This window comes from Streptacidiphilus sp. BW17 (assembly GCF_041262485.1).
GTDB lineage: Bacteria > Actinomycetota > Actinomycetes > Streptomycetales > Streptomycetaceae > Streptacidiphilus.
The window spans coordinates 57,672-98,712 of record NZ_JBGCCR010000029.1 but is presented as its reverse complement, the minus strand read 5'-3'; the positions used below and the strand labels follow the sequence as shown (position 1 = coordinate 98,712).

Below are 41,041 nucleotides of genomic sequence, written 5' to 3'. Positions count from 1 at the left end.
GGGGGCGCCCCCCCCCCCCCCCGGCGGGTCTCCCCCGCTGCTGCCGCCCCCCCCCCCCGGGGGGGGGGCCCCCCCCCGGGGGGGGGGCCCCCCCCCCCCCCCCCCCCCGGGGGGGCCCCCCCCCGGGGGGGGGGGCCCCCCCCCCCCCCCGCCCACTGTCGCGTATATCACACACCGGCCGCACACCGCCTGTGCGATGTCCGGGCACTGCCCACCCACCGCACAGGCACTCCCGGTGTGACGGTTGTCACACGGACCGTCAGAACTGGCTCCGGACCTCGTCCGCAACCGCCGCGACGCGGGTGTAGACGCCCGGATGGCCCGGTTGGGCACAACCCGTGCCCCACGAGACGATGCCGACCAGCCGTCCGGCCACCACCAACGGCCCGCCGCTGTCGCCCTGGCAGGCATCCCGGCCACCCAGGGTCTGCCGCCCCGCACAGACCATGCTCTCGGCCCGGAAGGTGCCGTCCGATCCTGACGCGTAGTCGGACGCGCACGTGCTGTCAGCGAGGATCGGCACCTGCACCTGGTGGAGCGTGGTCGGGTAGTCGCCGTTGCCGCGCAGATCCCCCCAGCCGTAGACGGTGGCCGAGGTGCCGGGGGCATAGGGAGCCGTGGCTCCCTCGGGGACCATCGGCAGCACGTCGTGCGGGTTCTGCGGGGTGGCCAGCGTGAGCACCGCCACGTCCCACATGTTGGTGTTCATGTCGTAGTTCGGGTCGACCCAGGTGGAGACGACCGGAACCTCCCTGCCGGCAGAACCGCCCAGGTCGGTGCGCCCGACGATCACCTTGAGGTCGGGACGGTCCACCCGCTGCATGGTCTGCTCGTCGTAGAGGCAGTGCGCGGCTGTCACCACCTTGTTCGGCGCGACCAGCGTGCCGCCGCAGAACTGCCCGGAGCGGGTGCCGCCGTAGACCGAGCGGCTGGCCACGGCGACCATCCACGGGTCCTTGGCCGTGGTCGTCGGGCCACCGCCGACGATGGCCTGCGCCGGAACGGCGGGGGTGGCGAGCGCCGTCGGCACGGACGCGAGCAGGACCAGCAGCACGCGCCTGCGCCGCCAGAACCCCCGGCCGGCTCTGCCCTCGCCGCGGCCCGCTCCGCCTCCGACGCCGCGAAGCACGTCCCGATCCGCTCCCTGATCGGGTACCCGGTCGACTCCCACCCTTGATCCTTCCGCCGCACAGACTCCTGCCGCGCCACAGCGTAGGGATCCGGACACGCAACGTGCCCACCCGCCACGCCGGGTGACGGATGGGCACGTGTGCCCGAAGGGTGATGACCTTCGAGAAACGCCTGTTCAGACGGGTCGGCCCGGATCAGTGGATCCGGGCCGGTCGGTCCCGCTCAGTGGGCCGGATCAGTCCAGGTAGTCCCGGAGGACCTGCGAGCGCGACGGGTGGCGCAGCTTCGACATGGTCTTGGACTCGATCTGGCGGATGCGCTCACGGGTGACCCCGTAGACCTTGCCGATCTCGTCCAGCGTCTTCGGCTGACCGTCGGTCAGACCGAAGCGCATGGAGACCACGCCGGCCTCGCGCTCGCTCAGGGTGTCCAGCACCGAGTGCAGCTGCTCCTGGAGCAGGGTGAAGCTGACCGCGTCGGCCGGGACGACCGCCTCGGAGTCCTCGATGAGGTCACCGAACTCGCTGTCACCGTCCTCACCGAGCGGCGTGTGCAGCGAGATGGGCTCGCGACCGTACTTCTGGACCTCGACGACCTTCTCGGGCGTCATGTCCAGCTCCTTGGCCAGCTCCTCCGGAGTGGGCTCGCGGCCCAGGTCCTGGAGCATCTGGCGCTGGACGCGGGCCAGCTTGTTGATGACCTCGACCATGTGCACCGGGATACGGATGGTGCGGGCCTGGTCCGCCATGGCGCGGGTGATCGCCTGACGGATCCACCAGGTGGCGTAGGTCGAGAACTTGTAGCCCTTGGTGTAGTCGAACTTCTCGACCGCACGGATCAGACCGAGGTTGCCCTCCTGGATCAGGTCCAGGAAGAGCATGCCGCGACCGGTGTAGCGCTTGGCCAGCGAGACGACCAGACGGAGGTTGGCCTCCAGCAGGTGGTTCTTGGCGCGGCGGCCGTCCTCGGCGATGATCTCCAGCTCGCGCTGCAGACGCGGCGCCAGCTTGTCCTCGGTGGCCAGCTTGTCCTCGGCGAAGAGACCGGCCTCGATGCGCTTGGCCAGCTCCACCTCCTGCTCGGCGTTGAGCAGGGGGACCTTGCCGATCTGCTTGAGGTAGTCCTTGACCGGGTCGGCCGTGGCACCGGCGACGGCGACCTGCTGCGCCGGGGCGTCGTCCTCGTCCTCGTCGGAGAGCACGAAGCCCTCGGACTCGCCCTCCTCGCCACCTTCGGCGGGCCCACCCTCGGCCGGGGCGGCCGAGTCCTCGGTCAGCTCGTCCTCGCCGGCGGCCTGCTCGTCGCCGTCCGCGTCCTTGCCGGACCCGGCCTTGGCGGCGGTCTTCTTGGCGGCGGTCTTCTTGGCCGGGGCAGCCTTCTTGGCGGCGGCGGCCTTCTTGGCCGGGGCAGCCTTCTTGGCAGCCGCCTCGGCTGCTGCCACGAGCTCCTGGACCTGGTCGACCTCGGCCGGAGCAGCGGACTTGGTGACCGAGGTCACCGACGCCGCAGCGGCACGCGGGGCAGCGGTTCGGGTCGTGCTCGCGGCAGCCGCAGGGCGCGGAGCGACGGACTTGGTCGCCGTCGTCTTCGTGGCAGTGCTCTTCGCCGCGACGCTCTTCCGGGGGCGCTTGGGGGCGGACGACTCCGCCGCGCTCACCATCAGCGTCACACCTTCCTCATCGAGGACCTGGTTGAGGCTGCGCATGACGTTCTTCCACTTGGTGACCGGAATCTGGTCCACCTCGAAGGCATGGCGCACGTCATCGCCGGCGATCTGCCCCTGTGCCTTACCCCGCTCAATGAGCGCCATGAGAGCGGCAGACTCGGTGATCTCGGGTGGGAGCGAACGGGATGTGCTTGCCGACACGAACAACCTCTCGGACGTGAGTGGACAGAAGGCCGGCCGCAGGGACGGCCCTCTGAAAACTGCAAAGCTTTGGCTGGCGGTTCTGGCACCGCCTTCGTACACATCGCTCGGCACGGGAAAGCGTTACGCACCACTTACGTGGTGCAGGTCACAATGCCCCGGGGCGAGTCCTTGTATGGGGTCTACCCCGTTCAACCATGCCAGATGGGCGGTGATTCCGAGTGTCGCCTGAATCGGGTAGCGGACGGCCGAGGCCGCCACCCGGTGGTCGTCTCTCCGGGGGCGGCCTCGGCCGATCGGTGTGCTGCCTCGATGAACCGCGTCGGTGCAGTCGGTGCAGCCGTTGTGCGGGGCTTTCGGGTCCTGCGGCGGCGGGTCGTGCGGAGGTGGCGGGTCGTGCCGCTGTGCGCTCAGTGCTCGCGGGGGCCGGGGACGAGCGGGTCGACCTCCGGCTGAACGGTCAGCAGCGCACGCATCGCCTGCTCGGCCGCGGTCCCGTCACCGGTGCCGAGGGCGTCGACCAGGCGCACGTGCAGTCCGACCGAGGGCTCGGACGGGCGGTCGCACGCGGTGAACGGTCCGCCGGAGACCTGGAGGGCGGAGCCGACGATCCCGGCCAGGTGCTCCAGCATCCGGTTGCCGGCCAGCGCCAGCAGCACGGCGTGGAACTCGGCGTCGGCACGACCGTAGGTGAGCGCGTCGCCCTGGGCCGCGGCGTGGCTCATGATCTCGGTCATGTCGTGCATCCGCTGCTGGACCTCGTCCCGGCCGTGGCCGGCGGCGAGGCGGGCGGCGAGCGGCTCGATGGCCCAGCGCAGCTCGAACAGCTCACGACGCTGGTCGTCACGCTGCGGGCCGTAAGCGCGCCACTCGATGATGTCCGGGTCGAGCAGGTTCCAGTCAGCGACCGGCCGGACCCGGGTGCCGACGTTGGGGCGCGCCGAGACGAGGCCCTTGGCCTCCAGCACGCGCAGCGATTCACGGACGACGGTGCGGGACACCTCGAACCGCTGTCCGATCTCCTCGGGGACGAGGGGACGGTCGGCGCCGAGGTCACCGGAGACGATCATCTGCCCGAGCTGCTGGACCAGCTGACCGTGCAGCCCGCGGCCACGACTGCCGGCGGCGCGACGTCCGCTGCGGCCGAGATCGGGGTCGGAGCCGTCCCAGTGCAGTGCGGCGGCGCTGGTCGCAGCCGCGGCATGGGGCGAGGCGACGGGGTGGGATGCGGGGAAGCGGTCCAGCTGAGCGGACGTCATCTGGGCGGGGGTCATGGTGGGGTGCGCAACGGTACTCACGTCTCCTTTGTCGGCTATGCGGCGCACAGGCTTGAGGACTTTCGTGAAAAGCACACGAAAGGGTGATCGCCCATCACTACACAATTGACGCCATATCGGCAGTTATTGCCCAACTGAGAGGCGAGGGCCGCTGAGAGCCCACGGCCCCCGCGCGATCCCGTGCGGCCCCGCGTCAGTCGTGAGCAGCCAGCACCGGCTCGTTCCGGTCGTTCGTGGAGACGACCGTCGAACCCGAGCACGCCCAGGAAGGTTCGCCCTGGTCAGAGTGCGCTGCGGCGCGGGAGGAGGAGCAGGTAGGCACCGAGCAGCAGCAGGATCGGGGCGGCCACGGCGACGGCCAGATCGGCCGACGAGAGCGCGGTACCGCTGCGGAGCCCGGAAAACGTCCCGTAGAGCCAGTCGTGGCCGCGGTCGACCGGGAAGAGCGCACGCCAGTGGAGGGCACGCAGACCGCCGGAGGCCAGGGCTCCGCGCTCGACCAGCGCGCCGGCCACAGGCTCGGCCAGGATCGGCACGGTGATCAGCAGCAGCATGCCTGCCGCCGCACTGCGCAGCAGCACCCCGCCGAGCAGCCCGATCCAGCCGCCCGCGACGGTCAGCGCCAGATACCCGACGAGCGCGGCCGGAACGTGACCGTGCCGGGCGGCGGCCTCGAGCGGCGCTGCGGCGGCGTGGTCCCCGAGCCGGAGCAGCAGGCCGTCCACCGCGAGGGAGACCGCACCGAGGAGCCCCGCGAAGACCCCGACCACCAGCAACTTGGCCAGTAGCAGCCCGAACCGCCGACGCAGCGGACGCAGGATCCCGCCCGGAGCCGGGTAGCGGAACTCGTGCCCGGCCGACAACGCCCCCACCGCACCCGCTCCGAGCGCCGCCAACGGCAGCGGCAGCAGTGGCACCCCGGCAGTCAGCACCCGGATCGGGTCCGTCAGCCCCGGCTGGCGCAGCGTCAGCTCGGCCACGACGGCGTCGGCCGCCAGCACCGCGACGGGGATCAGCCAGCTGGAGCGCACCCCGATGAGACGGCGGCGCTCGTAGGTCAGTGCGTGCACGGCTGCTCGTCTCACTCTCGGTTCGGGCCCGCCCCCGGTCTAGGAGCGGGTCGCGTGGATGCGCTGGGTGGAGGGGTACGCGGGCGGCTGCGCGGCGGTTCGGGTACGCGGGCGGGTGCGCGGCGCGGCGGGGTACGCGAAGGGGCGGGGAAGGCGAGGTCGGGGCTGCCCCGGTCGCGAGCGGCCGGTCAGTCGTCCTCGTCGCGGAAGAGCGGCGCGGCAACCCTGGTGTCGCGGCGGGACAGGACTGCTGACGCTCCGGACATCCCGGTGAACGGGGGCACCACCATCGGCGCCAGCACCGTCTCGCCCTTGCCGACCGACACCGTGGTCCGGACGGAGGGCGACTCGGGATCCGGATCGGCGGTCCGCCCGCCGCCGGGGACGCCCGGCTCCAGGGCAGACGCTCGCCGTGGCGTCGTCGGGGCGTGGTCGACGGTCTGGTCAGCCAGCTCGTGCAGCAGGATCCCGTGACGGAACGCCAGTTCGCCGATCTCGGTCCGGGAGAGGCCCTCGACGGAGATGGCGTTCCCGCTCTCCCGCCGGACTGCGACGCCCGACTCGCTCAGCAGGTCCCCGAGGCGCGCGACCTGGGGGCCGCGCACCGAGACCTCGTCGCGCAGCCGGGTCCGCCGGAACTCGTCGATCGGCTGGTCCGCCCGCAGCCGTCCGTCGTCCAGGGTGACCACCCGGTCGGCCAGCACAGCCGCCTCCTGTGGGCTGCGCAGCGTCACGACAACCGCCCCACCTCCGGTGGCGAACGCCCGGAGGAAGGCGTGGAACCACTCGACGTTCTTGGGCGAGAGGCCCTCGGTGGGCTCGTCCAGGACCAGCGTGCACGGGTCGCCGAGGAGCGCCTGGGCGAGCTGCAACCGTCGTGTCATACCGGGCGAGTAGGTGCGCAGCCGGTGCTCGGCCGCCGGACCGAGGCGTGTCTGCTCCAGCAGCTGGTCGGCACGGCGCGCGGAGACGCCCGCCGCAGCCGCCATCATCCGCAGATGGGCGCGGGCCCGGCGCCCCGGGTGCCCGGCGGGACGGTCGGCGTCCCCCAGCACGACGCCCACCTCCCGCTCCGGGTGAGGCAGCCGCCGGTACGGACGCCCGTGAAAGAGGGCGGCTCCCTGCCCGTTCTCCAGACCGAGGGCGAGGCGCAGCGCCGTGGTGCGCCCGGATCCCTCCCGACCGAGCAGGGCGGTCACCTGGCCGGGACGCGCGTCGAAGGACAGGTCCAGCAGCGCCGGAGGACGGCCACGCCGGTAGCTCTTGGTCAGTCCGATCGCCTGAAAGGACTGGTACGTCGACTGGTGGGCCTGCGTCTGGGCTTTCTGGGCGTGGGCCTTCTGGGCGTGGGCCTTCTGGTTTTGGGCCGTCTGAGCCACGGTCGGACTCCTCCGTGCTGGTCTCCCCCGTCGCCAGCACGATAGACCGACATAGTTACTTTGCGTGGTATTGACCGATACGGCGCGTAGGAGTCGCCGGAGTCATCCACGGCCCCGTCTCCGAACGACGGCCCGTCAGCTGTCGGGCCGCAGCATGGGCGGGTTGAGCACGGTGGCCCCGCCGGCCCGGAACAGCTGGGCCGGGCGACCACCCTGACGCGTCGTGGTCCCGCCCGCGGGGAGCAGGAACCCGGGAGTACCGGTGACCTTGCGGTGGAAGTTGCGCGGGTCCAGCTGCACGCCCCACACCGACTCGTACACGCGCCGCAGCTCGCCGACGGTGAACTCCTCCGGACAGAAGGCCGTGGCCAGTGCCGAGTACTCGATCTTGGATCGGGCCCGCTCCACACCATCGGCCAGGATCTCGGTGTGGTCGAAGGCGAGCAGCATCCCGTCGTCCCCCTTGCCCCGGCCGAGGAGCTCCTCGACCGGCGCCCACCTCGCGCTGCGCACATCCCCACCGGGGCGCGGTGTGGGCAGGTCCGGGGCGAGCGCCAGGTACGCCACGCTGACCACGCGCAGGCGCGGGTCGCGCTGCGGGTCGCCGTAGGTGGCGAGCTGCTCCAGGTGGGCGCCGACCCCGGGACCGGTCCCGGGGGCGCCGTGGGTGCGCAGACCGGTCTCCTCGGCCAGCTCGCGGGCCGCCGCCTCGATCAGGCCCTCGTCCGGGCGGACGAAGCCACCGGGCAGCGCCCAGAACCCCTGGAACGGCGGCTCGCCCCGGCGGACCATCAGCGCGCACAGGGCATGGTCGCGCACGGTCAGGACAACCAGGTCGACAGTGACCGCGAAGGGAGGGAAGGCCGACGGATCGTAACGCGACATGCGCCGCATCTTAGTCGTCTCTGTGACGATAAACAGCGTCGCGTTCCGAAGGGACGGCCATCCGGCCCGAAGGATCCACACAGATGCCCATGAATCCCCGCAGATGGGCCCAGAGATGCATGCGGATGCACGGGGCTCCGCACGGCTACCCGTCGGAATCCGGATCCCGACGCTGGTGCGGCATCGAGCCGGACGCACTGCCCGGATTGCCCGAGGTTTCGGGATCGGCGCCCGCGCAGCTGCCACCGGCTCCCTCCGGGCCGCGGCCGAGGCGGCAGCGTCGACGGCGACGGGAGCCGCGCTGTCGGGCCGCCCGCTCGGCGCGCAGCGTGGCGCAGAGGGAGTCGGGAACGGCTCCGCAGTTGATCGCCTCGTAGAGCAGCGCGGCGAAGGTGTAGTCGGGATCGGCGGTCAGTGCCCGCCCCAGGGCCACCCGGGCCGTCACGGTGTCGCCGGTGACCCACGCCGTCCAGCCCAGCAGCGAGAGCGGGGCCGCCGCATGGTCCGCGAACGGGCCCACACAGCGGCGGGCGAGGTACCGCCAGACGTCGGCCGCGTGGTGGACGTCGGGCGGGTCGAGCCACTCGGCCGCCCGGTCGCGAGCAAGCCTGTCCTGCAGACCCAGCACGATCCGGGCCGCGTGCTCGTCGTCCAACGTCCGCTCGCCGGAACGGAACCGGGCGACCGCCGCCGCGACCAGGTCGGCGGTGGCCGAGCGCAGCCGTTCGCAACCTCGCTCCCGGCCGATCTCGGCGGCGACTGCGGGCATCACCCGCTCGAAGGCGCGCATGAGCGGTTCGACCGTGGCGACCGGCACCGGCGCCAACTCACGATGGAGATCCCGCAGGTTGCCGCGTACCTGGATGCCCGCGAACGCCGCCGCGGCGGCCACGGCCGACGTGCTGCCGGGAGGACGGATCGGCGCGCCCTCGGCCGGACAGCACTCGGGATCGTCGCAGGTGTACGAGAACCACCGGCCTTCGGAGAGGCAGAGCGACTCGTGCACGGGGATGCCCGCCGCCCCGAAGGCCTCGCCCAACAGCAGGGCCAGCGGACGCAGGGACTCGGCCACCGCACGCGGGCTGCCGCCGATGACCGGGTCCTGGCAGAGGTAGAGGATGACGGCGTCCGGCAGCGTGTCCCGCTGCTCGGAGAGGGCGAGCAGGTACCGCATGACCTCCTCGGCCGCCCCGGGCCAGGCCGCGCGGGCGGGAAGATCCACCCGGACGGAACCGCCCTGCCGTCGCCTCGGCCCCTGCAGGCCGAGCGCCACGATGCTGTCGTTCGGGAAGAAGCCCAGCAGGAAGGGCAACGCCTCGGCGATGTCGGCCGGCGTCTTCATACGGACGACGGGGCGCTCGAACGGGGAGAAGGACGGTTCCGGAACCGGCGGGGGAAGCGGGGCGGACGCGGAGGGCATGTCGTGCTCGTTCATGGCGCCGAGCCTGCCCCTGGCCGACGACGACGCCGAACGGCTTCTCACGCGCCTGTGGAGAACTGGCGGGTGTGGAAAACCTGCTCATCCGATCGGGCGAAGGGACAGGACGCTCCCACCCGAACCAACGTTTCTCCACAGGCTGGTGAGGCCCCGTTGGCTTTTGTCGGTGGTCCCGACTATCAAGGACATCACGAAGACACGAGAACACGAGAAGCGAAGCCACGAAGCCGCGCAGGTGTGCAGCCGCGCAGGCATGAAGCTGCGTCAGGGGCGGCCCTACCCCGCGACGGCGAGGACCATCGGGAGCACCTGACCGGCGCCGTTCTGGCGCAGCAGACGTGCGCCCACGGCCAGGGTCCAGCCGGACTCGGTGTAGTCGTCGACCAGCAGGACCGGCCCGGGTGTGGCGGCCAGTGCGGCGGCGAGGTCCTCGGGGACGGAGAAGGACGAGGCGAGGGCCCGCAGCCGCTGGGCGGAGTTGCTGCGGTGGGCGGCCAGTTCGTCCGCCTGCGGCGTGTAGGTGAGGCTGCCCAGCAGCGGGAGCCGACCGACCCGGGCCAGCCCCTGGGCCAGGGCGGTCACCAGTTGCGGACGGGTGCGCGAGGGCATCGCGACGACGCCCACCGGCCGGGCGGCCGCGTCGGCGCCGCCGGCGGCCCAACCACCGGGCGAGCGCGCCCAGTCGGCGACCACGGTGACCACCGCGGCCAGCACGTCGTCCGGCACCGGAGCGTCGGGAGCCTGGGCGGCCAGCAACGGACGGAGGCGGTTGCCCCAACCGATGTCCGAGAGGCGGCCCAGGGCGCGGCCGACGGCCGCCTGCTGGCCCTCGGGGATGCGTCCCTTGAGGTCGACCCCGACGGCCTGCATGCCCGAGGGCCACATCCGGCGCGGCTCGACCTCGACGCCCGGCCGGGCCAGCTCGCCGGTCGCGGCCGCGACCGCCTGCGGGGAGACCGCGGCGTCGAGCCAGGGCCCGGCGCAGTTGTCGCAGCGACCGCACGGGGCCGCCTTCTCGTCGTCGAGCTGCTGCTGCAGGAACTCCATCCGGCAGCCTGTGGTCGCGACGTAGTCCCGCATGGCCTGCTGTTCGGCCTCGCGCTGCCGCGCGACCCAGGCGTACCGCTGGGTGTCGTAGGTCCAGGGCCGGCCTGTGGCGGTCCAGCCGCCCTTCACCCGGGCGACGGCGCCGTCCACGTCCAGCACCTTGAGCATCGTCTCCAGCCGGGAGCGCCGCAGATCCACCAACGGTTCCAACGCGGGGAGCGAGAGCGGGCGTCCCGCCTGCTCCAACGCCCCGAGAGTGCGGCGCACCTGCTCCTCGGGCGGGAAGCCGACCGAGGCGAAGTAGGCCCAGATCGCCGCGTCCTCCCGGCCCGGCAGCAGCAGGACGTCGGCGTGGTCCACCCCGCGCCCGGCACGGCCGACCTGCTGGTAGTAGGCGATCGGCGAGCTGGGCGAGCCAAGGTGCACGACGAAACCCAGGTCGGGCTTGTCGAAGCCCATGCCCAGCGCGGAGGTGGCCACCAGTGCCTTCACCCGGTTGGCCAGCAGATCCTCCTCGGCCTGCAGCCGGTCCGCGTTCTCCGTGCGGCCGGTGTAGGACGCCACCCGGTGGCCGCACTGCCGCAGGAAGGCCGCGACCTCCTCCGCCGCCGCCACAGTGAGGGTGTAGATGATCCCGGACCCCTGCAGATCGCCCAACCGCTCCCCCAGCCAGGCCAAGCGGTGGGCCGCGTCGGGCAGTTCCAGCACCCCGAGCCGCAGGCTCTCCCGGTCCAGCGGCCCGCGCAGGACCAGCGCGTCCGCTCCGCCGGTGCCCAGCTGTTCGGCGACGTCCGCCGTCACCCGCGCGTTGGCCGTGGCGGTCGTGGCCAGCACGGGGACGTCTGCGGGCAGCTCCGCCAGCATGGTCCGCAGCCGGCGGTAGTCCGGGCGGAAGTCATGGCCCCAGTCGGAGATGCAGTGCGCCTCGTCGACCACCAGCAGACCGGTGGTCGCGGCCAGGCTCGGCAGCACGGTGTCCCGGAAGTCGGGCGAGTTCAGGCGCTCGGGACTCACCAGCAGGACGTCCACGTCCCCCGCCGCGACCTCCGCCTGGATGGCGCCCCACTCCTCGGGGTTGGCCGAGTTGATCGTGCGGGCGGCGATCCCCGCGTGCGCGGCCGACTCCACCTGGTTGCGCATCAGGGCCAGCAACGGCGAGATGATCACAGTCGGCCCGGCTCCGCGCCGCCGGAGCAGCGAGGTCGCCACGAAGTAGACCGCGGACTTGCCCCACCCCGTGCGCTGCACCACCAACGCGCGGCGGTGGGCCACCACCAGCGCCTCGATCGCCTGCCACTGGTCCTCGCGCAGGCGCGCCTCCGCACCTCCGCTCCCCACCAGGCGGGCGAGTACGGCGTCGGCCTCGGCACGCAGATCCACGTCACTCATGCCCCCATGCAACCCGACAACACCGACAAGAAGCGAACCCACCGCTTGGCGAGGCGGGAAGAGAGACCGGGAGACACGGCCGGCGGCGGACCGGAGGGACCACCGGTTGCCGGGGCGCACCCCACCGGTCGGGGGGCGGCGCTGCGCCGGTCGGGTCGGCTTCCCGCCCGAACGGACCAGCTGGGACCGCTCGCCGGGGGGACTTATCCGCCTGATCTTCGGAACCGGGGACACTTCCGGCGGGGTCACCGTTGCCGCATGGTCCGTCGGACGTGAGAATTGGCAGGTATCCCGGCCCGGACGCGTCGTTCCTGACCGGTGTGCGAGGTGCCCGCGCGGGCACGGGGAAGGAGGATCTTGAGCATCGGCCATCCCCCCGAGCTGCCCATGGGCTCGCACTCCCCGGCCGTCCCCCGCTCGCTGGACGCGGCCACCTGGGCCGATGCCGACCTTCCGCTGCTGCCGGAGCCCCGCACGGTGATCGAGGACCTCCACCGGATCCACCAGCCGCTGCCGGGCGCGACCGTGCTGGGTGTGCTGTCGACGGACTCGCGGGTGGTGGCGGGTGCGTCCTTCACCGTGCCGGAGCGGCTCACCGACGGCTGGCACCTGCGCAACATCCTGCTGGCGCACCTGCGCCACACCGTGCCCCACGGCCTGCGCCGCCGCGCGCCGCTGCACACCGCGGTGCTGATCCAGTGCCGCCGCGGACCGTCCGGGTGGACCGAGCAGGACGGCGCCTGGATGTGGGCGCTTCGCGACGCCGGCCAGCTACACGGAATACGGTGCGGCGGCTACGTCACTCTGACGGACGAAGGCTGGCAGCTGATCGGAGACGCCCGGCGCGGCCGGAGCCCGCACGCGGGCTCGTGGGCACAGCGTCCGGTCACCACGATCAGCGAACTGACCGCGGCCAACGAGCCGACGCCGAGCTTGGAGGCGCCGAAGCCACGCCTCGCGCTGCTCCCCGTCGAAGAGCCGCGCGTGGCCGTCAACTGATCGGTGTCGAGTGATCCCTGTCGAGCCCGCCCCACATCGGGATCACCCGACATCGGGCACACCGCTGACCGTTCCCGCCCGACCGTGCACAGGTCGGGCGGGAGCGGTCAGCGGCTGCGGGTGTGCTACTCCGGGCGGCGGGGCGCGGGCAGGGGTGCGTCGCCGCAGACCACCAGCAGAGCGGTGGCTCGGGCAAGAGCCGTCGCCATGGCGTCCTGGACGGTCGCGGTGTCACCGCCGTTGACAGCGAGCACGACCACCTCGCGCCGCACTGGGCGGCAGCCGTCGGCGGCGGCGTAGAAGACGTCGTCGGCCGCGTCCAGCTGGGACCAGTACCGGTCCTCGCCGAAGGACCGCTCGTGCTGCTGCCACGGGTGGGCGGCGTCGGTGGTCAGCACCAGGATCTGACCGGGCGCACGCCCCGCGTCGAGGAGCAGGTCGACGGTCTCGTCGGCGCGCTCGACGGCAGCCTCACGGGCGGCCGGGACCACCTGCAGCTCAGGGAGTGTGGGCACGGCCTCCGCTGCGGGACGACGCGACGCGACGCCGGGCTTCGGCGCGCGGGCGGGCCCAGCCGGCGGACCGGGAACCGGGCGTCGCGCCGGCGGTCCCGGCCGGGGCACGGGACGCGGGGCAGCCGCCACGCTAGAGGGGGAAGGCACTGCGGTCACGGCGGTGCGGGCTACCGGGTCCGTCTCGTCGGTGGATGGAACGCCCTGGCCCGAGTCGGTCTTGTGGATCTCCAGCTCCTCGGCACGATTTCTGACGACGCACCGGACGGCGCCGCACAGCGCCTGAGAGCTTACTCGTTGCCGAAGATCAGCCGATAGGGGGGCCCACCCGCAGATCAGTGCGATTTCGCAAAGCTCATCCCCGCCCCGCCGGGAAGCCGCCACGCCGTCGCTTCCCGGTCATCTGCGGACACGGTTCGCGGCTCCCCGCGCGGTAACTGATCATGCGTCAGGCGGCGGGAGCCGATGGAAACCGTCAGAAGCCGAGGGAGAGCTGCTCCCCCGCATCGACGGACTCGCGGACCACCTTGAGGTGACGCCACTGCGGGAGGTCGTCGAGGAAGGCCCAGGAGAGCCGGTGCAACTCGGTCGGGCCGAGACGTTCCAACGCCTCCCGATGCACCGGGGAGGGGTAGCCCGCGTTGTCGGCGAAGCCGAAATCGGGGTGGTCGCAGCCGAGCTCGGCCATCATCGCATCGCGCCGGACCTTGGCGATCACGGAGGCCGCCGCGACGGCGACGCAGGACTGGTCGCCCTTGATCACCGTACGGACCCGCCACGGGCCGCCCAGGTAGTCGTGCTTGCCGTCGAGGATCACCGCGTCGGGCGGTTCCGGCAGCCCCTCCAAGGCGCGGACGGCGGCCAGGCGGAGCGCCGCGGTCATCCCGAGCTCGTCGCACTCGCGCGGAGAGGCATGGCCGAGCGCGTAGGCGTGCACCCACGCCGACAGGACGGGGGCGAGCTCCTCGCGGCGTCGCGGGGTGAGCAGCTTGGAGTCGGTCAGCCCGACAGGGGGCTTGCGCAGACCGGTGACCGCCGCGCAGACCGTGACCGGCCCGGCCCACGCGCCGCGTCCCACTTCGTCCACGCCGGCCACGAGGGTGGCACCGGCCCGTCGCAACGAGCGTTCGACGGAATGGGTGGGCGGATCGACGGGCATGCCCTCAGCCTAGGGCCTGCCCGGACCGCCGATTCCCGCCCGGACCGCCGATTCCGTCGGGATCGCCGATTCCCGCACGACCGCCGACCACGAGGCCCGACCAACACGAGCGCCCGACCCACGACGACGGCCCGCCCCGGTCACCCGAGCAGGAGCGGCAGCAGCACCTCGTCGACCAGAGCGACCGCCTCCTCCTCGGTGAAGCGCCCCTGGCCGGTCTTGGCCCGGTACAGCATCATCGCCGGGACCACGTCCAGGACCATCGGCGTGACCGCGCCCGGGCGGATCTCGCCGCGCCCGTCGGCGGCGCGGAGCGCGGCGAGGAGCAGGCCGCGCGCGGGGGTCAGGATCCGCTGTTGGACCAGGCCCATCAAGGCCGCGGCCCGCTCGTGGTCCAGCTCGCTGATCACCGCCCGCGCGGCGCAGCCGGGGCGCGAGCTCATCGCGGCGCGCAGACGTTCCAGCACCGCGAGCAGGTCGCCCCGGAGGCTGCCGGTGTCGGGGGCGTCGCCGAGCAGGGGCAGGCTACATCCGAGCGCTTCGAGAACCAGGTCCTCCTTGCTGCCCCAGCGCCGGTAGAGGCTGGCCTTGCCGGTCTGCGCGGCGGTGGCCACGGCCTCCATGCTGAAGCGCGCATAGCCGGAGGCGACCAACTGCTCCAGCGTGGCTGTGAAGATCGCCTGCTCCAACGCCTGCCCGCGACGCCGGGCGACGACCTGCTGGGCGTGCCGCACCGATGCGCAGGGGCCACCGCGCTCGGCTCCGCCTTCACCGGTTACTTTCGTCAACTGCTCACCCCGGAGGGTTGAATGTCCTATTTGTCCGGGTCTACCGTCGATGTTAGTGAACGGAGCCGTTCACTCCAAGACCCGCCCCAGAGCCGGCCACCCAGGCGATCCATCCCAGGGGGAAGCCGTGGCACTTCCAAAAACCGTTACCCGCAGCGCGCCCGCGCAGGCGCGACGCGGTCAGCATTCGGGGATCTCGCTGGCCGTGATCGCCACCACGCAGCTGATGGTCGTGCTGGACATCACCATCGTGAACATCGCGCTGCCCCACATCTCCACCGCCCTGAGATTCAGCCCGACCAGCCTGTCCTGGGTGCTCAACGCCTATACCCTCACCTTCGGCGGCCTGCTCCTGCTGGGCGGCCGGATCGGCGACATCCTCGGCCGAAGGCCCACGCTGATCGCGGGAGTGCTGCTGTTCAGCTTCGCGTCGCTGCTCGGCGGTCTCTCCACGAGCGCCGGGATGCTGCTGGCCGCCAGGTCCTTGCAGGGCATCGGCGGAGCCGTCGCCTCGCCGACCGCCTTCGCGCTGATCGCCACCAACTTCAAGGAGGGCCCGGATCGCAACCGGGCCTTCGGCGTCTACTCGGCCGTGGCGGGCGCGGGCGGTGCGATCGGGTTGCTGCTCGGCGGCATCCTGACCTCCTGGCTCTCCTGGCGGTGGGTGCTCTTCGTCAACGTGCCGATCGGCCTGGCGCTCGCCTTGCTGGCACCGCTCTACATCAACGACTCCGAGAGGCACCCGGGCCGCTTCGACCTGCCGGGCGCGCTCAGCGCGACGATCGGCATGGTCAGCCTGGTCTACGGCTTCATCCGGGCCGCGCAGAGCGGCTGGACCGACACCTGGACGCTGACCGCGTTCGCAGTCGCGGTGGTGCTGCTGACCGCGTTCCTGGCGATCGAGTCCCACACCGAACAGCCGATCACGCCGCTGCGGATGTTCCGCAACCGCAACCGGTGGGGCTCGTACGTGATCATGCTGTGCCTGGCCGCGGCGATGTTCGGGATCTTCTTCTTCATGACCCAGTTCATCCAGGACATCCTGGGGTTCAGCCCGATCCGGGCCGGGCTCGGCTTCCTGCCGATGAGCGTGGCCATCATCGTGGCGGCGCAGGTCTCGGCGAGGTTCCAGACCCGGGTCGGAGCACGGCCGTTCCTGCTGCTGGGCACGGTGATGATCACGGGCGGGGCCTACTGGATCACCCGGCTCGACGTGCACAGCACCTACGCAGCAGGTGTGTTGGGGCCGACCGTGGTGTTCGGCCTCGGCATGGGCTGCATCTTCGTCCCGGTGATGCTGACGGCGGTGTCGGGTGTCGCCCCGCACGAGACGGGAGCCGCGACGGGCCTGCTCAACACCATGCAGCAGGTGGGCGGTTCGCTTGGTCTGGCGATCCTGGTGACGGTCTTCGCCACGGCCTCGCGCGACGAGACCAAGGCGCAGTTGCCGCACCCGAACAGCAACGAGGTCTTCGTCCACGGCATGACGAGCGCGTTCGAGGCGGCGATCGCCTTCACGGTGCTGGCCCTGGCGATGGCGGTCTTCGTGGTCCGGCCCGCGCGGGCTTCGCGGGGCCCGGCGACGCCCGTCGCGGAAGGGACTGTTCAGCACGACTGAACGGTTGGGCGTAGCAGATGTTGCTGGTGCTTCACCGCGAGCCCGGGTCAAGCTGGCCTCATGCACTCCGACATGCCTGCCACCGGCGCTCCCTCCCCCTTCGGCCGCGTGCTGGCCGCGATGGTCACGCCGTTCCGGCCCGACGGCGCCCTGGACCTGACCGGAGCACAGGAGCTCGCCGCCCACCTGGTGGCCGAGGGCTGCGACGGTCTGGTCCTCAGCGGCACGACCGGCGAAGCCCCGACGACCACCGACGCCGAGAAGGAGCAGCTGGTCCGGGCCGTTGTCGAGGCGGTGGGCGGCAAGGCCACCGTGGTCGCGGGCGTCGGCACCTACGACACCGCCCACTCGCAGGAGCTCGCCCGGTCCGCCGAACGAGCGGGCGCGGACGGGGTGCTGGCGGTCACGCCGTACTACAGCCGCCCGCAGCAGGAGGGCGTGCGGCGGCATCTGCGCGCCGTCGCCGATGCCGTGACGCTCCCCGTCATGCTCTACGACATCCCGCACCGCACCGGGACGCGGCTCGCCCCGGAAACCCTGAGCGCCCTGGCCGGACATCCGCGGATCGTCGCGGTCAAGGACGTCAGCTACGACCTCGCAGGCGCGGCCAGGACCATGGCCGAGACCGGACTCCAGTACTACTGCGGCGCGGACGAGCTCAACCTGCCACTCGCCGCGATCGGAGCCGTCGGCGTCGTCAGCACGGTGGCGAACGTCGCGCCGCGCGAGATCCGCGCCGTCCTGGACGCCTACGCGCGGGGCGAGAACGCCGAGGCCGCGCGCCTGCACCAGGGGCTGCTGTCACTGGTACAGGCGATGATGGACGAGGCGCCGGGCACGGTCACCGCCAAGGCACTGCTCCGCGCCGCCGGACGACCGGCCGGCCCGGTCCGGTCACCGCTGGTGGACGCGGAACCGGAGCTGGTCGAGCGCCTGGTGAAGGTGCGTCAGGAGGCCTGCTCGCGGTAGCCGGCCAGCACCTCGGCGGTCTTCGTGGCGGTGAACTCGACCACGTCGTAGGCGGCCACGCCCGCCTTTGCGAAGGGGTCCTCCGCGAGCAGTGCGTCCAGCGCCGCGCGGTCCAGCCCGCCGACCAGCAGGATGCCGCCGGTGCGCGGGACCTTGGCACCCGAGGCGAGCAGCGCGCCCTTCGCGTACTGCTGGTCCAGCCAGGTCCGGTGGTCCTCCAGGTGGGCGTCCACCTGCTCCATGGGAACGGTGTAGGACAGGGTCACGACGAACACGCTTACTCCTCCGCACAGCGACAGGACGGCATCCGTTCGGGCGCGCCGGATCAGGCCCAGCGGTCGAACGGACGGTCAAGCGTATATCGCCCGTCCGGACCGAGGAGCAGGGTCCTCATCTCGCCGTTGTCGGGATTGGAGAGCGCCTCGAACTCCTCCACGGTCCAGTGGAACCAGCGCATGCAGAAGAGCCGCATCATCAGCCCGTGCCCGATCAGCAGCACATTGGGCGGATAGTCGGGACTCAGGAAATTGCGGTGCAGCGTTTCGAAGAACGCGCCGACCCGGTCGTAGACGTCGGCGCCGGACTCCCCCTGGGTCAGCCGGTAGTAGAAATGGCCGTAGGCGTCGCGGGCCTTGCGCTGCTCGCGGATGTCGTCGAGGTCCTGGAGGTTGCCCCAGTCCTGCTCGCGCAGTCGGGGCTCCTCCATCACCCGGATCCGGGCGGGCTCCAGTCCCAGCAGGTCCAGGGTCTGCCGGGTGCGGGTGTAGGGCGAGACGTAGACCTGCACCCGCTCGACGCCGAACATCTCCCGCAGTTCGGCGCCGGCCTCCCGCGCCTGTTCCCGTCCGCGTTCGGTCAGTTTCAGGGCGTGGTCGGGGACGCGCTCGTAGATCGACTCATCGATATTTCCTTCCGACTCCCCATGTCGGAGCAGGACGATTCGTCGAGGTCGCGCCATACCGGCCACAGTAACCCAGCGGCCCGGACGGGGCCCGGGCGTCTCAGCGCGGAGCGCTGTACCAGCGCCACTCGGTCAGCCGTTCCCGTCCGGGCAGCTCACCGCGGCCGGTGGCCCAGAGCAGGGTCGCCCAGGGATCGGTGTCCGCCGGCGCGTCCGGGAAGAGCCGGTGCAGCACCCGAGCGCAGATGTCGGCCGGGGCAGCCCAGTCCAGTGCGAGCCCGGCTGCCAGGTCCGCGCCGTGGGCGAACAGCTCGACCAGGCCCATGGACGCAGAGCCCTCGGGATCGGCCGTCCCCATGCCGTGGAAGGCCCGCGCCTCGGGCGCGGCCGTCCGCACCATGGCCACGTGCAGCGCCCCGCAGGACTCCAACACCTGGACGAGCCCCTCCGTCCCGCACTCACGCTCGCTGAAGATCACGCTCGCGGGCTTGCCCGGTCCCAACCGGCGCCAGGCGAACGGCACGAACGTCTCAGCGGGCGGTGACTGCGGACCGAGCTGCGCGGCATAGGAGAACAGGCAGTCGGCGAGATGCTCGGCCGTCTCCCAGCAGTCCAGGTCCAGCTTCCCGGCCGGCCGGCTCCAATCCGCGGCGAGCCCGGCGGGCTGCCGCAGCAGCGCGACCACGAGCCGGACTCCCTCGGCGAGGTCGTCGGCGGTGACCGGTCCGACGACGGCACCCGGCGCGGACGATGCGGGCACTGAGCGATCAGGCATGGTCATGGGCGGCGGCCGCCTTCGTCACGTCGTTGAGCAGCGGACCGAGCTTGTCGGTCAAGGTCTGGAAGTCCACGGCCCGGCCATCCGACCATTGGGCGAGCCCGACCACCAACAGCTTTTCGGTCCCGGCGAAGGCCTGCACCAGACCGCTGTCGGTCGGCAGCGCGCGCAACCCCGAGCCGGACGGCGGCGTCACGAACCCGACCTCGTGGTCGGTCGGGTCGGCGCCGAGCGAGACCATCAGGTGCGCGACGTCGGTGGGGTCCTTCATGCCGAACACGACGATCGTGTACTCGTTGTCCGCCGCGTCCCGGTAGAGGGCCTCGATCACACCGCGGCAGCCCTTGCTCTGGTCGATCATCGTGGTCAGGTTCGGTCCGACCATGCCGTTGCCCGTGCAGTTCGGCACGCCCGACTGCTCGACCCTGGTGAACCCGTCGAGCTGCGCGGGGAACGCCTGATCGGCGGTGACCATCGGACTGCTCGCAGATTTCGTCGCCGTCGGGCCGGCCGAAGCAGCCGCGCTCGGTCGGGGCGGGGTGCTGCTCCGTCTCCCGGGCCCGACCTCGTAGCCGATCCCGGCGACGGCCACCGCGACGCACAGGGCCGCGATCGCAGCCCAGATCCGACGCCGCGACGGCTTGGCCGGAGCGACGGCCAACCGCTCGGCGGCACTCGGCTCGTGTATCGCCCCGCCCTTTTCGATCTCCCGGACGAACTCGTCCCAGAGCTCGTCCCCACTCCCTTGGTGATCTCCGGTCACCCGCGAACCCTAGTGAGGGGCGCCGACCGCGTGCAATAAAGATGATCTAGTCAGCGGGCCTTCACGGATCGGCCACCCGTCGCGTCCGAACGACCGCTAGCATCGAGCACGTGAACTCCTTCTGGCACGTCGCGCTGCCACCGCTCCGCGCCTGACCGGGCGCAGACGCTGACCGCTTGCCCGTGACCCCGGCCGCCCCGAAGGGCCGCCAGGGGCACGTGTCGTGCGCCCGTTGTGCAGTCAGTCCCCACGACGGAATCGACGACGGAAGTTCACCACCGTGCCGAACCACACCTCTGCCACGTCCTCTTCTTCAGCCTCCACGGTCACTCCATCACCGGCCCCGACGGCGTCGGCGCGCAGCGGCTTCGCCCGACGGCTGAGCGGGCCGGTCCCGATCCTGGTCACGGCGCTGCTCTGGGGCACCACGGGGACGGCGAGTTCGCTCGCGCCGCGAGGCGCCTCACCGGCCGCGATCGGTTCGGCCGCGCTGACGCTCGGCGGTCTGCTGCTCTTCCTCTCCAGCCGCGCGGCGCGGGTCCTGCCACGGACCTGCACGCCTCGTGAGCGACGACTGCTGGCCGTTGGCTCGGTCGCCGTCGCCGGATACCCACTCAGCTTCTATCCGGCCGTGTCGCGCACGGGAGTTGCGGTGGCCACGGTGATCGCCCTGGGCAGCGCACCCGTCTTCGCGGGGCTGCTGGCCTGGCTGTCCCGGCAGGCCCGGCCGACCGCACGCTGGGCATGGGCCACCGTGATCTCCGTGCTCGGCTGCGCGTTGCTGGTCCTCGGCCCCCAACTCACCGGCGGCGGCGCCGCAGTGAACCTGCTCGGCGTGCTGCTCGCCGCCGTCTCCGGGTTCTCCTACGCGGCCTACTCGCTGATCAGCGGCAACCTGATCGGTCGAGGGCACGCCTCGGACGGCGTCATGGGCGCGATGTTCGGCGGAGCGGCACTGCTGGTGCTGCCGGTCCTGCTGCTCAGCAACGAGCGGTGGCTGCTCGATCCGCGCGGCCTCGGGGTCGTCCTGCACCTCGGCGTGGTCACGACGTTCCTCGCCTACCGGCTCTTCGGCCTCGGCCTGCGGCGCACTTCCGCGCAGGTCGCGACGACCCTGACGCTGGCCGAGCCTGCGGTCGCCGCCGTCCTGGGCGTCGCCGCGCTCGGCGAACGGCTGCCCGTCGCCTCGTGGTGCGGACTCGCCGTGCTGGCCGCCGCGTTGGCCTTCCTCACCGTCCCGGTCCGGCGGCGGCAAGGCTCCTAGCCAGGGAAAGCCCGGAGGGGGTGCCGACCGAGGTCGACACCCCCTCCGGGGTCCTACTCACTGATCAGAATCAGCTGCAGCCGCTGGTCGAGCCGCAGCCCTCGCAGACGTAGCAGCTGCCCGCGCGGCGCATCTTGGTGCCGCAGGAGAAGCAGAGCGGGGCGTCGGAGTTGATGCCCTGCTGGATCTCCAGCAGCTCGGCCGTGTTGTGCGCGGACGCAGCCGGCACAGCCACCGGAGCCGTCGCGGCGGGCGTCGAGGTCTCGATCACGACCGGGGCGGCCGGAGCTGCCGAGGCGGCCGGAGCGACGTGGGAGCGCGGCGCGGACTGGGCCAGGCCCTCGACGTCGACATCCTCGTCGGTCGGCTCGTAGGAACCGGTCTCCAGGTGGCGCTGACGCTCCTCGACGGAGTGGATGCCGAGCGCGGAGCGGGTCTCGAACGGCAGGAAGTCCAGCGCCAGGCGGCGGAAGATGTAGTCGACGATCGACTGCGCCATCCGCACGTCCGGGTCGTCGGTCAGACCGGCCGGCTCGAAGCGCATGTTGGTGAACTTCGAGACGTAGGTCTCCAGCGGCACGCCGTACTGGAGGCCGACCGAGACGGCGATGGAGAAGGCGTCCATCATGCCCGCGAGGGTCGAACCCTGCTTGGACATCTTCAGGAAGACCTCGCCCAGACCGTCGTCCGGGTAGGAGTTGGCGGTCATGTAGCCCTCGGCGCCGCCCACCGTGAAGGAGGTGGTGATGCCGGGACGGCCCTTCGGGAGGCGCTTGCGGATCGGGCGGTACTCGACGACCTTCTCGGTCGCGGCGACAGCCGGGGCAGCAGCCTCGGCCGTGACGGCGGCGACCTCGGACTTGGTGTCCTTGGTCTTCGCCGACAGCGGCTGGCCCACCTTGCAGTTGTCGCGGTAGATCGCCAGGGCCTTGACGCCGAGCTTCCAGGCCTCGAAGTAGATCTCCTCGACCTCCTCGACCGACGCGCTCTCCGGCATGTTGACGGTCTTGGAGATGGCGCCGGAGATCCACGGCTGGATCGCGGACATCATCCGGACGTGGCCCATCGGGGAGATGGAGCGCTCACCCATGGCGCAGTCGAAGACCTCGTAGTGGGCCGGCTTGAGACCGGGCGCGTCCACCACGTTGCCGTGCTCGGCGATGTAGGCGACGACCGCCTCGACCTGCTCGTCCTGGTAGCCGAGACGCTTGAGCGCGCGCGGCACGGTGCCGTTGACGATCTGCATCGAGCCGCCGCCGACCAGCTTCTTGAACTTGACCAGGGCCAGGTCGGGCTCGACGCCGGTGGTGTCGCAGTCCATCATCAGGCCGATGGTGCCGGTCGGGGCCAGCACGGACGCCTGCGCGTTGCGGAATCCGTTTCGCGCGCCGATCCGGACGACGTCCTGCCAGGCCTCGGTGGCCGCGGCCCAGACCGGGGTGTCCAGCTCGTCCATGCGCGTGGCGACGTCGTTGGCGTCGGCGTGCTGGCGCATGACCCGCTGGTGCGGCTCGGCGTTGCGGGCGTAGCCGTCATACGGGCCGACGATGCCGGCCAGCTCGGCGGAGCGCTTGTACGCGGTACCGGTCATCAGCGAGCTGATGGCGCCGGCGAGCGCGCGGCCGCCCTCGGAGTCGTAGGCGTGACCGGTGGCCATCAGCAGCGCGCCGAGGTTGGCGTAGCCGATGCCCAACTGGCGGAAGGCGCGGGTGGTCTCGCCGATCTTCTCGGTCGGGAAGTCGGCGAAGCAGATGGAGATGTCCATCGCGGTGATGACCAGCTCGACGACCTTGGCGAAGGTCACCGCGTCGAAGCTGTCGTCGTCACGCAGGAACTTCATCAGGTTCAGCGAGGCGAGGTTGCAGCTGGAGTTGTCCAGGTGCATGTACTCCGAGCAGGGGTTGGACGCGTTGATGCGGCCGGACTCGGGGCAGGTGTGCCAGTGGTTGATGATCGAGTCGTACTGGATGCCCGGGTCGGCGCAGGCCCACGCGGCCTCGGCCATCTTGCGGAACAGGCCCTTGGCGTCGACGGTCTCGATGACCTCGCCGTTCAGGCGGGACCGCAGGCCGAACTGCCCGCCCTGCTCCACGGCGGTCATGAACTCGTCGGAGACGCGGACCGAGTTGTTGGCGTTCTGGTACTGCACCGACGTGATGTCGTCGCCGCCCAGATCCATGTCGAAGCCCGCGTCACGCAGGGCGCGGATCTTCTCCTCCTCCTTCACCTTGGTCTCGATGAAGGCCTCGACGTCCGGGTGGTCCACGTCGAGCACGACCATCTTGGCCGCGCGACGGGTGGCGCCACCGGACTTGATCGTGCCGGCGGACGCGTCCGCGCCGCGCATGAAGGAGACCGGGCCGGAGGCGTTGCCGCCGGAGGAGAGCAGTTCCTTGGAGGAGCGGATCCGGGAGAGGTTGAGGCCGGCGCCGGAGCCGCCCTTGAAGATCATGCCCTCTTCCTTGTACCAGTCGAGGATCGACTCCATGGAGTCGTCGACGGCCAGGATGAAGCAGGCGCTCACCTGCTGGGGCTGGGAGGTGCCGACGTTGAACCAGACCGGCGAGTTGAACGAGAAGACCTGGTGGAGGAGGGCGTAGGTCAGCTCGTGCTCGAACACCTCGGCGTCGACGGTGGACGAGAAGTAACCGTTCTTCTCACCGGCGGCGCGGTAGGTCTTCACCACGCGGTCGATGATCTGCTTGAGGCTCCACTCGCGCTGCGGCGTGCCGAGCGCACCGCGGAAGTACTTGCTGGTGACGATGTTGACCGCGTTGACCGACCAGAAGTCGGGGAACTCGACGCCGCGCTGCTCGAAGTTGATCGAGCCGTCACGCCAGTTGGTCATGACGACGTCACGACGCTCCCAGGTGACCTCGTCATAGGGATGGACGCCCGGGGTGGTGTAGATGCGCTCGATACGCAGCCCCGCGCCCGCCTTGGCGCCGGCCTTACCCTTGGCCGTGCCGCCCTTGCCGGTACGGGAGCCGCTGGTCGTATCAGTCATTGCCGCCTCCTCCTGGGCAAACGCCCTGAGCGCCCCGCTGCTTCCCGGGGTCGCCTACTGGTTCATATGTGGTGCTGAACGTGCTGCTGAAAGTCGTGCTGAAGGTGCGCGCGCACGCCTCGAAAGGTGCCGGGGGTCTCAGGGCGTGGGCGCGGGGGGCCGGTCGGCGCGGAGTTCCGCGATCGCGGCTTCGAAGTCCTCAAGAGAGTCGTAGGCCCGGTACACCGAGGCGAAGCGCAGGTAGGCCACGACGTCCAGCTCCCTGAGCGGGCCCAGTATGGCCAGGCCGACGTCATGGGCGGACAGCTCGGCGCTCCCGGTGGAGCGCACGGCCTCCTCGACGCGCTGGCCGAGCAGCGCGAGGGCGTCCTCGGTGACCGGTCGGCCCTGGCAGGCCTTCCGCACTCCGGAGATCACCTTGTCGCGGCTGAAGGGCTCGGTGACCCCGCTGCGCTTCACCACCATCAAGGCGGCGGTCTCCACCGTGGTGAACCGGCGGTTGCACGCGGGGCACTGGCGCCTGCGGCGGATCGAGCTGCCGTCGTCGGTGGTGCGGGAGTCCACCACTCGGCTGTCCGCGTGTCGACAGAAGGGGCAGTACATGTCCCGCTCCCCTCCCGTTTTGTCGTGTCTGCGCGTCGCTCTTGCTCCGAGGCAGCCGTCAGTCTAGGCGATCCGCAGGGGTGGGTGAGACCACGGGCCTGTTGCCGGGACCACAACTTGTGGGCTGCGAGCACCAATGTAACCACTAGATCTGGTGCGTGGCGCGCCTATCCGGGACCGCGTGTCGTGTCCTTCGGATCACGCTTCGCGATCGGCGCAGGTCAGTCGGGAGAGGCTCGGCGCGGGGCTCACCCGAACGGCTGCGGACACCCGCCGAGGCGTCCAATGGGGCGTCCGGCGGGGCGTCCGACGCGCCGTCGGAAAGCCGTCCGGGTGGGCGCTTTCGGCCACATTGCAGGCGCATGGACAGTGATCCGTGAGAGGATTCCACTCGAACAAGCGATCGCATGGACGGGTTGAAATACACCCGGAACCTTGATCGAGTCAGGGTTTCCGGGAATAATTCACTCGAACGTGTGTTTGGCGCAACCTTTCGATAGGACCTACCGTTGGCCTATTCAAGGGAGAACGTCCGCAGGTAGCAGAGAGGGGCCGCCGTGACCATCGCCGAGAGCAGCACCGTCCCGGTGCAGGAACGCTCCCAGTTCGCCAGTCAGGAAGATTCGCGAAAGCTTGCTTCCGGGCTCGTTCCGGACCAGGCCGGCGCCCCTTCCGTAACGCAGTCAACGGGGCACTCCTTGGATATTCCAGAAGGTAGCCCGGTCCGCTCGCTCGCCGGCCGACCGCCCGGTGTGCGCACCGACGAGGCCGGTCTGACCGAACGCCAACGCCGGGTCATCGAGGTCATCAGGGATTCCGTGCAGCGCCGGGGCTATCCGCCGAGCATGCGCGAGATCGGTCAGGCCGTCGGCCTCTCCAGCACCTCCTCGGTCGCTCACCAGTTGATGGCCCTGGAGCGCAAGGGCTTCCTCCGCCGCGACCCGCACCGGCCGCGCGCCTACGAGGTCCGCGGCATGGAGGTGGCGCGTCCCGCGCCCGAGTCCAACAGCGGTCGCCCGGCCACGTCCTACGTCCCGCTGGTCGGCCGGATCGCCGCCGGTGGGCCCATCCTGGCCGAGCAGTCGGTCGAGGACGTCTTCCCGCTGCCGCGTCAACTCGTCGGCGACGGCGAGCTCTTCGTGCTGAAGGTCAGCGGCGACTCGATGATCGACGCCGCGATCTGCGACGGCGACTGGGTCACCGTCCGCCGTCAGCCCGTCGCCGAGAACGGCGACATCGTCGCCGCGATGATCGACGGCGAGGCCACGGTGAAGCGCCTCAAGCGCGAGGACGGCCACATCTGGCTGATGCCGCACAACTCGGCGTACGAGCCCATTCCGGGTGACAGCGCCACCATTCTCGGCAAGGTCGTCGCGGTGCTCCGCCGCCTCTGACCCCACCTCGCAAGAACACCACGTCAGGGTGTCAGGAGCCTTCCGCTCCTGACACCCTGACGTTTTTTCAGCGACCTGTGTCCAGATCACTGGTGGGCAAATTCAGCGTTTCCGCACCGGTGCCGCGGACGCGTTGATGGCGACCAGCGAACGGCGCACCTGATTGCGGTCGGTGGTGTACCAGAAGTCCGGCATCGAGGAGCGGAAGAATCCGCCGTAACGGGCCGTCGCCAGACGCGAGTCCAGCACCGCGACCACGCCGCGGTCCTCCGCCGAGCGCACCAGACGACCGGAGCCCTGGGCCATCAGCAGCGCCGCATGCGTCGCCGCTACGGCCATGAAGCCGTTGCCGCCGTGCTCCTCCACGGCCTTCTGACGGGCGCTCATCAGCGGGTCGTCGGGGCGCGGGAACGGGATGCGGTCCATCACCACCAGTTGGCACGCCGAACCGGGCACGTCCACGCCCTGCCAGAGCGAGAGCGTGCCGAAGAGGCAGGTCTCGGCGTCCGCGGCGAAGTTCTTGATCAACTCGCCCAGCGTGTCCTCGCCCTGGAGCAGGATCTGCCCCGGCACCCGCTCCCGCAGCGCCTCGGCCGCGGCCTGCGCGGCACGCATCGACGAGAACAGACCCAGCGTCCGCCCACCGGCCGCCTGGATCAGCTCGGCCAGCTCGTCCAGCATCTCCGGACGCTCCGGATCCCGGCCGGGCGGCGGCAGATGGCGAGCGACGTAGAGGATGCCCTGCTTCGGGTAGTCGAACGGCGAGCCCACGTCCAGACCACGCCAGACCGGCGCAGCGTCGGACGCGTCGAGCGTCTCGCCCACATCGTCCCGGCCCGTGCTGGAGAGCCCCAACGAGGCTGCCACGCCGGTGAAGTCACCACCCAGCTTGAGCGTGGCCGAGGTGAGCACGACCGAGCGCTCGGTGTAGAGGTTCTCCCGCAGCAGCCCGGAGACGCTGAGCGGCGCCACTCGCAGGGACGCCGGGGCGGCCAGGAAGCGGTCGTTGCGGTCGATCCAGATGACGTCGTAGACGCTGCCTTCGAGCAGGCGGTCGGTGGTGTCGTGGATGTTCTCCAGCGAGGCCATCGCCTGCTTGCGCACCGCGTCCTCGTCGGTGAGCCCCTTGTCCCGGATCTCGCCGAGGGAGGTGATCACCTCGCGGCATGCCTCGCGGATCGCGGCGACGGCGTAGTGGAGGTTCTCCGGGAGCTCCTCGACCCGGCCGCCGTCGACGAGCTCCATCAGGCCGTGGTAGTTCTCGGCGGCGGCCTGGAGCTTGTCCACGGCCTTCTCGTTGGCCAGCTTGGCCGCCCGCTTGACCGCGCGGTGCACGGCCGTGGTGGTGAGCTCGGCGGTGGCGATGCCGGTGACCCGGGAGACCAGCTCGTGCGCCTCGTCGACGATCAGCAGGCCGTGCTCGGGCAGGACGGGCGCGCCCTCCAGCGAGTCGATGGCCAGCAGGGCGTGGTTGGTGACCACCACGTCGGCGAGCTTGGCGCGTTCACGCGCCTTCTCGGCGAAGCACTCGCCGCCGTAGGGGCACTTGGTGGCGCCCAGGCACTCCCTTGAGCTGACCGACAGCTGCGCCCACGCCTTGTCGGAGACGCCGGGCGAGAGGTCGTCACGGTCGCCCGTCTCGGTCTCGTCGGCCCAGTCGCGCAGCCGCATGATGTCCTGGCCCAGCTTGCTGCTGGGACCGCCCAGGGCCTCGGCCGGGTCGAAGAGGCCGTCCTCGTCGTCGCTGGGCGCGCCCTCGTGGGCACGGTGCAGGCAGAGGTAGTTGGAGCGGCCCTTGAGCATGGCGAAGAGCGGGCGGCGGCGCAGCAGCGGGTGCAACGCGTCCACGGTGCGCGGCAGGTCGCGCTCGACCAGCTGACGCTGGAGCGCCAGGGTGGCCGTGGCGACGACGACCTTGTCCCCGTGGCCCAGAGCGGGGACCAGGTAGGCAAGTGACTTGCCCGTGCCCGTGCCGGCCTGGACGAGCAGCTGCTCACTGTTCTCGACCGCGGCGGCGACGGCCTCCGCCATCGCCACCTGGCCCTCGCGCTCGACGCCGCCGACGGCCGCCACGGCGGCGTGCAGCAGCTCGCGCACGCGCGAGGGCCCGCCCCCGGGTGAGCCCGACCCTGCGGGGTCGGGCGATGCGGGTTCGGCCGTTGCGGGGTCGGCCGTTGGGGAGTCGCTGGAGTCGGCCGCGTCGGGCTCGAGGGTGTCGTCACTCATGGCGCACCAAGCCTAGAGGGCACCACTGACAATCCTCGGCCGGACGGGCGCGGTCAGCGACGGATCCACCAGCACGGGTTCCTCCTCGCGCGCCGCACGGACCGCGGCCGGGTCCAGGACCGCGACGGCGAGCCCGGGGTCGGCCTCGCCCGCGTCGTCCAGCAGTTCGCCGAGGGGACCCCAGATCGCGCTGTGGCCGCCGCCGGCATAAGGACCGCTGGGCGCGCTGTGGTTGGAGAGGGCGACATAGACGGTGTTGTCCAGCGCCCGGGCCGGGAGCAGGAAGCCGTTCGACTTCGCGAGGAACCCGGCGCTGAACATCGAGCCGTTGAGGTAGACGTGACAACCGTCCAGGGCGGCGGCACGGGCGTGCTCCGGAAAGGACGAGTCCCAGCAGACGCTGAGACCGAGCCGCCAGCCGTCCAGCACCAGCGTGCAGCCGGACGCGCCCGGGGCGAAGCCCGCGGCCCGCTCGCCCGCAGTCGCGTGCTGCTTGTCATAGGTGGCTGCTAGCTTGCCGTCACGGTCGAAAGCGAGCGCGGAGATGTGCAGCGCGCCCTCGTCGGTACGGGTGGGTGCGCCGACGACGAGAGCGGTGCGGTGGGTGGCGCAGGCCTCCCGCAGGGGGTCGAGACGCGGGTCGTCTGCCCCGGTGGTGTGACGCGCCGGATCGGCGGCGATGCCCGGCAGTTCGTATCCGGTGAGAAAGAGCTCGGGCAGGAGCAGCAGGTCAGCGCCGCGATCGGCGGCGCGGCGGACCAGGTCGGCGGCGGTCACCGCGTTGGCGGCCAGGTCCAGCGGCACGCAGGCGGCCTGGCCTGCGGCGAGGGTGAGGGGTGCGTCCGGCATTTCCGGCGCTCCGGGTGATTCCGGCGCTTCCGGCGTCGTGTGGAGGTCGTCCATGGCCGGGAGCGTAGCGGTCCGAACAGGGGGTGTGAGGGGTGAACCGGGGTTTCGGGACTTGCAGGGCTCTCAGGACTTTCAGGTTCGCGCGGGGAGGGGATGGTGCCCTTCGGTCTCGTGGTGGCGGTGCTCGGCCGGCAACTCCCTCGCGTCGGGGTCCGGTGCTGTGTCCACGACGCCGGTCAGGTCATCGGCGCTGCTCGGGCGGCCGAAGCTGGACCACGCGGTGCGCTCCGGCAGGCGGTGGACGGGGTGTCCCAACCGGTCGGCGCAGACGGCGTTGAGGATGACGGCGGCCCGGTGCGCGCCGAGGCCGAGATCGGGCGTACCGACGCCGTGGGTGTGCAGTTCGGCGTTCTGCACGTACAGGCCCGCGGTGACGTCCGGTCGCAGCTCCACGCGGTAGTCCAGGCCGACGCGATAGCGGTTCTGTTCGTCCCAGTCGATCAGGTCGAGCAGCGGGTCGAGCAGTGCGGGCCGTCGGGCCGCGTAGCCGGTCGCCAGTACTGCCACGTCCGTGCGCAGGGTGTAGTCCGCCCCGCTCTGAGCGTGGGCACAGCGCAGTTCCAGGCCGCCGCAGGGGTCGCGCCGGGCCGAGCGGATCTCGGTGCCGGGCACGATCTCCACGTCCGCGGCGACGCCGCCGGTCGTGCGGTCGTAGAGCGCCTCGTGGACGGCGGCCAGGGTCTCGGCGCTCGCGGCCTTGTACAGCTGCCACTGACTTGGCACGAGGGAGTCGCGGACGGTCCCGGGCAGGCCGTGGAAATAGCGGGTGTAGTCGGGCGTGAAGTGCTCCAGGCCGAGCTTGGAGTACTCCATCGGGGCCAGGGCGGCGCTGCGGGTGATCCAGCGCAGATGTGGTCCGGCACTGCCGCCGCGCCGCCGGAGCAGGTCGAGGAAGACCTCGGCCCCGGACTGGCCGGAGCCGACGACGGTGATGTCGGAGAAACGCGGCTGCCCGACACTGCCGGAGCTGCCGGCGTCTCCGGAGCTGCCGGAGTTGTCAGTGGCGTCCGCTAGCGTTCCCGGTGAGTGAGGCGAGACGAGGTAGTCCTCGGAGTGGAGGACGGGGCCGCCTTCGTCCAGGAGGGCGGCGAACGCTGTCGGCACCACCGGTTCGGTGCCGACGCCGAGCACGAGATTGCGGGCCAGCAGCAGGGGTTGGCCCGGGATCTCGACGTGGAAGAGCTTGCGGTGCCCGTCCCAGCGGACGCCCTCGACGGGGCTGTCGAAGCGGCAGTTGGGCAGCGAGGACGCCGCCCAGCGGCAGTAGTCCTGGTATTCACGCCGGGTCAGGTGCCACTGCTCGGAGAAGTAGAACGGGAAGAGTCGCTGCTGCTCGCGCAGATAGGCGAGGAATGACCACGGGCTGGTCGGGTCCACCAGCGAGACCAGATCGGCCAGGAACGGCACCTGCATCCGGGCGCCGTCGATCAGCAGGCCGGGGTGCCAGCTGAACTCCGGTTTGGCGTCGAGGAAGAGGCACCGCAGGCCGTCCACGCCGTCGGCGAGTGCGGCCAGGGAGAGATTGAACGGACCGAGGCCCACCCCGACGAGGTCGTAGGGCAGATCGAGGTGGTGGACGGTGCGGTCGTGGGCGCGGGGCGGCACGCCCAGGTGCGGCGCGCGGAAGTCGGACGCACGGTCCGACGTCGTCGAGGGTTCCAAGGACACGGTGCTTTCCGGTGTAGGAGCGAGGAGGGTCAGCCCCGCTCGTAGAGCATCAGGGCGGCGTGCTTCTCCGGGAGGATGAGCTCCGAGTCGTAGCGGAACCCGGCCCGGAGGAAGGCACGGATGGAGGGAAGGTTGCGGACGTCCGGTTCGGCCACCACACGGCGCGCTGCCTGGCGCTCACGCAGGGCCCGGCGCGTCAGGGCGCCGATCAGCGTCCCGCCCAGACCCCGGCCGCGGGCCTTTGCCGGCCCGATCAGGACGTGGAGTCCGGTGTCGTGCGGACGCGCCGGGTAGTGCCGGGCCAGGGGGTCGAGGTCGGCCCGGTACACCTCCCAGTAGCTCATCGGCGTGCCGTCGAGCAGGCCGAGGCAGGGGACGCTGCGGCCGTCGCCGTCGAGTTGGGCGCGGACATGGTGCTCGGTCATCCCGGCCGGGCCGCACAGCTCCCAGAAGGCGGAGACGACGGGGTCGTTCATCCACTCGACCAACAGGTCCAGATCACGCGGCAGCCGCACGGGCTGCAGCCGGAACTCGCCGAAGACGGTGTACATGGTCCCCCAGCGGGCGACGCCGTCCAGCAGGTCGGCGGGGCGTGCCGCGCTGCGGGGGCGCGAGGGCACCGGCCGGGACTGCGCGGGCACGTCGGAGCGCCCACCTCCCGGCGCGAGCGTGGCCCGTCCCTGCGGGCCGTCCGGGAGGTGACGGCGGCTCACGCCTCGACCCCCGCCATCGCGACGGCGAGCGGCGAGCGCTCCGGTGGCGTTGCGCCACCCCCCTGCGATGCGGCAGCAAGGGGATTGGCGAAGTCGACGTACACCGACTGCGTCTCCACCGGTCCGACCAGCTCGTCCATACCGTGCAGCCGGGTGAGCAGGTTGGCCTTGCAGCGCAGCGTCCCGGCGTCGAGGAGCCGCTCCGGCAGGGAGGAGCCGGTCGCCCGGCCAGGACCGGCCAGAAAGCGCCGGAGGGCGGCCAGCAGCAGCCGCTCGTCGGCGAGTTGCTGCGAGCCGAACGCACCGACCAGACCCAGGAGGTGGTTGATCCCCAGGTAGTACGCGAAGCGCTCGTCGGCCACCTGGTCCGGCACGAAGGTGTCGCTGGCGCGGCCGATGCCCGGGAGGCGGGCCTCCAGGGCAGCGGCGTGGGAGTCGCGGAAGTAGTAGCCCTGGTTGTCACGGTACCGGCCGCCGACCGGCCAGCCCTCCTCGTCCAGCAGGACCAGGCTGTTCTGCTGGTGCGCCTCCAGGGCGATCCCGGCCCGGCCGTCGAGCCAGAGCAACGGCAGCGCCACAGCGTCGAGGTAGCGCAGGAACCACTCGGCGGCGACGGTCGCGGCGGACCGGCCGCTGCGCGCGGCCAGCCGGTGGACGACCTCGGCCAGGTGGGACGCGTCGCCGCCCGTCCAGGGGCGCTCCGCGACAAGACCGGCAAGGCAGTGCATCCGGTCACGCGCGCCGAAGGGGTTCTGCCGCAGCACGGTGTCGAAACCACTTGCCCCTCCGGGCAGGTCGACGCCGATCCAGGCCGGGTCGCGGACGATGTCGAAGCCGGGGTGCTCGGCCCGCCACTCCGCGCACAGACCGGACTCCAACAGCCGGTGCACCTCGGCCCCGCGCAGCAGTTCCTTACGGAGGTTCTCCCGGCAGGAGTTGGTGATCCGCAGCCCGAGCGAGAGCTTGAGCATCCAGGGCGTGCCCGGCTGGTAGACCGTGCGGACCGAGGAGGTGGGGTGCCACAGGCCACCGGCCGCACCCAGGTCGTGAACGCGTCCGGCGTCGATCAGCGCACGGACCGCAGGTCGGTTCGTCAGTTCCCGTGCCTGCCAGGGGTGCACGGGCAGCAGCACGGTCCCGTCAGGGTGCTGCGGCGCGTCGGCGCCGCGCAGCCCGGACATGATCCGGCCGATGCCGTCCACGCCGAACCGCGCGTCGCCGCAGCCCGACGGCGCGGTGCCCTCGGCGGCGGCCACCAACTCCCGTGCCACGGCGAACCAGTGCAGCCGCAGTGCGCCGCGTAGCTCCGGCGCGTACGCGACGCCCTCCGCGTCGCCCACGCCCTCGCGGCTCTTCGGCGTCGGGTGGAACGGGTGCCCCAACAGCAGCGCCTGCTCGGAGCGGAGGAACGGCGTCGCCGCCGTCCCGGGCTCCGCAGCGGCCCGGCGCGCTGCCACGAACCCGGCGACACGGCGGACCGAGTCCGCCACCCGCCCGGCCAGATCGGCTACCTGGACCGCCGCATCCGCCGCGGACGCGGCGCCCCCACTGCCGCCGACGTCCGCGTCCGCGTCCGCAGCGGCGGTCCGGGCGAGCAGGGCCGCGACGGTGACCGCGTCCGCCGGTCGCCCCGCAGGTCGCCCCGCCGCCTCGCCCGAGGCGGGACGCAGCTGGACCGGACCGAACCGGTGCCAGCCGGACGCGGAGCGGTAGCGGACCGGAGCATCCAGCACCAGGCCGTCGACCAGGGCGAGTTCGAGCACCTCGGGAGCGGCGGGCACGGCCACGCCGGTCTCCCGGGCCCAGCAGCGCAGCAGGTTCTCGACGGCTGCGGCGTCGGCGACGACGGCCGGGGCCGGATGCAGCAGCGGATCCTCCGTCTGCGCAGGAGAACTGGCAGGTGAGACGGCTTGCTGCTGCGCGGGGACGGTGGTCACGCGGGGTTCTCCTGGGAGTGACGGGGATCAGCATCGGGCCGGGCTCGCTCCGTCGACGCCCCCGCCGCGACGACATGAGCGATCAGGCGGTCCAGATCCGCCTCGGTGGTGTGCGGGTTCAACAGGGTGAGTTTGAGCAGAACCTTCGGGGCGGCAGAGCCGCCCGGCCCGAGCAGTTCGGTGCGCCCGACGACCGCCCGGCCCTCGGCCAACAGACGACGTCGCAACTCCGCGTTGACGGCGTCCACGTCGTCCGCGTCGAGCTCGCGCTCGGGCAGGTAGCGGAAGAGCACGGTGGTCAGCCTCGGCTCCGCGAGCAGTTCCAGCCGCGGGTGCGCGGCGATGGTGGCGGAGGCGTGGCGGGCCAGCGCATGGCAGCGGTCGACCAGTGCGCCGAGCCCGGAGCGTCCCAGCGTCCGCAGGGTGACGGCCACTTTGAACGCGTCGGGCCGACGGGTCGTCCGCAGCGAACGGCCTAGCAGGGACGTGTACCCGGCCTCCTCGTCGTCGGCCGGGTTGAGGTAGGCGACGCGCTGCTCCAGCGGCGTCAGCAGGTCGGAACGACGGGCAAGCAGCACCCCCGCCGCCACCGGCTGCCAGCCCAACTTGTGCAGGTCGAGCCCGACGGTGTCGGCCAGTGCCAACCCGTCCAGCAGCGGCGCAAGCCTCCGCGAGAAGAGCGCGCCACCCCCGTAGGCGGCGTCGACGTGCAGCGGCACGCCGTGACGGCCCGTTACCGCGGCCACCGCGCGCAGCGGGTCGATCGCCCCGCGGTCGGTCGTCCCGGCGGTGGCGACGACACAGCACGGCACCTGGCCTGCGGTGCGCGCATCGGCGAGCGCCCAGTCCAGCAGCCGGGGATCGAGCGATCCGTCGTCGGCGGTCTCCACCGGGACCACCGCCTGGGCTCCGAGCCCCAGCACCGAGGCGGCCCGGGCGACGGAGAAGTGCGCGGCGGCGGAGCAGAGGACGCGCAGCCGGGAGGCCGCCTCCGCCGGGATCCCCGCGCCGTCGGCAACGCCGAACTCCCGTGCCAGGACGTGGTCCCGGGCGAGCAGCAGCGCCATCAGGTTGGACTCGGTACCGCCGGTGGTGAAGACGCCCGTGGCTCCGCCGGGCTCCCCCGCGTGCTCGAAGCCGACCAGCTCCGCGAGGGCGCCGAGCACCGCGGTCTCGATCTCAGTCCCGCCGGGAGCCTGGTCCCAGGAGTCGAGGGAAGGATTCAGCGCGGCCACGGCCAGGTCGGCCACGGCGGCGAGGGCGAGCGGCGGAACGTGCAGGTGGGCGGCGCAGGCCGGGTCGGCGGGGTCGGCCGCCGTGGCGGCGAGGGCGCGGGTCAGCAGGGCGAGCGCGTCCGGGTCTCCCTCGTCCGGAAGCAGCGAACCGGAGGCGAGGAGCTCGCGCAACGATGCGGCCACCCCTTCCGGCCCCCCGCCGGGCAGCGGGCCGCCGCGCGCGACGGCGCCCTCGCGCAGCGCGCCGAGCGCCACGGCCAGCATCGGCGCCAGCGCCTCCGGCCCGGCGACGCCACCGGCGAGAGCGGTGACGGAAGTTCCGGGTCCAGGCCCGGACGCGGGACCGGGTCCAGGCCCGGACGCGGGACCGGGTCCAGGCCCGGACGCGGGACCGGGTCCAGGCCCGGACGCGGGACCGGCAGAGTCCGATCCGGCAGGCGGAGGCACTCCCTCGGTCATGGTCACGCCGCCCCTCCGGAGCGGGCGGCGGGGACCAGTTGACGGTGCCGGTCCGGCATGGCGGGCGCGCCGGACAGCACGCCGGCATCACGCGCGGCCGCTGCGATCGACTCCGCCAGCCGCTCCATCACCGCCTCCGCCTGTTCGTCCGTCATGGTCAGCGGTGGCAGCAGCCGGACCACCGAGCCGTACCGGCCGCCGAGCTCCACGATCAGGCCCCTACGCAGCGCCTCCGCCCGTACGGCGGAGGCGAGTTCAGGTGCGGCCGGGTGGGCCCCGAGCTCGTCCGGTGTGCCGGTGCGGTCGACCAGCTCGACGCCGAGCATCAGCCCACGTCCCCGGACGTCGCCGATGGCGGGCAGTTCGCGCTGGAGGCCGCGCAGCCGGGCCAGCATCCGGGTGCCGAGCTCGGCGGCGCGCTGCGAGAGACCCTGCTCGCTGACGAAGCGCAGCGTGGCCGCGCCTGCGGCCATGGCGAGTTGGTTGCCGCGGAACGTTCCGGCATGCGCGCCGGGCGCCCAGACGTCCAGCTCCGACCGGTACACGATCGCGGCCAGCGGCAGGCTGCCCCCGATCGCCTTGGAGACGACCATGACGTCCGGCTCGATCCCGGAGTGTTCGACGCCCCAGAAGGTCCCGGTGCGCCCGACCCCGGTCTGGACCTCGTCGACGATCAGCGGGATGCCGTGACGTGCGGTCAACTCCCGCTGCTCGACCAGCCACTCGTCCGGCGCGGCGATGACCCCGCCCTCGCCCTGGACGACCTCGACCAGCATCCCGGCGGGACGGTCCACCCCGGCCTTCGGGTCCTCCAGCAGGGACCGGGTCCACCGCGTCCCCAGCCGCGCGCCCGCCACGCCTCCGACGCCGAACGGGCAGCGGTACGCGTACGGGTAGGGAAGCCGGGTGACCGTTGCGCCACCCCCCTCAAGGGCAGCGCGAACGGCCGTGTCGCCGCTCGCGGCCAAGGCACCCGCGGTCTGCCCGTGGTACCCGCCGGTGAACGCCAGCAACCCGTCCCGCCCGGTCGCCAGCCGCACCAGCTTGAGCGCGGCCTCGACGGCGTCGGTACCGGCCGGGCCGCAGAACTGGATCCGCGCGCCCCGCGCGAAGGCGGGCGGAAGGGTCTCGAAGAGGGCGGTGGTGAACTCGTCCTTGACCGGCGTGGCCATGTCCAGCACGTGCAGCGGCGCCTCCGAGTCCAGCACGGAGCGGATGGCCTCCAGCACGACCGGGTGGTTGTGCCCGAGTGCGAGCGTGCCGGCGCCGGCGAGGCAGTCGAGGTAGCGCCGCCCGTCCGCGCCCTCGACGGTCATCCCTCTGGCCCGCACCGGGACGATCGGAAGTGAGCGCGCGTAGGTTCGCGCGGCGGATTCGCGTGCCGCCTGCCGTCCGAGGATCGCGGTCGCGCTGGTGCTCGTGGGCAGCGCCGTGGTGGACATGGCCTGACTACCTCCTGGCGGTCGGGGCGACGCGCGGCGGCGGGCTCCCACACCGTCCGGGACAACCACCCGAACGAGCAGGCCTCACAGCGGCGGCGCGCACCCCCTTCGGGTGACGTCCCGTTGGGCTAACGACCCAGCACCAGGAAGAGAAACGGTCGAGCACAAACCCCGCACATACGCGGGGAGCGGTAGTTGCACCACGGGAGGGGCGCGGGGAACTGCGCGACAAGCCACCCGAGGTGGTGAGTCGCCGATCGAGCAGCGCCATCCGGACAGGGTGGTTGCTCGCGCAGTTCCCGCGCCCCTAGAAAGTGCAACTACCGGCGGCAGCACACGAGATCAGCCCGCGCGAGCGGTCAGCTCTGTGCCACCACCGCGAAGCGCTCCAGCTCCGCTGCGAGATCGGCCAGGACCCTGGCCTTCAGCAGGGTGCCCTCGCCGATGTGGTCCTCGCTCAGGACCTCGCCGTCGCGGTGGACGCGCGCGACGAGGTCGCCGCGCGTGTACGGGACCAGCGCCGTGATCTCGATCGACGGGCGCGGCAGCTCGGACTCGATCAGCTGCAGCAGCTCGTCGATCCCGTGCCCCGTACGCGCGGAGACCGCGATCGCGTGCGGCTCGCGCCGCAGCAAGCGGGCCAGGACCAGCGGGTCGGCGGCGTCCGCCTTGTTGATCACGACGATCTCGGGCACGTTCTGCGCGTCGACCTCGACGATGACCTCGCGGACCGCGGCCAGCTGCGCCTCCGGCTCCGGGTGCGAGCCGTCGACCACGTGCAGGATCAGGTCGGACTCGCCGACCTCCTCCATCGTGGAGCGGAACGCCTCGACCAGGTGGTGCGGCAGGTGGCGGACGAAGCCGACGGTGTCGGCCAGGGTGTAGAGCCGACCGCCGGGCGTCTCCGCGCGGCGGACCGTCGGGTCCAGGGTGGCGAACAGGGAGTTCTCCACCAGGACACCGGCGCCGGTGAGCCGGTTGAGCAGCGACGACTTGCCGGCGTTGGTGTAGCCGGCGATCGCCACGGACGGGACGTGGTTGCGACGGCGCTCCTGGCGCTTGGTGTCGCGGGCGGTCTTCATCTCCGCGATCTCGCGGCGCAGCTTCGCCATCTTCTCGCGGATCCGGCGCCGGTCCGTCTCGATCTTGGTCTCACCGGGACCACGGGTGGCCATACCGCCACCGGAGGAGCCGGAGCCACCACCACCCATCTGCCGGGAGAGCGACTGCCCCCAACCACGCAGGCGCGGCAGCATGTACTGCATCTGCGCGAGCGCGACCTGGGCCTTGCCCTCTCGGGACTTGGCGTGCTGGGCGAAGATGTCCAGGATCAGCGCGGTCCGGTCCACCACCTTGACCTTGACGACGTCCTCGAGGTGGATCAGCTGGCCGGGACTGAGCTCACCGTCGCAGACCACCGTGTCCGCGCCGGTGGAGAGCACGATGTCGCGCAGCTCGTTGGCCTTGCCGGAACCGATGTAGGTGGCGGGGTCCGGCTTGTCGCGGCGCTGGATCACGCCGTCGAGGACGACGGAGCCGGCGGTCTCGGCGAGGGCGGCGAGCTCCGCGAGGGAGTTCTCCGCCTCCTCCGCCGTGCCGTCCGTCCAGACGCCGACGAGCACCACGCGCTCCAGACGCAGCTGGCGGTACTCGACCTCGGTGACGTCCTCGAGCTCGGTGGAGAGGCCGGAGACACGACGCAGCGCGGCTCGCTCGGAGCGGTCGAACTGGTCGCCGTCGTACTGGTTGGTGTAGAGCCGCCCGGGAATCCCGTCGATTCCCGCGAGGTCCTCGTCCATCAGGGCCTCTGCGCGCAGGTCGGCCGGGCGGCGGGCGCCGCGGCCGTGCTTCGTGTCGGCATCGGCGTCGCGGGATTCGAAGGTGGAGGTCATTGGATCCTTAAGCCAGTCGGTCGGGGCCCTACTCCCGCGACAGCTCGGGCTCGGAATGCCGGTGGCCGGCACGCCGTCGGGGCTGTGCGGAATCCCCCGCAGGAGACAACGCGGCAGGTCTGCCACGCATTCCCCTTGATGGTCGCACGCCCTCGCCCCCGGGGTCACCATCATTTCCCCCGTGCGTCCCCTCACCGGCAGGCCCACCATTGGGCCCTGCCGCGGCCCCGCCCGTAGACGTGCCGGTCGCCCCGCCCGCAGACCTGCCCGCGGATCCGGCGTCGGACCTGTCCGCGCCCCGGTTGGCCGGTACGGCCCGGTAGACGTCGTAGACGCCCGGCACCCGCAACATGACCCGCATCAGCTCCGGCAGTGCCTCGGGATCGGGCAGCTCGACCGTGTAGGTGTGGCGCACCCGCAGCTCCTGCGGCGGTTCGACCTCAGCCGAGATGATGTCGACGCCGATCCCGGACATGGCGGCGGTCAGGTCGGCCAGCAGCCGTGGCCGGCCGAGGGAGTCGGCCTGGACGGTGACCCGGTAGCCCGTCGGCGTCAAACTCTCCAGCCAGCTGGCCTCGACGGGGGCGCGTCCGGCCGCACGCATGGCGAGGCCAGTCGGGCAGTCGCCGCGGTGCACCGCCAGGGCCCCGCCGCGGATGGCGAAGGCCAGCAACTCGTCCGGCGGGAGCGGGGTGCAGCAGCGGGCCAGGCGGACCGTCGCGTCCGGCAGCGTGGGGGCGCTGACGACCGCCCGTTCGGTGTCGACGGGGCCGCCGCCGAGCAGTTGACGGCCGCGCGGCGGCCCGACCAGCGGGCCCGCGTGCAGCCGCGCGGACTCCTCCTGCCCGGGGTGCTCCGCCAGCCAGCGCTCGATGGCGATCCGGGCGCCCGGCGTACGGGCGTGCGGGAGCCACTCCGGCGCGGGACCAGCGGGCGGCTCGCCGGGAGGCTCGGTGAGCAGGTCGACCACGTCGCCGTCCTGCAGCGGCGTGGAGAGCGCGGCGAGCCGTCCGTTGACCCGCGCACCGAGACATCGGTGTCCGCGCTCCTCGCCCGCCGCGTAGGCCGCGTCGACGCCGGTCCCGCCCACCGGGAGCTGCACCCGCTCGGCGGGGGCGTGCTCCCGGGAGTTCTCGACCAGGACGGTGATCTCGCCGTCGCCCGCGAGGTCGGCGGTGAGCTGAGACCAGAAGGTGTCCGGGTCGGGCGTCTCGCGCTGCCACTCGAGCAGCCGCGAGAGCCAGCCGGGGCGGGCCGGGTCGGTGTGGTCCAGCGGATCGCGTCCCTCCGCGTCATCGGCCTCGCCGACCGACTGGGCGGACTGGGCGGACTGGGCGGACTGGGCAGTCTCGGCCGCCTCCGGGCCGAGCGCGGTGGCTGCTCCCGGGGCACCGAGGGCGACGACGCCGAACTCGGCGATCCGGTGCATCTGCCCGGTGCGCACCAACACCTCGACCACCTCGCCCTGTTCGGTGGTCACCGAGGTGTGCAGCGACTGGTAGAGGTTGAACTTGGGCGCGGCGATGAAGTCCTTGAACTCCCCGGCCAGCGGCGTCCAGCAGGTGTGCAGCTCGCCCAGGACCGCGTAGCAGTCGGCGTTCTCCTCGACGACGACCAGCAGCCGGGCGAAGTCGGTCAGGCCGAGCTCACTGCGGCGCAGCCGGGCGCGCTGGACCGAGACGCAGTGCCGCTGCCGGACGCTGACCTGCGCCGGAACCCTGGCCTCGCGCAGTTGGCGCCGCAGTTGCGCAGCGAACGCCTCCAGCGGATCCCCCGCCGACGCGGACGCCTGCTCTCCCGCGGCGGCGGCGAGCTCGTTGACGTGTGCCCGGAGCAGCGCCTTGGTGGCGCTGTACTCCTCGGGGTGGAGCGTGGCGAAGACGATGTCCTCCAGCTCCGACTTCACCACCTGGATACCGAGCCGCTCGGCGAGCGGGATCAGCACGTCGCGGGTGACCTTGGCGATCCGGATCTGGCTGGCCGGCTTCATATGACGGATGGTCCGCATGTTGTGCAACCGGTCCGCCAGCTTGATGACCATCACCCGGACGTCCTGTCCGGTGGCCACCAGCATCTTGCGGAAGGTCTCGGCCTCGGCCGCAGCGCCGAAGTCGACCTTCTCCAACTTCGTGACGCCGTCGACGAGATAGGCCACCTCGTCGCCGAAGCCCTCGCGCACCTGATCCAGCGTCATGGCCGTGTCCTCGACGGTGTCGTGGAGCAGGGCAGCGACCAACGTCGTGGTCTCCGCGCCGAGTTGGGCCAGGATCATGGCAACGGCGAGCGGGTGGGTGATGTAGGGCTCGCCGCTCTTGCGGGTCT

The 41,041-nt window shown here is 71.9% G+C and carries 31 protein-coding genes (1 of these 31 running past the window's edge); 5 read left to right on the top strand and 26 right to left on the bottom strand.

Annotation, left to right across the window (positions count from 1 at the left end):
* Window positions 1-259: 259 nt before the first annotated feature.
* The 8 genes from ABH940_RS28420 to ABH940_RS28385 all read right to left on the bottom strand — a co-directional run bounded on the left by ABH940_RS28420 (window position 260) and on the right by ABH940_RS28385 (window position 11,483).
* A complete protein-coding gene (locus ABH940_RS28420; RefSeq protein ID WP_370071487.1) occupies window positions 260-1,129 on the bottom strand; it encodes a trypsin-like serine protease in 870 nt (289 codons plus the stop codon).
* Window positions 1,130-1,366: 237 nt separating this feature from the next.
* A complete protein-coding gene (locus ABH940_RS28415; protein ID WP_370071486.1) occupies window positions 1,367-3,004 on the bottom strand; it encodes an RNA polymerase sigma factor in 1,638 nt (545 codons plus the stop codon).
* Window positions 3,005-3,408: 404 nt separating this feature from the next.
* Window positions 3,409-4,350 carry a FadR/GntR family transcriptional regulator gene (locus ABH940_RS28410; RefSeq protein ID WP_370071485.1) on the bottom strand — a complete coding sequence of 314 codons (942 nt, stop codon included), beginning with the start codon at window positions 4,348-4,350 and terminating at the stop codon, window positions 3,409-3,411.
* 206 nt (window positions 4,351-4,556) lie between these two features.
* The gene (locus ABH940_RS28405) at window positions 4,557-5,345 is read right to left on the bottom strand and encodes a hypothetical protein (RefSeq protein ID WP_370071484.1); all 789 of its coding nucleotides are present in this window, start codon (window positions 5,343-5,345) and stop codon (window positions 4,557-4,559) included.
* Window positions 5,346-5,533: 188 nt separating this feature from the next.
* Window positions 5,534-6,724, bottom strand: a complete 1,191-nt coding sequence (locus ABH940_RS28400; RefSeq protein ID WP_370071483.1) for an ATP-binding cassette domain-containing protein — start codon at window positions 6,722-6,724, stop codon at window positions 5,534-5,536.
* A gap of 135 nt (window positions 6,725-6,859) precedes the next feature.
* Complete coding sequence (locus ABH940_RS28395; protein WP_196198602.1) at window positions 6,860-7,609, bottom strand: NUDIX domain-containing protein; 750 nt, start codon at window positions 7,607-7,609, stop codon at window positions 6,860-6,862.
* A 145-nt stretch (window positions 7,610-7,754) separates the two neighbouring features.
* Window positions 7,755-9,044 (bottom strand): DUF4192 domain-containing protein, encoded by a 1,290-nt coding sequence (locus tag ABH940_RS28390; protein WP_370071482.1) that lies wholly within the window; start codon window positions 9,042-9,044, stop codon window positions 7,755-7,757.
* Between the two features lie 279 nt (window positions 9,045-9,323).
* Window positions 9,324-11,483 (bottom strand): DEAD/DEAH box helicase, encoded by a 2,160-nt coding sequence (locus ABH940_RS28385; RefSeq protein WP_370106562.1) that lies wholly within the window; start codon window positions 11,481-11,483, stop codon window positions 9,324-9,326.
* Between the two features lie 357 nt (window positions 11,484-11,840).
* On the opposite strand from ABH940_RS28385, the gene ABH940_RS28380 reads away from it, so the two are divergent.
* On the top strand, window positions 11,841-12,482 hold the full coding sequence (locus ABH940_RS28380) for a hypothetical protein (protein ID WP_370071480.1): 642 nt from the start codon (window positions 11,841-11,843) through the stop codon (window positions 12,480-12,482).
* Window positions 12,483-12,607: 125 nt separating this feature from the next.
* Here ABH940_RS28380 and ABH940_RS28375 read toward each other — a convergent pair whose 3' ends face one another.
* The 3 genes from ABH940_RS28375 to ABH940_RS28365 all read right to left on the bottom strand — a co-directional run bounded on the left by ABH940_RS28375 (window position 12,608) and on the right by ABH940_RS28365 (window position 14,941).
* Window positions 12,608-12,997, bottom strand: coding sequence for a hypothetical protein (locus tag ABH940_RS28375; RefSeq protein WP_370071479.1), 390 nt, complete (start codon window positions 12,995-12,997; stop codon window positions 12,608-12,610).
* A 472-nt stretch (window positions 12,998-13,469) separates the two neighbouring features.
* Entirely contained in the window at window positions 13,470-14,153 is a 684-nt protein-coding gene (locus tag ABH940_RS28370) for a ribonuclease HII (protein ID WP_370106561.1), read from the bottom strand.
* 140 nt (window positions 14,154-14,293) lie between these two features.
* Window positions 14,294-14,941, bottom strand: coding sequence for a TetR/AcrR family transcriptional regulator (locus tag ABH940_RS28365; protein WP_370071477.1), 648 nt, complete (start codon window positions 14,939-14,941; stop codon window positions 14,294-14,296).
* 127 nt (window positions 14,942-15,068) lie between these two features.
* Between ABH940_RS28365 and ABH940_RS28360 the strand changes: the two genes are divergently transcribed.
* Both ABH940_RS28360 and dapA read left to right on the top strand, forming a co-directional pair.
* Window positions 15,069-16,559, top strand: coding sequence for an MFS transporter (locus tag ABH940_RS28360; RefSeq protein WP_370071476.1), 1,491 nt, complete (start codon window positions 15,069-15,071; stop codon window positions 16,557-16,559).
* Window positions 16,560-16,619: 60 nt separating this feature from the next.
* A complete protein-coding gene (gene dapA / locus ABH940_RS28355) occupies window positions 16,620-17,528 on the top strand; it encodes a 4-hydroxy-tetrahydrodipicolinate synthase (protein ID WP_370071475.1) in 909 nt (302 codons plus the stop codon).
* Here the strand turns inward: dapA and ABH940_RS28350 are convergent.
* The 4 genes from ABH940_RS28350 to ABH940_RS28335 are packed head-to-tail and all read right to left on the bottom strand — an operon-like array spanning window position 17,507 to window position 19,970.
* Window positions 17,507-17,803: a YciI family protein gene (locus ABH940_RS28350; RefSeq protein ID WP_370071474.1), complete on the bottom strand. Its 297-nt coding sequence runs from the start codon at window positions 17,801-17,803 to the stop codon at window positions 17,507-17,509. The two genes, dapA and ABH940_RS28350, sit on opposite strands and share 22 nt — an antisense overlap.
* Before the next feature lie 50 nt (window positions 17,804-17,853).
* The gene (locus ABH940_RS28345; protein WP_370071473.1) at window positions 17,854-18,486 is read right to left on the bottom strand and encodes a histidine phosphatase family protein; all 633 of its coding nucleotides are present in this window, start codon (window positions 18,484-18,486) and stop codon (window positions 17,854-17,856) included.
* Between the two features lie 43 nt (window positions 18,487-18,529).
* On the bottom strand, window positions 18,530-19,210 hold the full coding sequence (locus tag ABH940_RS28340) for a hypothetical protein (protein ID WP_370106560.1): 681 nt from the start codon (window positions 19,208-19,210) through the stop codon (window positions 18,530-18,532).
* Window positions 19,197-19,970: a hypothetical protein gene (locus ABH940_RS28335; protein ID WP_370071471.1), complete on the bottom strand. Its 774-nt coding sequence runs from the start codon at window positions 19,968-19,970 to the stop codon at window positions 19,197-19,199. The genes ABH940_RS28340 and ABH940_RS28335 overlap by 14 nt, the downstream gene beginning before the upstream one ends.
* A gap of 280 nt (window positions 19,971-20,250) precedes the next feature.
* On the opposite strand from ABH940_RS28335, the gene ABH940_RS28330 reads away from it, so the two are divergent.
* Entirely contained in the window at window positions 20,251-21,234 is a 984-nt protein-coding gene (locus ABH940_RS28330; protein WP_370106559.1) for a DMT family transporter, read from the top strand.
* 70 nt (window positions 21,235-21,304) lie between these two features.
* On the opposite strand, the gene ABH940_RS28325 is transcribed toward ABH940_RS28330, so the two are convergent.
* The gene (locus ABH940_RS28325) at window positions 21,305-24,241 is read right to left on the bottom strand and encodes a vitamin B12-dependent ribonucleotide reductase (RefSeq protein WP_370071469.1); all 2,937 of its coding nucleotides are present in this window, start codon (window positions 24,239-24,241) and stop codon (window positions 21,305-21,307) included.
* 138 nt (window positions 24,242-24,379) lie between these two features.
* Window positions 24,380-24,844: a transcriptional regulator NrdR gene (gene nrdR, locus ABH940_RS28320; protein WP_370071468.1), complete on the bottom strand. Its 465-nt coding sequence runs from the start codon at window positions 24,842-24,844 to the stop codon at window positions 24,380-24,382.
* A gap of 698 nt (window positions 24,845-25,542) precedes the next feature.
* Here nrdR and lexA point away from each other — a divergent pair.
* A complete protein-coding gene (gene lexA / locus ABH940_RS28315; protein WP_370071467.1) occupies window positions 25,543-26,238 on the top strand; it encodes a transcriptional repressor LexA in 696 nt (231 codons plus the stop codon).
* Window positions 26,239-26,340: 102 nt separating this feature from the next.
* On the opposite strand, the gene ABH940_RS28310 is transcribed toward lexA, so the two are convergent.
* The 9 genes from ABH940_RS28310 to ABH940_RS28270 form a co-directional block, all read right to left on the bottom strand.
* A complete protein-coding gene (locus ABH940_RS28310) occupies window positions 26,341-28,464 on the bottom strand; it encodes an ATP-dependent DNA helicase (RefSeq protein ID WP_370071466.1) in 2,124 nt (707 codons plus the stop codon).
* A 12-nt stretch (window positions 28,465-28,476) separates the two neighbouring features.
* Window positions 28,477-29,313 carry a carbon-nitrogen hydrolase family protein gene (locus tag ABH940_RS28305; protein WP_370106558.1) on the bottom strand — a complete coding sequence of 279 codons (837 nt, stop codon included), beginning with the start codon at window positions 29,311-29,313 and terminating at the stop codon, window positions 28,477-28,479.
* A 132-nt stretch (window positions 29,314-29,445) separates the two neighbouring features.
* Window positions 29,446-31,041, bottom strand: coding sequence for a lysine N(6)-hydroxylase/L-ornithine N(5)-oxygenase family protein (locus tag ABH940_RS28300; RefSeq protein ID WP_370071464.1), 1,596 nt, complete (start codon window positions 31,039-31,041; stop codon window positions 29,446-29,448).
* Between the two features lie 29 nt (window positions 31,042-31,070).
* Window positions 31,071-31,754: a GNAT family N-acetyltransferase gene (locus tag ABH940_RS28295; RefSeq protein ID WP_370071463.1), complete on the bottom strand. Its 684-nt coding sequence runs from the start codon at window positions 31,752-31,754 to the stop codon at window positions 31,071-31,073.
* Window positions 31,751-33,691, bottom strand: a complete 1,941-nt coding sequence (locus ABH940_RS28290) for an IucA/IucC family siderophore biosynthesis protein (protein WP_370071462.1) — start codon at window positions 33,689-33,691, stop codon at window positions 31,751-31,753. The genes ABH940_RS28295 and ABH940_RS28290 overlap by 4 nt, the downstream gene beginning before the upstream one ends.
* A complete protein-coding gene (locus tag ABH940_RS28285; RefSeq protein WP_370071461.1) occupies window positions 33,688-35,190 on the bottom strand; it encodes an aspartate aminotransferase family protein in 1,503 nt (500 codons plus the stop codon). Before ABH940_RS28285 ends, ABH940_RS28290 begins: the two co-directional genes overlap by 4 nt.
* 197 nt (window positions 35,191-35,387) lie before the next feature.
* Window positions 35,388-36,827: a diaminobutyrate--2-oxoglutarate transaminase family protein gene (locus tag ABH940_RS28280; protein ID WP_370071460.1), complete on the bottom strand. Its 1,440-nt coding sequence runs from the start codon at window positions 36,825-36,827 to the stop codon at window positions 35,388-35,390.
* Between the two features lie 359 nt (window positions 36,828-37,186).
* A complete protein-coding gene (hflX, locus tag ABH940_RS28275) occupies window positions 37,187-38,719 on the bottom strand; it encodes a GTPase HflX (RefSeq protein WP_370071459.1) in 1,533 nt (510 codons plus the stop codon).
* A gap of 28 nt (window positions 38,720-38,747) precedes the next feature.
* Window positions 38,748-41,041: the 3' portion of a bifunctional (p)ppGpp synthetase/guanosine-3',5'-bis(diphosphate) 3'-pyrophosphohydrolase gene (locus tag ABH940_RS28270; RefSeq protein WP_370106557.1), read on the bottom strand. Its footprint extends 265 nt past the window's final position; only the last 2,294 of its 2,559 coding nucleotides appear in the window; its start codon lies beyond the right edge, outside the window; the stop codon is at window positions 38,748-38,750.

Excerpts from the sequence above, each read along its gene's own strand:
- ABH940_RS28395 (WP_196198602.1), bottom strand. The coding sequence starts at position 7,609 with ATGTCGCGTTACGATCCGTCGGCCTTCCCTCCCTTCGCGGTCACTGTC.
- ABH940_RS28390 (WP_370071482.1), bottom strand. The coding sequence starts at position 9,044 with ATGAACGAGCACGACATGCCCTCCGCGTCCGCCCCGCTTCCCCCGCCG.
- ABH940_RS28385 (WP_370106562.1), bottom strand. The coding sequence starts at position 11,483 with ATGAGTGACGTGGATCTGCGTGCCGAGGCCGACGCCGTACTCGCCCGC.
- ABH940_RS28370 (WP_370106561.1), bottom strand. The coding sequence starts at position 14,153 with ATGCCCGTCGATCCGCCCACCCATTCCGTCGAACGCTCGTTGCGACGG.
- dapA (WP_370071475.1), top strand. The coding sequence starts at position 16,620 with ATGCACTCCGACATGCCTGCCACCGGCGCTCCCTCCCCCTTCGGCCGC.
- ABH940_RS28345 (WP_370071473.1), bottom strand. The coding sequence starts at position 18,486 with ATGGCGCGACCTCGACGAATCGTCCTGCTCCGACATGGGGAGTCGGAA.
- ABH940_RS28340 (WP_370106560.1), bottom strand. The coding sequence starts at position 19,210 with ATGACCATGCCTGATCGCTCAGTGCCCGCATCGTCCGCGCCGGGTGCC.
- ABH940_RS28325 (WP_370071469.1), bottom strand. The coding sequence starts at position 24,241 with ATGACTGATACGACCAGCGGCTCCCGTACCGGCAAGGGCGGCACGGCC.
- nrdR (WP_370071468.1), bottom strand. The coding sequence starts at position 24,844 with ATGTACTGCCCCTTCTGTCGACACGCGGACAGCCGAGTGGTGGACTCC.
- ABH940_RS28310 (WP_370071466.1), bottom strand. The coding sequence starts at position 28,464 with ATGAGTGACGACACCCTCGAGCCCGACGCGGCCGACTCCAGCGACTCC.
- ABH940_RS28305 (WP_370106558.1), bottom strand. The coding sequence starts at position 29,313 with ATGCCGGACGCACCCCTCACCCTCGCCGCAGGCCAGGCCGCCTGCGTG.
- ABH940_RS28285 (WP_370071461.1), bottom strand. The coding sequence starts at position 35,190 with ATGCTGGCCGTGGCGCTCGGCGCGCTGCGCGAGGGCGCCGTCGCGCGC.
- ABH940_RS28280 (WP_370071460.1), bottom strand. The coding sequence starts at position 36,827 with ATGTCCACCACGGCGCTGCCCACGAGCACCAGCGCGACCGCGATCCTC.
- hflX (WP_370071459.1), bottom strand. The coding sequence starts at position 38,719 with ATGACCTCCACCTTCGAATCCCGCGACGCCGATGCCGACACGAAGCAC.